This is a genomic window from Diaphorobacter sp. LI3, assembly GCF_022807955.1.
Taxonomy (GTDB): Bacteria; Pseudomonadota; Gammaproteobacteria; order Burkholderiales; family Burkholderiaceae_C; genus Diaphorobacter; species Diaphorobacter nitroreducens.
In genome coordinates this window covers 1854342-1912012 of record NZ_CP094346.1, presented here as the reverse complement: position 1 = coordinate 1912012, position 57671 = coordinate 1854342, and the positions used below count along the sequence as shown (strand labels likewise).

The 57671-nt window shown below is 67.9% G+C and carries 45 protein-coding genes, 1 tRNA gene and 1 pseudogene (2 of these 47 cut by a window edge); 21 read left to right on the top strand and 26 right to left on the bottom strand.

Features of this window, described 5'->3' with window-relative positions; genetic code table 11:
• From MRB47_RS08890 to MRB47_RS08880, 3 genes are all read left to right on the top strand, one after another.
• A protein-coding gene (locus MRB47_RS08890) for an O-acetylhomoserine aminocarboxypropyltransferase (protein ID WP_252102485.1) crosses the window boundary here: on the top strand, positions 1–512 show its end. 802 nt of this gene lie to the left of the window's left edge; the window shows 512 of its 1314 coding nt (coding positions 803–1314); its start codon lies beyond the left edge, outside the window; the stop codon is at positions 510–512.
• Entirely contained in the window at positions 512–1333 is an 822-nt protein-coding gene (locus tag MRB47_RS08885; RefSeq protein ID WP_252102484.1) for an alpha/beta fold hydrolase, read from the top strand. The genes MRB47_RS08890 and MRB47_RS08885 overlap by 1 nt, the downstream gene beginning before the upstream one ends.
• A 345-nt stretch (positions 1334–1678) precedes the next feature.
• Positions 1679–4417 (top strand): cation-transporting P-type ATPase, encoded by a 2739-nt coding sequence (locus MRB47_RS08880; protein WP_252102483.1) that lies wholly within the window; start codon positions 1679–1681, stop codon positions 4415–4417.
• A 12-nt stretch (positions 4418–4429) separates the two neighbouring features.
• Here the strand turns inward: MRB47_RS08880 and MRB47_RS08875 are convergent, their stop codons facing one another.
• Positions 4430–5122: an HAD family hydrolase gene (locus MRB47_RS08875; protein ID WP_252102482.1), complete on the bottom strand. Its 693-nt coding sequence runs from the start codon at positions 5120–5122 to the stop codon at positions 4430–4432.
• A 39-nt stretch (positions 5123–5161) separates the two neighbouring features.
• Between MRB47_RS08875 and hemH the strand changes: the two genes are divergently transcribed.
• From hemH to MRB47_RS08850, 5 genes are all read left to right on the top strand, one after another.
• The gene (hemH, locus tag MRB47_RS08870; RefSeq protein ID WP_252102481.1) at positions 5162–6220 is read left to right on the top strand and encodes a ferrochelatase; all 1059 of its coding nucleotides are present in this window, start codon (positions 5162–5164) and stop codon (positions 6218–6220) included.
• On the top strand, positions 6217–8670 hold the full coding sequence (locus MRB47_RS08865; protein ID WP_252102480.1) for a Lon protease family protein: 2454 nt from the start codon (positions 6217–6219) through the stop codon (positions 8668–8670). Before hemH ends, MRB47_RS08865 begins: the two co-directional genes overlap by 4 nt.
• A 136-nt stretch (positions 8671–8806) precedes the next feature.
• Positions 8807–9760, top strand: a complete 954-nt coding sequence (locus tag MRB47_RS08860; RefSeq protein WP_103737973.1) for a sulfurtransferase — start codon at positions 8807–8809, stop codon at positions 9758–9760.
• A gap of 107 nt (positions 9761–9867) precedes the next feature.
• Positions 9868–10965, top strand: coding sequence for a YeeE/YedE thiosulfate transporter family protein (locus MRB47_RS08855; RefSeq protein WP_252102479.1), 1098 nt, complete (start codon positions 9868–9870; stop codon positions 10963–10965).
• An 18-nt stretch (positions 10966–10983) separates the two neighbouring features.
• Positions 10984–11151 (top strand): hypothetical protein, encoded by a 168-nt coding sequence (locus MRB47_RS08850; RefSeq protein WP_011804920.1) that lies wholly within the window; start codon positions 10984–10986, stop codon positions 11149–11151.
• Positions 11152–11221: 70 nt separating this feature from the next.
• Here the strand turns inward: MRB47_RS08850 and MRB47_RS08845 are convergent, their stop codons facing one another.
• From MRB47_RS08845 to MRB47_RS08795, 11 genes are all read right to left on the bottom strand, one after another.
• A complete protein-coding gene (locus MRB47_RS08845; protein WP_088886513.1) occupies positions 11222–12181 on the bottom strand; it encodes a rhodanese-like domain-containing protein in 960 nt (319 codons plus the stop codon).
• Positions 12182–12343: 162 nt separating this feature from the next.
• Positions 12344–13222, bottom strand: coding sequence for an alpha/beta fold hydrolase (locus tag MRB47_RS08840; RefSeq protein WP_103737976.1), 879 nt, complete (start codon positions 13220–13222; stop codon positions 12344–12346).
• Positions 13223–13267: 45 nt separating this feature from the next.
• Positions 13268–14395 carry an ABC transporter substrate-binding protein gene (locus tag MRB47_RS08835; RefSeq protein WP_252102478.1) on the bottom strand — a complete coding sequence of 376 codons (1128 nt, stop codon included), beginning with the start codon at positions 14393–14395 and terminating at the stop codon, positions 13268–13270.
• A 103-nt stretch (positions 14396–14498) separates the two neighbouring features.
• Positions 14499–16679: a D-(-)-3-hydroxybutyrate oligomer hydrolase gene (locus MRB47_RS08830; protein WP_252102477.1), complete on the bottom strand. Its 2181-nt coding sequence runs from the start codon at positions 16677–16679 to the stop codon at positions 14499–14501.
• A 51-nt stretch (positions 16680–16730) separates the two neighbouring features.
• Positions 16731–17798 (bottom strand): branched-chain amino acid ABC transporter permease, encoded by a 1068-nt coding sequence (locus MRB47_RS08825; RefSeq protein ID WP_252102476.1) that lies wholly within the window; start codon positions 17796–17798, stop codon positions 16731–16733.
• 11 nt (positions 17799–17809) lie between these two features.
• Complete coding sequence (locus MRB47_RS08820; protein WP_252102475.1) at positions 17810–18871, bottom strand: branched-chain amino acid ABC transporter permease; 1062 nt, start codon at positions 18869–18871, stop codon at positions 17810–17812.
• A complete protein-coding gene (locus MRB47_RS08815; protein WP_252102474.1) occupies positions 18868–19593 on the bottom strand; it encodes an ABC transporter ATP-binding protein in 726 nt (241 codons plus the stop codon). Before MRB47_RS08815 ends, MRB47_RS08820 begins: the two co-directional genes overlap by 4 nt.
• Positions 19590–20372, bottom strand: coding sequence for an ABC transporter ATP-binding protein (locus MRB47_RS08810; protein WP_252102473.1), 783 nt, complete (start codon positions 20370–20372; stop codon positions 19590–19592). Before MRB47_RS08810 ends, MRB47_RS08815 begins: the two co-directional genes overlap by 4 nt.
• A gap of 39 nt (positions 20373–20411) precedes the next feature.
• Positions 20412–21932 (bottom strand): fibronectin type III domain-containing protein, encoded by a 1521-nt coding sequence (locus MRB47_RS08805; RefSeq protein ID WP_252102472.1) that lies wholly within the window; start codon positions 21930–21932, stop codon positions 20412–20414.
• A gap of 131 nt (positions 21933–22063) precedes the next feature.
• Positions 22064–23263, bottom strand: a complete 1200-nt coding sequence (locus MRB47_RS08800) for a substrate-binding domain-containing protein (RefSeq protein ID WP_252102471.1) — start codon at positions 23261–23263, stop codon at positions 22064–22066.
• 190 nt (positions 23264–23453) lie between these two features.
• Positions 23454–24968 carry a sigma-54 interaction domain-containing protein gene (locus MRB47_RS08795; protein WP_252102470.1) on the bottom strand — a complete coding sequence of 505 codons (1515 nt, stop codon included), beginning with the start codon at positions 24966–24968 and terminating at the stop codon, positions 23454–23456.
• 307 nt (positions 24969–25275) lie between these two features.
• Between MRB47_RS08795 and MRB47_RS08790 the strand changes: the two genes are divergently transcribed.
• The 3 genes and pseudogenes from MRB47_RS08790 to MRB47_RS08780 all read left to right on the top strand — a co-directional run bounded on the left by MRB47_RS08790 (position 25276) and on the right by MRB47_RS08780 (position 28939).
• Positions 25276–25536, top strand: a complete 261-nt coding sequence (locus tag MRB47_RS08790; RefSeq protein WP_252102469.1) for a hypothetical protein — start codon at positions 25276–25278, stop codon at positions 25534–25536.
• A pseudogene (locus MRB47_RS08785) lies at positions 25533–27722 on the top strand (TonB-dependent receptor). The gene MRB47_RS08790 and the pseudogene MRB47_RS08785 overlap by 4 nt, the downstream one beginning before the upstream one ends.
• 23 nt (positions 27723–27745) lie before the next feature.
• A complete protein-coding gene (locus MRB47_RS08780; protein WP_252102468.1) occupies positions 27746–28939 on the top strand; it encodes a PepSY-associated TM helix domain-containing protein in 1194 nt (397 codons plus the stop codon).
• 46 nt (positions 28940–28985) lie between these two features.
• On the opposite strand, the gene MRB47_RS08775 is transcribed toward MRB47_RS08780, so the two are convergent.
• From MRB47_RS08775 to MRB47_RS08765, 3 genes are all read right to left on the bottom strand, one after another.
• A complete protein-coding gene (locus MRB47_RS08775; protein ID WP_252102467.1) occupies positions 28986–30515 on the bottom strand; it encodes a tripartite tricarboxylate transporter permease in 1530 nt (509 codons plus the stop codon).
• Positions 30516–30605: 90 nt separating this feature from the next.
• A complete protein-coding gene (locus MRB47_RS08770) occupies positions 30606–31157 on the bottom strand; it encodes a tripartite tricarboxylate transporter TctB family protein (RefSeq protein WP_252102466.1) in 552 nt (183 codons plus the stop codon).
• 402 nt (positions 31158–31559) lie between these two features.
• Positions 31560–32519, bottom strand: coding sequence for a Bug family tripartite tricarboxylate transporter substrate binding protein (locus tag MRB47_RS08765; protein ID WP_252102465.1), 960 nt, complete (start codon positions 32517–32519; stop codon positions 31560–31562).
• 147 nt (positions 32520–32666) lie between these two features.
• On the opposite strand from MRB47_RS08765, the gene MRB47_RS08760 reads away from it, so the two are divergent.
• The 3 genes from MRB47_RS08760 to MRB47_RS08750 all read left to right on the top strand — a co-directional run bounded on the left by MRB47_RS08760 (position 32667) and on the right by MRB47_RS08750 (position 35392).
• Positions 32667–33350, top strand: a complete 684-nt coding sequence (locus MRB47_RS08760; RefSeq protein ID WP_123675668.1) for a response regulator — start codon at positions 32667–32669, stop codon at positions 33348–33350.
• 172 nt (positions 33351–33522) lie between these two features.
• Entirely contained in the window at positions 33523–34926 is a 1404-nt protein-coding gene (locus MRB47_RS08755) for a sensor histidine kinase (protein ID WP_252102464.1), read from the top strand.
• 40 nt (positions 34927–34966) lie between these two features.
• Entirely contained in the window at positions 34967–35392 is a 426-nt protein-coding gene (locus MRB47_RS08750; RefSeq protein ID WP_252102463.1) for an RNA-binding S4 domain-containing protein, read from the top strand.
• 166 nt (positions 35393–35558) lie between these two features.
• On the opposite strand, the gene MRB47_RS08745 is transcribed toward MRB47_RS08750, so the two are convergent.
• Positions 35559–35861: a hypothetical protein gene (locus MRB47_RS08745; RefSeq protein ID WP_011804910.1), complete on the bottom strand. Its 303-nt coding sequence runs from the start codon at positions 35859–35861 to the stop codon at positions 35559–35561.
• A 136-nt stretch (positions 35862–35997) separates the two neighbouring features.
• Positions 35998–37470, bottom strand: a complete 1473-nt coding sequence (locus MRB47_RS08740) for a short-chain fatty acyl-CoA regulator family protein (protein ID WP_252102462.1) — start codon at positions 37468–37470, stop codon at positions 35998–36000.
• Positions 37471–37571: 101 nt separating this feature from the next.
• Here MRB47_RS08740 and MRB47_RS08735 point away from each other — a divergent pair, with 101 nt between their 5' ends.
• The 5 genes from MRB47_RS08735 to MRB47_RS08715 all read left to right on the top strand — a co-directional run bounded on the left by MRB47_RS08735 (position 37572) and on the right by MRB47_RS08715 (position 44184).
• Complete coding sequence (locus MRB47_RS08735) at positions 37572–37988, top strand: acyl-CoA thioesterase (RefSeq protein WP_252102461.1); 417 nt, start codon at positions 37572–37574, stop codon at positions 37986–37988.
• Positions 37985–39145 (top strand): 2-methylcitrate synthase, encoded by a 1161-nt coding sequence (gene prpC / locus MRB47_RS08730; RefSeq protein ID WP_252102460.1) that lies wholly within the window; start codon positions 37985–37987, stop codon positions 39143–39145. Before MRB47_RS08735 ends, prpC begins: the two co-directional genes overlap by 4 nt.
• Positions 39146–39251: 106 nt before the next feature.
• Complete coding sequence (gene acnD / locus MRB47_RS08725; protein WP_252102459.1) at positions 39252–41924, top strand: Fe/S-dependent 2-methylisocitrate dehydratase AcnD; 2673 nt, start codon at positions 39252–39254, stop codon at positions 41922–41924.
• A 13-nt stretch (positions 41925–41937) separates the two neighbouring features.
• Entirely contained in the window at positions 41938–43140 is a 1203-nt protein-coding gene (gene prpF / locus MRB47_RS08720) for a 2-methylaconitate cis-trans isomerase PrpF (protein ID WP_252102458.1), read from the top strand.
• A gap of 183 nt (positions 43141–43323) precedes the next feature.
• Positions 43324–44184, top strand: coding sequence for an oxaloacetate decarboxylase (locus MRB47_RS08715; protein ID WP_252102457.1), 861 nt, complete (start codon positions 43324–43326; stop codon positions 44182–44184).
• 46 nt (positions 44185–44230) lie between these two features.
• Here MRB47_RS08715 and MRB47_RS08710 read toward each other — a convergent pair whose 3' ends face one another.
• Complete coding sequence (locus tag MRB47_RS08710) at positions 44231–45160, bottom strand: LysR family transcriptional regulator (RefSeq protein WP_252102456.1); 930 nt, start codon at positions 45158–45160, stop codon at positions 44231–44233.
• A 97-nt stretch (positions 45161–45257) separates the two neighbouring features.
• Here MRB47_RS08710 and metE point away from each other — a divergent pair, with 97 nt between their 5' ends.
• Together metE and MRB47_RS08700 are read left to right on the top strand one after the other, a co-directional pair.
• Positions 45258–47627 (top strand): 5-methyltetrahydropteroyltriglutamate--homocysteine S-methyltransferase, encoded by a 2370-nt coding sequence (gene metE / locus MRB47_RS08705; RefSeq protein ID WP_252102455.1) that lies wholly within the window; start codon positions 45258–45260, stop codon positions 47625–47627.
• 76 nt (positions 47628–47703) lie between these two features.
• Positions 47704–48162, top strand: coding sequence for a CopD family protein (locus MRB47_RS08700; protein ID WP_187148577.1), 459 nt, complete (start codon positions 47704–47706; stop codon positions 48160–48162).
• Between the two features lie 580 nt (positions 48163–48742).
• Here MRB47_RS08700 and MRB47_RS08695 read toward each other — a convergent pair.
• The 8 genes from MRB47_RS08695 to cysS all read right to left on the bottom strand — a co-directional run.
• Positions 48743–50650 carry a hypothetical protein gene (locus tag MRB47_RS08695; RefSeq protein WP_252100595.1) on the bottom strand — a complete coding sequence of 636 codons (1908 nt, stop codon included), beginning with the start codon at positions 50648–50650 and terminating at the stop codon, positions 48743–48745.
• A gap of 101 nt (positions 50651–50751) precedes the next feature.
• Positions 50752–50844: transfer RNA gene (locus tag MRB47_RS08690), tRNA-Ser, on the bottom strand.
• Positions 50845–50889: 45 nt separating this feature from the next.
• Entirely contained in the window at positions 50890–52158 is a 1269-nt protein-coding gene (locus tag MRB47_RS08685; RefSeq protein WP_252102454.1) for an aspartate kinase, read from the bottom strand.
• 37 nt (positions 52159–52195) lie between these two features.
• The gene (gene tilS, locus MRB47_RS08680; RefSeq protein ID WP_252102453.1) at positions 52196–53203 is read right to left on the bottom strand and encodes a tRNA lysidine(34) synthetase TilS; all 1008 of its coding nucleotides are present in this window, start codon (positions 53201–53203) and stop codon (positions 52196–52198) included.
• Between the two features lie 88 nt (positions 53204–53291).
• On the bottom strand, positions 53292–55145 hold the full coding sequence (locus MRB47_RS08675; protein ID WP_252102452.1) for a methyl-accepting chemotaxis protein: 1854 nt from the start codon (positions 55143–55145) through the stop codon (positions 53292–53294).
• A gap of 144 nt (positions 55146–55289) precedes the next feature.
• Entirely contained in the window at positions 55290–56267 is a 978-nt protein-coding gene (locus MRB47_RS08670) for an acetyl-CoA carboxylase carboxyltransferase subunit alpha (protein ID WP_011804898.1), read from the bottom strand.
• A 48-nt stretch (positions 56268–56315) separates the two neighbouring features.
• Positions 56316–56975: a DNA-3-methyladenine glycosylase family protein gene (locus tag MRB47_RS08665; protein WP_123675645.1), complete on the bottom strand. Its 660-nt coding sequence runs from the start codon at positions 56973–56975 to the stop codon at positions 56316–56318.
• A gap of 45 nt (positions 56976–57020) precedes the next feature.
• Positions 57021–57671 carry the 3' end of a cysteine--tRNA ligase gene (gene cysS / locus MRB47_RS08660; RefSeq protein ID WP_252102451.1) on the bottom strand. Its footprint extends 726 nt past the window's final position, so only the last 651 of its 1377 coding nucleotides appear in the window; the start codon falls outside the window, past its right edge; its stop codon occupies positions 57021–57023.

Genomic DNA, 57671 nt, shown 5'->3' with positions numbered 1-57671 from the left:
AGGGCCTGCGCGACTTCGGCGCCTGCATGAGCCCGCACACCGCCTGGCTGATCCTGCAGGGCATCGAGACCCTGCCGCTGCGCATGGAACGCCACATGCGCAATACCGAGAAGGTGGTGCAGTTCCTGGCCAGCCACCCATTCGTCGAGCGCGTGGGCCACCCGCTGCTCGAGTCCCACCCCAGCCACCAGCTCGCGCAGCGCCTGCTGCCGCGCGGCGCGGGCTCGGTGTTCAGCTTCGACCTCAAGGGCAACCGCGAGCAGGGCAAGACGTTCATCGAGACGCTCAAGCTCTTCAGCCACCTGGCCAATGTGGGTGACTGCCGCAGCCTGGTGATCCACCCCGCCTCCACCACGCACTTCCGCATGAGCGACGAAGCGCTCGCCGCGGGCGGCATCAGCCAGGGCACGATCCGCCTGTCGATCGGGCTGGAAGATGCCGACGACCTGATCGACGACCTCAAGCGAGCACTCAAGGCTGCGGAGAAGCAAGCGGGAAAGGCAGGTGCGTGATGTACGTGCAAGTCAACGGCGCACAGACCTACTGCTACTCCGGCGGCAAGCCCTTCGATGCCGCTAAGCCCACCGTGGTGTTCATCCACGGCGTGCTCAACGACCACAGCGTCTGGGCGCTGCAAAGCCGCTACATGGCCAACCATGGCTGGAACGTGCTGGCCGTCGACCTGCCCGGCCACAGCAAAAGCGCGGGCGATGCCCCTGCGAGCGTGGAGCAGGCGGCCGACTTCGTGGGCGCCCTGCTCGACGCACTGTCCATCCAGCGCGCCGCGCTGGTGGGCCATAGCTGGGGCTCGTTGATCGCGCTGGAGGCCGCCGCACGCCTGGGCGGGCGCGTGAGCCATCTGGTGCTGGTCGGTACGGCCTACCCGATGAAGGTGTCGCCCGCGCTCATCGAGGCATCGCAGACCCACCCCGAGCAAGCGCTGCGCATGGTCAACGTGTTCTCGCGCAGCACCCTCGCACCCCCCTCAGGCGCGGGCTTCTGGGTGTACGGCGCGGGCATGGCGCTGGGCCGCAAGGTGCTGCGCAGCAACCCGCAGGTCAATGTGTTCCACCGCGGCTTCGTCGCCTGCGACAGCTACTCCCATGGCGAGCAGGCCATCGCAGCGGTGCAGTGCCCCGTGCTGTTTGCCTTGGGCACGCAAGACCAGATGACCGCGCCCAAGGCCGCGCAGGGGTTGATCCAGGCCGCGCGATCCGCGGGCAAGGACGTGCAGATCGTCCATCTGCCGGTGGGCCACCACCAGATGACCGAAGCACCGGACGCAACGCTGTTCGCCATCCGCGACTTCCTGGCAAGACGCATCTCCGCCTGAGATCGTTGCACGGCAGGGCCGGCGGTGCAGGGCATCCCCTGCACCGCTCCCCTGCCCGATGGAACGGACGGCGCCGCCTCGGCAGAGGGGGATGTGACTTCCCCTGCCACATGCAAAGCACTGGCCCCTGCTTGCCTGCGGCGACCATTTACCGGCCGCGTGATGCATATCAAAAACAGCATCAAACGACCAAGCGGCAAGCGCAGTCAGCTATTGTTTAAATAGCAATCGAAGGCCAATAGCGGCCACTTTCCCCGGCCTGGCACTGGGACATTGGCACGGTCCGCGCCTGCGGACCTAGACTGGGTTCACCCGACCAGTCGCGTCGTCCGGCGCCCGCCCTGCATGCACCTGCCCCCAACCACCGATGCCCGCGGCACCCCGTGGCATGCGCTGTCCGCTGGCGAAGCGCTGCGACGGCTGCAAACCGACGACCGCCACGGCCTGGCGCATGCCGAGGTGGCGCGGCGCCTGGCACGCTTCGGCCCCAACCGCCTGCCCGCGCCGCCGCGCCGACCGGCCTGGCTGCGCCTGCTGCAGCAATTCCACAACGTGCTGATCTACGTGATGCTCGCTGCCGCGACGGTCACCGCGGCACTGGCGCACTGGATCGACACCGGGGTGCTATTGGGGGCCGTGATCGTCAACGCGATCATCGGTTTCTTGCAGGAGGGCAAGGCCGAGTCGGCGCTGGACGCGATACGCCACATGCTCTCGCACCAGGCCACGGTGCTGCGCGGGGGAGAGCGCCAACTGGTGGACGCCGACCAGCTCGTGCCGGGCGACATCGTCATCCTCGCGTCCGGCGACAAGGTGCCCGCGGACCTGCGCATCCTTACGGCCCGCAGCCTGCGCGCCGACGAGGCCGTGCTGACGGGCGAGTCCGTGCCCTGCGACAAGGACGAAACCGCCGTGGCAGCCGACGCCGCTTTGGGCGACCGCCGCAGCATGCTCTACTCCGGCACGCTGGTGGCCGCGGGCACCGCTTTGGGCACCGTGGTGGCCACGGGCACGAACAGTGAACTGGGGCGCATCAGCACGCTATTGGCCCAGGTGCAGGCGAGCACCACGCCGCTGCTGCGGCAGATCGCGCAGTTCAGCCGCTGGCTGGCGCTGGCCATCGGGCTGTTCGTGCTCGCCACGTTCGCCATCGGCGTGCTCTGGCGCGCTCAGGCACCCGCGGACATGTTCATGATGGCCGTGGCGCTGGCGGCCTCGGCGATCCCCGAGGGGCTGCCCGCCATCATGACCATCACCCTGGCCATGGGCGTGCGGCGCATGGCGCAGCACAACGCCATCATCCGCCACCTGCCGGCGGTGGAAACGCTGGGGGCTGTCACGGTGATCTGCTCCGACAAGACCGGCACCCTCACGTGCAACGAGATGACCGTGCAGCGCGTGGTGACCGCCGACCATGTCATAGAGGTGACCGGCAGCGGCTATGCGCCGCAGGGGGGCTTCCTCATCGGTGGCGTGCCCATCACTGCGCAAGAACACCCTGCCCTGCAGTCCGTGGCCCAGGTGGCGCTGCTGTGCAACGACGCCACGCTGCACGACGGTCCCCAGGGCTGGAGCCTGACGGGCGACCCGACGGAGGGCGCGCTCGTCACCCTGGCGCTCAAGGCGGGGCTGGACGCAACGGCGCTGCATGCCCGCCAGCCACGCATCGACGCCATACCGTTCGAGTCCGAGCACCGCTTCATGGCCACGTTGCACCACGACCACGCGGGGCATGCGGTGATCCTGGTGAAAGGAGCCCCCGAGCGTGTGCTGGACATGTGCAACGCACAGCGCCAGTGGCCCGCCGATGGCGCGGGCACCGATGCCCCGCTGCAGCACGACTACTGGCGCCGCGCAGCCAACGACTGCGCGGCGCGGGCGCTGCGCGTGCTGGCGATCGCCATCAAGCGCGTGCCGGCGCAGCAGCACGCGCTGCAGTTCGCCGACATGGAGGGCGGCTTCACGCTGCTCGGGCTGCTGGGCAGCATGGACCCGCCGCGCCCCGAGGCCGTGGCCGCGGTGGCCGAATGCCAGGCCGCGGGCGTACGCGTGAAGATGATCACCGGCGACCACGGCGAAACCGCACGTGCGATTGGCGCGCAGCTGGGCATCGGCCTGGGCCGCCCCGCACTCACGGGCGCCGAGATCGAGCTGCTGGACGACGCCGCCTTGCGCGACGTGGTGGCCAGCGTGGACGTGTTCGCCCGTGCCAGTCCCGAACACAAGCTGCGCCTGGTGCAAGCCCTGCAGTCCCGCGGTGAAGTCGTGGCCATGACAGGCGACGGCGTGAACGACGCGCCCGCACTCAAGCGCGCCGACGTGGGAGTCGCGATGGGCAGGAACGGTACCGAGGCCGCCAAGGACGCGGCCGCCATGGTGCTGACCGACGACAACTTCGCCACGCTGGGCCATGCGGTGCGCGAGGGCCGGGGCATCTACGACAACGTGCGCAAGTTCATCCTGTTCATGCTGCCCACCAATGGGGGCGAGGCGCTGATCGTGTTTGCCGCCATCGCATTCGGCCTGCTGCTGCCGCTCACCGCGGCGCAGGTGCTGTGGATCAATCTGGTCACGTCCAGCACGCTGGGCGTGGCGCTGGCATTCGAGCCTGCGGAGAACGACGTCATGCGCCGCCCTCCCCGGCCTCCGCAGGAAAAGCTGCTGTCCGGCCTGTTCGCGTGGCGTGTGCTCATGGTGGCGGTTTGCATGGCGGCGGCTTCGCTCGGGCTGTTCCTGTGGGAGCTGTCCAACGGCGCTGCGATCGAAACCGCGCGCACCATGGCTGTCAGCGCGGTGGTGGTGATGGAGATGTTCTACCTGCTCAACAGCCGGCACATCGAGCGCAGCGTGCTGTCGCGCGAGGGCCTGCTGGGCAATCCCAAGGTGCCCCTGACCATCGCCCTCTGTGCGCTGCTGCAACTGGGCTTCGTGCACCTACCCTGGATGCAGGCCGTGTTCGGCTCCACGGACCTGTCTGTGCAGGAATGGTCGCGCGTCCTGCTGGCCGGGCTGGCCGTCTTCACGCTGGCCGAACTGGAGAAGGCGGCTCTGCGGCGCTGGCGCGCACGCCGCGCCCATCGCTGACACGGACCACGCCTACCCCAGCAGACGGCACAGCGCGGCCAGGTCGCGCACGGTGGCAGGGGGCGCCACCGCGTGCGGCCACGCCGCATCGCCCCGATTGAGCCAGGCCGCCTGCATGCCGGCGCCCAGCGCGCCATGCGCATCCAGCGTGGCATCGTCGCCTATGTGCAGCACGGCCGCGGGCGGCAGGTCCAGCACCCGCGCCGCCTCGTGGAAGATGCGGGGGTCGGGCTTGGCAATCCCGAACTCACGGGCGCTGATGCTGGCGCGAAAGTACCGTCCGATGCCGATGGCCTGCAGGTCCGCATTGCCATTGGACAGCGCCACCACCGGGTGGCGCGCCGAGAGGAATTCCAGCACCGCTATCGCATCGTCAAACAGCTCCACCCGCTGGCGCTCGGCGAAGAACACGTCGAACCCCTGGTCCGTGAGCGACTCGTCCTCGCCCGCCTGGCGCAGCGCTGCGCGGATGGTCTCGCGGCGCAGCACCGTCAGGTCGTGCGATAGGTGCGCATGGGCGGACGCCACCTGCGCACGGAGCATGCGGGACCTGTCGGGCGACGCCAGCAGCGCCGAGGCGCCGGGCGCCACCGTGAGCAGCCACTCGATCAGCACCTTCTCAGCCCGCGCAATGGTGGGCCAGATAGGCCATAGGGTGTCATCCAGGTCAAGAGTGATGGCGCGGATGCGGGAAATATCGAGCATGGCCCGAGCATACCGCCCGGCATTTGCCACAATCACCGCATGCCCGCCTCGCCTTCTCACCATGCCGCCCAGACGGCCTCAGCCTCTTTGATCCAGACCGCCGCAGCACGCGAAAGCACCGCCATTCTGCTGTGCAACCTGGGCACGCCAGACGCCCCCACCGCACCGGCGCTGCGCCGCTATCTGGCGCAGTTCCTGGGCGACCCGCGGGTGGTGGAAATTCCGCGGGCGCTGTGGCTGCCTCTGCTGTACGGGATCATCCTGCGCACGCGGCCGGCCAAGTCGGCCGCCAAGTACGCCAGCATCTGGACGGAAGAAGGCTCCCCGCTCGCCGTATGGACGGCCAAGCAGGCGGTGATGCTGCGCGGCTGGCTGGGCGAGGCCGGCCAGCCGGTGCGGGTATTGCCCGCCATGCGCTACGGTCAACCGGCCATTGGAGCGCAGCTGCAGGTGCTGCAGGACGCCGGCGTGCGCCGCGTGCTGGTGCTGCCGCTGTACCCGCAGTACTCGGCCACGACCACCGCCAGCGTGTTCGACGACGTGGCCGCGTGGGTGCGCCGCTCGCGTTGCTTTCCCGAACTGCGCTTCGTGAACGACTACCACGACCACCCGGACTACATTGCCGCGCTGGCCCAGTCGGTGCGCGCGCACTGGCAGCGCGAGGGCGGCCCGGCGGACAAGCTGGTGATGAGTTTTCACGGCATTCCCGAACGCAATGTGCGATTGGGCGACCCCTACGCGGAGCAATGCCGCAACACGGCCCGGCTGCTCGCGCAGGCGCTGGGGCTGGGCGAAGACCGGTACCTGCTGACCTTCCAGTCGCGCTTTGGCAAGGCCCGCTGGCTGGAGCCCTACACCGAACCCTCGCTGGTAGCGCTGGCACAGGGCGGCACGCGCCGCGTGGACGTGATGTGCCCAGGCTTCACCAGCGACTGCCTGGAAACGCTGGAGGAGATCAACCAGGAGGCACGCGAGGCCTTCCTGCACGCAGGCGGCCAGGACTTCCGCTACATCCCCTGCCTGAACGACAACCCCGCCTGGATCACCGCCTTGAGCCGCATTGCACAACAGCACCTGGCGGGCTGGAGCCAGCCATGAGCGCGCCCTGCACGGCACTCGCACCCGGCCAGCTGCGCCTGAGCATCCGCCCCGAGAGCCTGGGCTTTGACGATACGCGCGCGCTGGTGGCCGAGCCCCTGCCGTGGATCGGCCAGCAGCGCGCGTTCGATGCGGCCCGGTTCGGGCTGACCATGCAACAGCCCGACTACCACCTGTTCGTGCTGGGCGAGGTCGGCAGCGGCCGTGCCTCCCTGATGCGCCAGGCCATGGACGAAGCGGCCGCCAGCCGGCCCGTGCCGCCGGACCTGTGCTTTCTGCACGATTTCGACGCACCCGAACGTCCACGCGCCCTGCGCCTGCCCGCGGGCCAGGGGCGCCAGCTGCGCGACCAGATGGCGAGCTGGAGCCGCCAGCTGGAGGCGGAGATCCCCAAGCGCCTGGCTGCGCCGGACGTGAAGAACGAGCGCGAGCGCATCCACAAGCGCTACCAGAGCGACGAGGCGCGCGCCTTCAGCCAGTTGGCCGACTTCGCGCGTGCACGGCGGTTTCGCCTGTCGCGTGAACAGGGGCAGATGGTGTTCACCCTGCTGGGCCCGGGCGGCGAGCCGCTGACGGAGGCCGATGGCGCAGCGCTCGGCGCACCCGAGCGCGCCGCCATCGAGCTGGCCGAGCAGGAGCTGCGCACGGAGATCGTGCGCTTCCTGGAACAGACCCGCCCGCTGGAGCGCGCGCGCGACGATGCGCTGGCGCAGCTTCTGCGCCAGAGCGCCGGCCCGCTGGTGACGCACGGTCTGGACGATATCCGCCAGGGCCTGCGCAAGCAGATCAAGGACGCGGTCAAGCTGGGACGCTGGCTCGACCAGGTGCAGCGCGAGGTGCTCGACGACCTTGAGCTCTTCGTGCCTCACGAAGGCGAGCAGCCCGACGATCCGCAGGAAGAGGAACGCCGCGACCAACTGGCCAACCTGCTGGCGCTGTGCCAGGTGAACTTGGCGGTGGACAACGCTTCCCTGAAGGGCGCGCCAGTGGTGGTCGAAGACAACCCGCAGCTGCGCAACCTGTTCGGCCACATCCAGTACGAATCCGGGGAAGACGCGCCGTATGCCGATTTCTCCAGCATCCACGCCGGCGGCCTGCTGCGTGCGCACGGCGGCTACCTGATGCTGTTCCTGCGCGACCTGCTGGGCGATACGCCGCTGTGGGAGCGGCTGCGCCGCTTCCTGCGCTGCAGCCGCCTGGCGGTCGAGGACACCGCCGCCAGCCATGGCGGTGGTGGGCCGACAGTGGCGCTGCAGCCCGAGGGCGTGGATGTGGACGTCAAGCTCGTGCTGATCGGCACCGCCGTCGAGTATTACGTGCTGCAGGAGGGCGACGAAGACCTGGCGCAGCGCTTTCGCGTGAAGGTGGATTTTGCCGAGCGCTTCACCGCCAGCGCCCAGACGCATTACGCCAGCGCCGTGTTCATCGCACGCGCGTGCGCCCGCCGCGGCCTGCCGCACTGCAGCGCCGCGGCCGTGGCCCGCCTGCTGGAATTCACCCACCGCGAGGCCGACGACCAATCGCGCCAGAGCGCGCGCTTTTCCCTGCTGGAAGCCCTGCTGCTCGAAAGCGCGGCCCAGGCGCGGGCACGCGGCGCGGCGCTGACCGATGCGGCCGATGTGGAAGCCGCGCTGATCGCCAAGCGCCAGCGCCACAACGCCCCCGAGGAGGCATTGCACGAATCGATTGCCGAGGGCGAGTTGCTCATCACGCTGGACGGCACGCGCGTCGGCCAGTTGAATGCGCTCACGCAGATCGACCTGGGCGACTACCGCTTCGGCTTTCCGGTGCGCATCACCGCGCGCACGCATGCGGGCCAGGAAGGCCTGGTCAACATCGAGCGCGAGGTCGAGCTGTCCGGCCCGATCCACGACAAGGGCGTGCTCATCCTGCACAGTTATTTCAGCGCGCTGTTCGGACACCTGGCGCCGCTGGCGCTCAACGCGTCCATCGTGCTGGAGCAGGAGTACAGCGGCATTGAGGGCGACTCGGCCTCCTGCGCCGAGCTGTATGCCCTGCTGTCGTCGCTGTCGGGCCTGCCGCTGCGCCAGGACATCGCGGTCACCGGCGCGCTCAACCAGCACGGTGAGGTGCTGCCCGTGGGCGGGCTGAACGAGAAGATCGAGGGCTGGTTCCGCGTGTGCGCGCACGCGGGCCTGACCGGCACGCAGGGCGTGCTGATTCCGGCACGCAACCAGCGCCACCTGATGCTCTCGCCCGCCGTGGTGGATGCGGTCGCGGCGGGGCGCTTTCACGTCTATACGGCGCAGCACGTCAGCGAGGGCATTGCGCTGCTCACTGGTACGCACGCGGGCCTCACCCCCGGCGAGCCGTGGGAAGGCAGCGTGCGGGCGCGCGCCGAAAGCACGCTGCTGGCCTACCGCCGCGCGTGGCAGGCCATGGCGCTGGGGCGGCGGCGCGTGCCGCGCAGGCTCGGCGGCAGCCTCTGAAAACCGCCCGGCGTTGCGGTGGGCCGGGCCTGGCTTATCCATATTGGCTATAAGAACAATCCGATTCTGTCGTTGATGAGGCTCAAGGGCGCGGGACAATTACGCCCTTCCCTGAACGACTGTTTTCGAGATCGCCATGAAAAAACTGCTCGCCCTCGCGGTATTCGCCACGGCCGCCCATGTGGCCCCTGCGGCGTGGGCAGCCCAGCCACTGCTGACGCCCGCCGAACTGAAGGCCCAGACAACGCAGGCCACGCCGCCGCGCGTGATCGACATCCGCGACCCCGCTAGCTACGGCGCCCAGCACATTCCGGGTGCGGTGAATGCCCCCTACGGCAAGTGGCGCGGCCCCGCCAGCAACCCGGGTGAACTACCCGACCTGCCCCGGCTCACCGCGCTGGTGCAGTCGCTGGGGCTCACGCCCACCACGCATGCCGTGGTGGTCTCCACGGGCGCAGACCCGACGGATTTTGGCGCGGCGGCGCGCGTGTACTGGACGCTGAAGCTGCTGGGCCTCCAGGAACTCTCCATCCTCAATGGCGGCATGAAGGCCTGGGGCCAAGCCCAGCTTCCGTTGACGGCCGAGGTGCCACAGGTCGCGGCCAGCCAGTACACGCCCACGCTGGACACCCGCCTGCTGGCCACGCGCGAGGACGTGGGCCAGCACATTCGCCTGAGCAACGCCGCACTGGTGGATTCGCGCCCCGATGCCTTCTACCAGGGCAAGGTGCGTGCGCCCGCGGCCAAGGTGTCTGGCACCCTGCCGGGCGCACAGCAGCTGGACTTCAACCAGTGGTTCGTTCCCGGCACCTCCACCTTCGTGGATGCGGCGACGGCCCGGCAGATCGCCGCCAAGGTCAAGCGCGAACAGGGCCAGGACATGGTCGCGTTCTGCAATACCGGCCACTGGGCGGCCACCGACTGGTTCGGCCTGTCCGAAGTGGCGGGCCTGCCCGGCGTGAAGCTGTATGCCGGCTCCATGGTGGACTGGACCCAGTCCCAGGAGCCGCCGCTGATGGCGAACCAGCCCACCCGCGCCGAGGCACTGGCCTACGACGCCAAGCAGTGGTGGGAACGCAAGCTCAAGTAAGGCAGCCCACTGCGCTGGGCACCTGACAGCCTCATAGTCAAATCGGCCTCTAGCGCTTGCCAGGAAAGCGCTAGCAGCTCACTTTTTTGAATCTCTAGCCCTCTTCCATGAAACGACTCCCTCTTGCGGCCCTGCTGGCCATTTTCTTGGGCTGGCTGCTGTGGACCGTGTCCGTGCGGCAAGCGGCCCTGTTCGCCGTGGGTCTGGGCCTGGGCGCGGTGCTGGCCGGCCAGCGCTTTGGCTTCACCACGGGCTGGCGCATGCTCATCGAGGACAAGGACGCCAGCGGCGTCATGGGCCAGCTGCTGCTGCTGGCGCTGGCCGCCGCACTGGCCATGCCGCTGCTGGGCCACTTTCCTGAACTGACGGCCGCCATAGGCCCACCCAGCGTGAGCCTGCTGGTCGGCGCCTTCGTGTTCGGGCTGTGCATGCAGATTGCCGACGGCTGCGGCAGCGGCACGCTGTACAAGGCGGGCCTGGGCATTCCAATGAACGCGGCGATCCTGCCGCTGTTCGCGCTCGGCAGTTTCCTGGGCTCGATGCACCTGGGCTTCTGGCTGGACCTCGGCCGCGCGCAGCCCGTCGGTTTGGTCAATCGCTTCGGTTGGCAACAGGCACTGTTGATCACGCTGGCGGTGCTGGCCGTAGTCGCGGTGGGGGTGCGCTGGTATGCGCGCCGCGCCCAGGGACCGCAAGGCACGCAGCCCCAGCCGCTGCTGGTGCGCAGGTGGATCGTGGGCGCCGTGCTGCTGGCGCTGCTGGCCACGCTGAACCTGGTGATCGCCGGCCAGCCCTGGGGTGTGGTGTACGGCTTTGGCCTGTGGGCGGCAAAACTCGCCCAGGCCAGCGGTGCCGCGGACCTGGCGGGCAACTGGTTCTGGAGCCAGCCCGGCAATGCCGCCCGTCTGCAGGAGACCGTGCTGCTGGACGTGACCAGCATCACCAACATCGGCATCCTCGGGGGCGCTCTGTGGGTGTCGGCCGGCAAGCCGGTCACGGCCAAGGCGCTGACGGGCACGCAATGGGCCGTGGCCCTGGTCGCGGGCCTGCTGCTGGGGTACAGCTCGCGCCTGGCCTTCGGCTGCAACGTCGGCGCCATGCTGTCGGGCATCTCCACGGGCAGCATCCACGGCTGGATCTGGGTGCCGCTGGCGTTCGCAGGAACGGTCTTCGGCCTGCGCATCCGTCGCCATTTCGGCTTCTGAACCCAGGAGAGCTACGCCATGACACGACACACCACACTGCGCCTGGCCTTCTGGGCCGTGCTCGCCGCCTTCCTGGCCTGGGACTACAGCAACTCCGCCCCGGTGGACCTGCGCTTCGAGGCGCCGCTGATCGCGGCCGGCTCGGGCAAGGCCGCCTCGGGCGGGCATTGCTCCATGCCGGACTGACGTCCTTCTCCGCGCACAACGCAACAAGGCCTCCACGCGGAGGCCTTGTTGCTTGGCGCGGCGAGCGGTCTCAGGGCGTATCGGCAGACGGCTTGGCCACCTCGAACCCAGCGTCCTGCCAGGCCTGCAGCCCGCCCAGCAGCGGGCGCACGTTGGAAAAGCCTGCGCGCTGTAGCTGGCGCGCCAGCCGGGCGGCCGATATCTCTGCCGGGCAGTCGCAATAGATGACCACGCCGTGCGGATGCGCGTCGTGCGGCAATAGATGGGCGTGGGGTGCTGCCGCGTCCCGGGGGCGCAGCTCCCACGCCTGGGCGCCGGGAATATGGCCCGCGCTGTAGGCCTGACCCGTGCGCACATCGATCACCGTGGGCATGACCCCCTGGGCCTGCATGCCGCGCAACTCCTGCACCGACACGCGAGGCATCTTCAGCGAGCGCACCGTGCGCTGGCGCTGCCACCACTTGCGCAGAATGAACACGCCCAGCCCCACCGCCAGCAATACCAATCCCCCCTGGCCCAGCGCTGTGAGCACGGCCAGCAGGTCCTCGACCGTGGTGCTGAACAGCGATCCCAGCAACACTGCCGAGCCCACCCAGATCAACGCGCCCAGCGTGTCGTACAGCACGAAGACCGACCGCGGCGTGCCCACCACACCCGCAAGCGCGCTGGCGATCGACGCAAAGCCTGGAACGAACTTGGCAATCAGCAGCGACTTGGGGCCCCAGCGGCCGTAGAGCGATTCCGTCTGGCGGATGCAGGCATCGGGCGACAGCGAAATGCGGCAGATGCGCCCCAGCACACGATGGCCGTAGGATTTGCCGGCCTGGTACCACAGCAGGTCGGCAATGAGCGCGGCCGCCACGGCCAACAGCACGATGCGTGCGCCGTGCTGCCAGTCGTCGCCCGCCACCGCGCCGGTGACCACCAGCACTGGATAGGCGGGAATGGGCGCGCCCAGCTGCTCGATCAGCACGTTCAGGAACACGACGCCCAGGCCGTATTCGCGAATCAGATCCACCAGAAAACCCATGTCGCGGTTCCCTTCATGCCGTGCCGGCGTCGCCGCTGACGCCCATGCAATGCAAGTCTCACATGCTAGCCGCAACGGCTGCGCCGAGTGAGACCTGAAATAAGGAAACTGCGTTGCGTGGATGGCAACAATGCAGGCACACCGCGCAAGCCGTGCGCCGCTTCATCCCTGCGCGGGCTGGCCCTGCAAAAAGCGCTGCACCCAGGCCAGTTGCTGCGGCACGTTGAGCGCGGGCGCGTGGCCGCAGCCCGGCACCTCGACCACCTCCAGCAGGCCGCGTGCGCCCGGGCCCCGGCGCTGCATCTCCTGCACCACCGCGGGCAGCACCAGATCGGACTCGGCCCCGCGCAGGCACAGCACGGGAATGTCGAGCCGGTCGTAGTGCGGCCAAACGAGATAGTCGTTCTCATGCCGCGTGAACTGCTGCACCATGGCCGGGTCGTAGTGCGGGGTCACGCGCCCATCGGGCAGGCGGCGCAGCGAGGTCTCGGTAAGGCGCAGCCACTGCGCATCGCTGAGCCAGCCGAACGGCGCGTAGGTGCGGCGAAAGAAGGCCTCCAGCTCCATCACGGTATCGAACTGGGGCGGCTGGCCCGCATAGGCTTTGATGCGCTCCAGCGCGGGGCCGGCCAGCTGCGGGGCATTGTCGTTGAGCACCAGGTGCGTGATGCGCCCGTGCAGGCGCGGCGCCAGCAGGCCGGCGGCGCACACGGTGCCGATGGCGCCGCCCATCGACGTACCCACCCACTGCACCCGCTGCACACCCAGCTGGTCCAGCAGCTCCTCCACAACGCGTGCATAGAAAGCCAGCGTGTATTCGCGCTGCGGATCACGGCTCCACTGGCTCAGGCCGCGACCCAGGGTGTCGGGGCACAACACGCGCCAGCCATGGGCCGCCAGGTGTGCGGCCAGCTCGTCCATGTCGCGTCCGGTGCGTGCCAGGCCGTGCCAGGCCACCACCACCGGCGCGCCGGGCGCGCCCCAGTCGGTCAGGTGGATTTCATAGCCGGCGCAGCGCACGTAGCGCGAGACGAAGGACATGGTGCAGCCTTTGTGCAGGGAGAGTGTGATCGCCGCGGGCGCGCCTCACTTCATGAGCCGGCCGTTGCCCCCGATCACCGTGACCTCGACGAAGCGCGAGCCGACACGGTTGTTCGGCCCGTAGTTCAGCGTGACGCCACCCAGATCGAACCCCTGCAGCGACTCCAGTGCACGCAGCACGCGTGCCCTGGTAGGCTGCGGGCCGGCACGGCGCAGGGCCTCGACAAGGACTTTCGCGCCCAGGAAGGTCTCGAAGCTGGTGTAGTTGATCTCGGCCTCTGGCGCGTATTTCTTGAGCAAATGCTGATACTCGCGCACCACGGGCAATTGAGGCCGGTAAGGGTACGGCACCACTTGGCTGATGGCCAGGCCGTGCGCGTTCTTCAGCCCCGCCAGCTTCACGATTTCGGCGGGATCCACCACGGAGATGTTGAACAGCCGCGCGCCGCCGCCCTGCTCGCGGTAGCGCTTGGTGAATGCGGCGGCCGGCTTGTTGACGGCGATCATGATCACGGCTTGCGCATCCATGGCGCGGATGGTCTGCACGGCGGAGTCCACGTTGTCGGTGTTGCGCTCATAGCCGGCCGCGGCTACCAGCTTGAGCTGGCGCCGCTCCAGCGCCGCCTCCACTCCGGCCAGCCCCGCCTTGCCGAAACCGTCGTCCTGGTACATGACGGCAATGCGCATGATGCCCAGCGTGGCGAGCTGCTGCACCATGTGCTCGGCTTCATCGGCATAGCCCGCACGCACATGGAAGATCCATGGGTTGAAGGGCGTGCGCAGCACCTCGCCGCCCGTGTACGGCGCCACCAGGGCCGCACCGCCCTGCTCCAGCACCTTGTCGGCCAGCAACTGCGCAATGTTGGCCGTGCCGGCAAAGCCGAACAGGGCAACGACTTCAGGGCGGTCGAGCATGGCACGCGTCAGACGCACGGTGTCGTCCACCTTGTAGCCATCGTCCTCCACCTGCAGGCGGATCTTGGCGCCATGCACACCCCCCTGCGCGTTGACGGCGTCAAAGTACACCTTGCCGCCCAGCACCATCTGCTCGCCCGTGGACGCGAGCACGCCCGACAGCGGCGCCACCTGCCCGATCACCACCTCTGCGGCCGATGACGCGAGAGCCGCCAAAGACAGCAGCAACCCGCCAACCCAACACCTCAGCTTGCGCATGCCCGTCCCTTCCTTTCGAAGCACCAAACGCAGTCCCCACGCAGGGGCCCCGGCCCTGCCCCGGATGCCGGGGCACAGGCGGGGCCTCTTCAGCCGCGCAGCCTCAACGCGGCACGCTGATGGATGTGCCCACAAAGCCAATCTGGTCGGCGGCGGCGGGGCTCATGGCGAACGGCGGGACATTGGCTGCGGTAATGGCCGGCGCCGCTCCCGCGGTACCGCCGCGCGGCGTGGTGCGCACGACCTGGTTTGCGGGCAGCGGGCCGCCGTTCTTCAGGTGCGCCCACATCACGTCCATGGCCTGGTTGAAGTACGGGTGCAGCGGCACGAAGCGCGTGTCGAAACCTGAGAAGGGCAGGAACGCATCGAAGTGCTGACCGTTCATGACTTCCACGTAGCGCAGCTTGCTCGACGCGCCCTCCACAGCACGATTGAGCGCCGCGTAGGCACGCGCGTTGTTGTTGACCGGCACCAGCGCATCGCTGCGGCCGGCGACGATGATCGCCGGCTTGCCGCGCAGGTTGGCGTTGTGCAGCACCTCGGCCACGCCGCTGCGCACGGCGTCGCTCTGCGCCTTGGTCGGCGTGCTGGCCGCCGTAAGGGCCGCACCGGTCACGGGGTCCTTGCCGCTGACCAGCGCATACTGGCACAGCGCGTTGTCCAGCCCGAAGTCCGCCACGCCGGTAGAGGGCGACACGGCGAAGGGCCAGGACTTGGCGCCTCCCACCGAGTCGTTGTAGATCACCGTGGCGGGCGTCCCATTGGCTGTGCCGTTCGCGGTGGCGGCGCTTTGGGCCAGCGCCGTGGGCGCGGCGGCAATCACGTCGCCCGTGGCACTGGCGGCGGCAAAGCTGGACCCGCATAAGTTGGCATCCGCGCCAAAGCGGCCATAGGCCATGGTGTACATGGCCGACAGGATGGGTCCGTTGCCCAGCGCATAGTGGGCGTTGTGCATGGTGTTGTTCTCGGCGTTCCAGCCATAGGCATGCAGCTTGGCCAGGGCGTCGGCCGCACGCTCCTGCGTGGTGGCGCCACTCACCAGGCCTTTGGCCGCCAGGCCGTCGCAGCGTGCCGTGGCGCGCGCAGTCATGGCAGTGAGGGTGATGAAGTCGTAGATCGATGCCTCGTTGATGGCCGCGTCGGCCGCCAGCGCGGCGCAGGGCTGGTAGATGTTGCCCCAGGTGGTGTACTCGGCCAGGGTCTTGCCGTAGCCAGCGACCGCGGCGCCGTCGAACTGGATGCCATAGCCGGCGGCGGTGGGTATTTCGGTCACGGGCTCGGAAGCCACCACGCCGTCGATCAGGCCCTCGCCGTCCTGCTCGGCTGCGCGCAGCGAGGCGGCGCCGCCATTGGAGGCGGAGCCCGCGATCACCAGCGTGTTGCCCTTGGTGAACGGTACCGGGTTGTCTGCCGTGCCATAGCGCGCATTCAGCACATACAGCGCATAGCGGCCTGCCGCCAACGTGTCCGCACCCCAATCCTTCTCGGGGTTTTGCTGCGAGTGCGCGTGTTTGATGGCAATGCGATTGGGGAAGGCCGCGTTGTACGCCGAGCGCACCGCATCCGTCAGATTGGCAGCAAAGAAGCTCAGCGCCCCCGCCGCCGTGCGCGTGGCGCGCGTGCCGTCGACCTTGTTGACCGTGTCGTCGGCCAGGTTGTGCAGGCCCACGCCCTTGCCGGCATCCGTCAGCGCGACGGCGCAGCCCTTCTTCAAGCCCCACTCCCCCGCCGTGCCGATGGCACCGTACACGCCGCGCGAACCGGACGAAGGGCCGAGCACGATGCAGGGGTTGCTGGTGTTGAAACTGTCGGGCACCTGCACGGCGATCACGGTTTGCTTGCGGCCGGAGCCATCGTCCAGCACAGCGAGGTGTTCACGGCCTGGGATCAGACCTTCACTGGCGGTCACCTGGCCTTCGGCCGTGATGTTGGGGCCGTACAGCGTGCCATAGCCGCCCTTGGCCGTGTAGTCCAGGATGCCGCGGTAGTTGGAAAACAGCGCATTGCGGCGCAGTTCCGCCGCCGTGGGGTTGGCCGGGTCGGCATAGGCGGGCGCGGCCGCGGCGCCCAGGCCCGTTTTGCCAATACCGCCCGTCAGCAGGTCCTGGGTAGCAGCAGTGGCGCCCGTGCCTACGGTCGTGGCCGGGTACACCGTGGCGCTGATTTCTTTGATGCCTTGGGGCAGATCGTTGGACGGATCCGATCCGCCGCCACAGGCCACCAGCGTGGCCCCCGCCAGCGCCGTCAGCGCCGTCAGCGCCGTTACTCGTTCATTCACTCGCATGTTGTCTCCTAAGGTTGTGGTAATGGCAGTACGAGAAAAAAAGCGCACCCATCAAGGCGGGGCACGCAGGGAACGCAGGCGCCCCACCACACCGGTGGGGAAGTAATAGACCGAGAGCACGAACAGCAGGCCCAGCCACAGCAGCCAGCGGTCGGGCGACAGGAGTGCGGCCAGCCAGGGAAGACCAGAGGCAGCCTCATGGGCAACGCCCAACAGGTCCTGCAGGTAGCTTTGCGCCACCACGAAGAGCACGGAGCCGACCACGGCACCATAGATCGTGCCCATGCCGCCGATCACGACGATGAGCAGGCAGTCCATCATGATCTCGAAGCTGAGCGACGTGTCCGGCCCGTTGTAGCGCAGCCAGAGGGCCAGCATGGCGCCCGCCGCACAGGCGAACAGCGCGGACAGCACGCTGGAGAGCGTGCGGTACACCACCACGCGATAGCCGATGGCCTCGGCACGGAACTCGTTCTCGCGGATGGCCTGCAGCACACGGCCAAAGGGCGAGTTCACGATGCGCAGCAGCGCCAGCACCAGCACCACAGCCGTGACGAACAGCAGGTAGTAGGTGATGAGGCGCCCGTCGATCAGCACCCCCAGCACCTCGTCCTCGAAGGGCTCGAAGCTGGGCGACAGCCACTCGGGCAGCTTGAAGGTCAGGCCGTCCTCGCCGCCCGTCCAGTCCGAGAGCTGCGAAGCCAGCGTCTGGAACGCCGCCGCCACGGCCAGCGTGATCATGGCGAAAAAGATGGCGCGCACGCGCAGCGAGAACAATCCGATCGCCAGCGCCAGCAGCAATGACAGCAGCAGCGCGCACCCCAGCCCCACGGCCAGCGCGCCCCATGTAGCACCCAGGCGGCTGGTGGCGATGGCGATGCCGTAGGCGCCGATGCCGAAGAACATGGTGTGCGCAAAGCTCACGATGCCCGTGTAGCCCAGCAGCAGGTCGAAGCTGGCGACCAGCACCACGAACACCAGCACCTTGGCCGCCACGTTGAGCGCCTTCACGCCCGCAAAGGCGAACGGCGCCACGGCGAGCCCCAGCAGGCAGGCCATGAGCAGCACAGCCAGCACCTTGCTGCGGGGATAGTCGCCAGAGAGGAGCCGGCTCAGCATCGACGCGCTCCTCAACGGTTGGCCACCGGGTACACGCCCTGCGGCCGCCACAGGAGGATGGCGACCATGAGCGCGATGTTGGAGAACAGCGCCACCTTCGGCAGCAGGAAGCCCGTGTAGTTCGCCATCAGGCCCACGAGCAGCGCACCGATCAGCGCACCACCCGTGCTGCCCAGTCCGCCAATGATGATCACGATGAAGATCAGCACGTTCACCTGGGCCCCCATCTGCGGCACCACGTTCTGCTGGTACAGCCCCCACATCACGCCGCCCAGCCCCACCAGCGCGCTGCCGGCCACGAACACGCCCACGAACAGCCGCCGCACGCCGTAGCCCAGGCTCTCGACCATCTCGCGGTCCTGCACGCCGGCGCGGATCAACAGGCCCAGCTTGGTGCGCGCAAGCGTCCACGCCAGCAGCGCGAACACCGCCAGCCCCACGCCAACGGCCAGCACGCGGTACTTTTCCACGGCCGCCTCCCCGACGAGCCACGCGCCCCGCATGGCCTCGGGCAACGGCAACGGAATCTGCTGTGGTCCCCAGATGACCTTGATCAGCTCCTCGCCGATGATCATCCCGCCCATGGTGATGAGGATCTGCTTGAGATGCTGGCCGTACACGGGGCGCACGATCAGGCGCTCGAACGCCAGGCCCACCGCGCCGGCCACCAGCATGGCGACGGCCATGGCGGGCAGCACGGCCACCAGGTTGCGCCACAGCGCGGCCGACCCAGTCCAGTCGCTCATCGCGCCCAGCATGCTGGTGGCGACAAACGCGCCCAGCGCGATGAACACGCCATGGCCGAAATTCAGCACGTCCATGAGCCCGAACACCAGCGTGAGGCCGGAGGCGATGATGAAGATGATCATGCCCATGGCCAGCCCCGCAACCGTGAGGGTGAGCCAGGTGCTGGCCGATCCGATGAATGGCAGCACCGCGATCGCCAGCAGCGGTACCAGCGCCAGGGGTGTCCAGTCGATGGCTATTGCGCCCCGCCCAGTCGCTTCACTTTTAATAGCTACTCGCGATTGCTGCACGGGCGCTACAGGCCAATTTTGTTCAGACCTGTTCATAGCGACAGCCCCAGCAGCGACTGCTGCAACGCCTCGTCCTCGGCTAGTGCGGCCATGGGGCCGGCATGCACCACCACCCCGTTGTCCATCACCGCCACCTGGTCGCCCAGGCGCTGGGCGAAGTGCAGGTTCTGCTCCACCAGCAAGATGGTGGTGCCGCTGGCCTTGAGCTGGGCGAAGGCGTCGATCATGTTGTTGACGATGGCGGGCGCCAGTCCCTTGCTGGGTTCATCCACGATGAGCAACTCGCGCGGCTCCACGATGGCGCGTGCCACGGCCACCATCTGCTTTTGCCCGCCGCTGAGCTTGCCCGCGGGGTGATTCCAGAACTTTTCCACGGCGGGAAAGAGCCGGAAGATCCACTCCAGCCGCGCGCCGTCCATCTGCGCCGCGGTGCGCGCGCCACGCGCGGCCAGCAACAGGTTTTCCTTCACCGTCAGGTCGGCAAAGATGCCCATGTTCTCGGGTACGTAGGCAATGCCCTGCTGGGCAATGCGCGGCGTCTCCCAGGCCGCGATGCCCTGGCCGCCGAAGGTGATGGTCCCGGCACTGGCGCGCCACAGACCCATGATGGTGCGCAGGGTCGTCGTCTTGCCCGCGCCGTTGCGCCCCAGCAGCAGCGTGAGCTGCCCGCGGGGCACGGCCAAATCAACGCCATGCAGGATGTGATATGCCCCGATGTGCGTGTGCACGCCGGACAGCTTCAGCAGCGGTGCGCTCATGCCTCAGCCTCCGCAGCCGACGCCGCCGTGCCCAGGTAGGCCTGCTGCACGATCGGCGACGCGATCACTGCGGCGGGCTCGCCGTCCGCGACGAGCACGCCGTTGTGCAGCACGATGATGCGGTCGGCCAGCTCGCGCACCACGTCCATCTTGTGCTCGACCAGCAGGATGGTCTTGGTCTTGTCTTTCTTGAGCGCGCGTATCAGGTCCAGGATCACGGGGGCCTCGTCATGGCCCATGCCAGCCGTGGGCTCGTCGAACATGTAGACCTGCGGGTCCAGCGCTATGAGCAGCGCCACCTCCAGCTTGCGCTGGTCCCCATGCGGCAGGCTGGCGACTGGCATGCCTTGCCGATCTGCCAAGGCCACGGCATGCAGGATGCCCTGCGCACGGGCGGTGAGTGCGGCGTGGTCGCTCCAGATGCTCCACAGGTTGAGGCCGCGCCGGTGCCGCCCCGGCTGCGCGGCCTGCACGGCCAGGCGCACGTTCTCCAGCACCGACAGGTGCGGAAACAGATTGGTGAGCTGGAACGCCCTGCCCAGGCCGGCGCGCGTGCGCGCAGAAGGCGGCAGACCCGTGAGGTCCTGGCCATGGAGCGACACGCGACCTGCCGTCGCCTTGAGCTGGCCCGAGATCAGGTTGAAGTACGTGGTCTTGCCCGCGCCATTGGGCCCCACGATGGCCGTGAGCGTGCCCTGCGCGAAGGCACAGGTCACGGCGTTCACCGCCACATGCCCGCCGAAGCGGATGGTCAGGTCCTGGGTGGCCAAGGCGCTCATGGGTGCGTACTTGTGTGCCGATGCCGCGGTCGGTGCGCGTCAGGGGCAGGTGCCGATCACGTAGTAATTGGTGGCCGTCTGCTTGAGCGTGGTGGTCACGAACACGTTCCACAGCCCCATGCTCTGGCCGGAGCCATTAGCGTAGGTGTAGCCGCCCTGCTGGTAGGCGCGCCCCGCTTGTGTGTGCGCATAGTTGCTGGCTGTGGTGCAGGTGCCAGGGGACTGCGTGGGCGCGAGCGTGGTGCCGCTCACGGCGTTCGACGCATCACCCTCTGCGCCGTTGGCGTCCACCGCACGCACCGCCCAGCTGTAGGTGGTGGAAGCGGTCAGCGCCGAGTCGGTATAGCTGGTGGCGTAGACGGTAAGGGCGTTGGCTTTGTTGCCGTTGCGGTAGACGTTGTAGCCGCTGGCGCCAGCCACGGCATTCCAGGCCAGGTTCATGCTTGTGGCGGTGGCGCCCGACAGGCTGAGGCCGGTGGGCGCCGGCAGGACCGGATCGGTAGGTGGCGTGGTGCCGCCGCCGTCGCCCGAACCTGCACCGGAAGCGATGCGATCCACCATGGCCTTGATCGCGGCCATCTGCGCGCCGCTCTTCTGCGCGAAATTGCCGCCGTACCAGCCGATCCAGTCCCAGCAGGCGTTCGGGTTGGCCAGCGATCCGCTCTTGGCGGTGCTGCGGCTGGTGTTGTCGATCCGGGTCTGCGGGAACAGCAGGATGATCTGGTTGGTGTCGGCCCAGCGGCTATAGCCGGTGTTCTTGACGAACTTGTCGCCGATCTTGTCGGTGCTCTGCTGGCAACCGTGCAGCACGACGTGCAGCTTGCACTGCGCGCCGCTGGCGCAGCTTGCGGGCAAGTACAGCCAGGCGTTGGCGGCCATGCCCGGGTTGCCTGCGGTATAGGCGCTTTGATCGAACTCGATGTAGTTGGCTGCCGCAGGGGCGTTGTTGCGCGCATTCAGCGCGCCATAGAAATGTGAGAGCACCGCTCCCGCGCCGTCATAACCGCAGTTGCTGATGAAGGGCGAGGTGCTGCTGCTGCATGCGTTGTTGCCCGTGCTGTCAAAGTCGGTGGGCAGCACATGCGCGGTCCCGCTGCGCTTGACGTACGTGATGTTGCCCGCGGGCACCCCATTGTTGAGGTACTGGGTCTGCAGCGCATCGGTCAGGTTGGGCCCCACGGTGTAGTCGCTGGTGCCCGTGAAGATGTAGATCTTCTGAGCGGCAATGCCGGACTTGCCATCGATGGTGCCGTTGGCGCTGTAGCTGTCGATGCTGCCCTGCATCGCGCCCTGCTGGCTGGCGCTGATGCTGGCGTTGTACATGCAGGCCGTGTAGTTGTTGTGGCCCGCGCACATGTATGGCCCCGCGGCAAAGACGCCCACGCCCATGAAGGTGGACGAGTACGCATTGCCAAGCTGGTTGGCCATGAAGCCGCCTGAGGACAGCCCTGAAACGCTGATCTTGCCCGTGTCGATGTTGTACTGGCCCAGCGGCGCCGCCGCCTGCGCCATGCCGGCGGATGCCAACGCAGCAGCGAGCAGAAAACGATGGAATGGCATGCTTTTGTCTCCTGTCAAAGGGGCGCGGTGTGCGCAAGTCCGCCCCGTGTGGCCCGGGGTTCATCGAGGAATACAAACGACGTGTGGGCGGCCGGGCGAGGCTTCGCCGGCGCGCCTTGCACGGTGGGCGATCAGCGCTTGTTGCGGATCGGTACCTGCATCTCTTGCGGCTTGATCTCGCGCACCAGTTCGGGTACGCCCCACGCAAACGCCGGGTCGTTCTTGATGCGGAAGTGGTACATGCTCTGCATGGCTTGGTGGTCTTCCTTGCGGAAGGTCATGGTGCCCTTCGGCGTATCGAAGCTCATGCCCTCCATCGCCTTGATGAGCGTATTGGTCTTCGTGTCGCCACCGGTCTTCTTCAGCGCCGTCACGATCGCCATGGCGGCCGAGAAACCACCGGCCGTGAAGAAGTCTGGCGGCGTCTTGAACTGCTTGTAGTGCATGGCCACCAGGGCCTCGTTCACCGGGTTCTTCGGGATGCCGAAGTAGTAATACGTGGCGCCTTCCATGCCCGGCATGCCCTTGAACGCCGCCATCGCGGGCAGGATGTTGCCGCCCGTGGCAATCTCGATGCCGTAGCGCTTGAGATCCATGTCGTTGATCTTGAACGGGTTGCCCGCCCCGGCCCACAGCACCCAGATCACCTTCTTGCCCGGCTGGTCCTTGAGCCGGTCAATCAGGCGCTGCGCGCCCGCGGTGAAGTCGGTGGTGGCCGCGGGCAGGTATTCCTCATGCACCAGCTTGGCTGTCTTGATGGCGTCCTTGAACGCCTTGACACCGTCGCGGCCAAAGGCGTTGTCCTGCGCCAGGGTGGCGATGAGGGTGCCGGGCTTGTCGATGGCGACGGCGTTGCCGATCGCGTCCTGGCTGGAATTGCGGCCCGTGCGGAAGATGTACTTGTTCCACTTGTCACCGGTGATCGAGTCCGCCACCGCGGGCTCGACCAGCAGGATCTTCTTGTATTCCTCCGCCACCGGCAGCATGGCCAACGCCACACCCGAGGCGCTGGGGCCCACCGCCAGGTCCGCCTTATCGTCGGAATACGCCGTGGCCAGCTGGCTCTTGCCCAGGTCTGGCTTGCCCTGGTCATCCTTCTCGATCACCACGAGCTTCTTGCCCGCCACCGCCATGGTCCCACCAGTGGCGTAATCCAGTCCCATCATCAACCCTGCCTGCGTCTGCTTGCCATAGGCTTCGAGCGGCCCGGTCTTGCTATAGACATGGGCGATGCGAATCTCGGACTGGGCCAGCGCCAACGGCGCGGTCAGAGCGGCCGCCAGGGCTGCGGCCAGGCCGCCGGCCCGCGCCGCAAGGCTGCGATGGTGCATGCGTGTCTCCTCTTTTGGGTATGACAAACACATTGCACGCACCATGCCAGGGCGCAAGTGGCTCGACATGGTCGTCGGACAGATCACCGGACGTCACTTCGGCGACATTTTCTGCGAATTTCCAGCCATCACGGCTTTTTTGACTAATTTACAGACAAATTAAATGCCTTAATTTCAGACATTTGTCTATTTATTTATCAGGGTTGGCCAGGGGCTGCCCCATCCGTTCGTAGAGCGTGGCACGGGAGATGCCCAGGTGCCGCGCCGTGGCGAGCTTGTTGCCCCCATGCAATGACAGCGCTGCAGCTATGGCGCGGCGCTCCAGCTCTGCCACCTGCACGGCCAATGGGCGCAGCAGCGCCGCGCCATCGTCGCCGGTAGAAACCCCGCCCGCATCGGGTGTGGGCGCTGCGGGTTCGACGCCGCTTTCGCGCAGCACCTGACGCAATTGCTCCGCATCGACGGTCAGCGTTTCGCTGCGCATGGCAGCCTGCTCCAGTACGTTGCGCAGTTCGCGGATGTTTCCGCGCCATGCCTGCGCGCCCAGCAGGGCCAGTGCATCGGGCAGCAGCTCGGGCGGGGCGATGCCATTGCGCAGAGCCAAGTCGTCGGCCAGTGCCTCCACCAGGGCCGGAATGTCGGCACGCCGCTCCCGCAGCGGTGGCACGCGGATGGGCAGCACATGCAGGCGATAGAAGAGGTCTTCGCGGAACAGGCCGTCGCGCACCAGCGCGGCCAAGTCGCGCGAAGTGGCGGCTACCACGCGCACGTCGAACGGCACGAGCTGGTTGGAACCCAGGGGCTCGATTTCACCTTCCTGCAGGGCGCGCAGCAGCTTGGCCTGCAGATTGGAGGGCATGTCACCGATCTCGTCGAGGAACAACGTGCCCCCGTCGGCCAGCTTGAATTTGCCCTCCCGACCCCGCACGCTGGCACCGGTGTAGGCACCGGGGGCTACACCGAAGAACTCTGCCTCCAGCAATGTGTCGGGCACGGCGGCGATATTGACGCTCACGAAGGGACCTTGTGACCGCGTGGAAGCCGCGTGGATGGCATGGGCCAGCAGCTCCTTGCCCGTGCCGGTTTCGCCCAACAGCAACACCGGACTCTGGGACTGGGCCGCGCGGCGCGCCTGGCGCTTCACCTCGGTGGCTGCGGGGCTGGCACCCACGAAGCTGGCGAACGTGTGCTTGGCACGACGCACCCCCGGGCCAGCCACGGGCAGCCGGCTGCGCTGCGCGGCCAGTTCGCGCCGCGCATCGTCCAACTCGCGCTGGAGTTGAGCAAACTTGGCAATCAGCGGCTGCAGCGTGGTTTCCGGATGGTCGAACAACACGATGCCAATGGCGCCAATCACGCGCCCATCATCCCCATGCAGGGGAATGCGGCTGACCACGAACGTGCCGGCCTTGTTCGTCAGCAGGTCCACCAGGACGGGCTGGCCCGTCTCCAGCACCTGGCGCATCTGGGTGTTGGGAATCACCTCCTCCACCATGCGGCCCACGAAGTCATGGACCGAATGCACGCCCAGGTCGGGCAGGAAGCGGCGGTAGCCCTCGTTGACCCACACGATGCGCCCGCTCAGGTCCACGAGGAACATGCCCTGGCTCATGGTGGAAAAGAGCTGGAACATGGAGCGCGCAGCCAGTTCCAGGATGCCCTGCGCATCCAGCGGCAAGGGCGAGGCGTCGGTATGCAGGGGCATGGTCGGATGGTAACGCCGGCGTTCGACGCGCATTGCAAATTAATAAGAACCATTCTCAACATAGAGCTATACTCCGCGCCTGTGCAAGCGTGCTCTCTGGTGGGGAGGTCCCGGGGGCGGCCGTCCCCCGGGCGCTGGCCGCGCTGCGCTCGCGCGGCGGTACCCGGCGCACTCTGTTTAGGGCGATGAACGAGGCAGCGGTGTGCATCAATCAATAAACGCCAATCACTCTCGTTCTTATGCCCTTTAACGTCAGCGCACAGCTTCTGCACGCCCTTAACGCCCACCGCTGTTGACCGGCCCAACTATGAACGACACCCGCCTTTCCCCGTCCACCCCGCGGCCTCCCGCGCCATCGCGGCCCTCCCTCTGGCTCTGGCCGTGCGTGCTGGGCGTGCTCACCGCCAGCGGCTTGCTGAGCGCACTGGTGTCCGACCACTGGGGCGACCGCTGGTCATGGTTCGCGCTTGGCCTGCCCGTTGCCGTGATGACCTGGTGCGCGCTGGTCCCGCGCGCCAAGCCCTCCGCCGCCCTTGACTCTGTTTCCTCCCGCCCATCACAACCATGAACCGCCCCACCCCTTTAGCCCTGGCCATCTTTGTCGCGCTGCAGTCCATGGCGCATGCGCAGGGCACGCCATCCGCGCCTGAACTCCCCACCGTTGAGGTCAACGCCAGCGCCGACGCGTCGGCCCAGGGCCTGTCGCCGGCCTATGCGGGCGGCCAGGTGGCGCGCGGCGGGCGCGTCGGCATCCTGGGGACGCGCGACCCGCAGGAGACGCCCTTCAGCATCACCGCGTACACCAACGAACTCATCCAGGACAAGCAGGCCCGCAGCGTGGGCGAAGTGCTGCAAAACGACTCTGGCGTGCGCATGGCGCGGGGCTTCGGCAACTTCCAGGAGGCGTATTTCATCCGCGGCTTTGTGGTCGGCTCCGACGACGTGGCCTACAACGGCCTGTACAGCCTGCTGCCGCGCCAGTACATCGCCACCGAACTGTTCGAGCGCGTCGAGGTCCTGCGGGGCGCCGCCACCTTCCTCACGGGGGCGGCGCCCTTCGGGGGCGGCGCGGGGGGCACCATCAACCTGCTGCCCAAGCGCGCGCCGAACGAGCCCCTGTCCCGCGTGACGCTGGGCACCGGGTCGGGAGGTTACGGGCACGCTGCGCTCGACCTGGCGCTCCGCTTCGGCCCCGAGGGCAGCACCGGCATCCGCGTGAATGCCGCGCTGCGCGATGGCGATACCGCCATTGATCACGAGGAAAGCCGCCTGGGCCTGCTTTCGGTGGGGCTGGACTGGCGCAGCCGCAACGTACGCCTGTCGGGGGACATCGGCTGGCAGGACAACAAGCTCAAGGGTACGCGCAGCAACGTGACACTAGGCCCCCTGGCCACCAGCATCCCCGCCGCGCCCGATGCCAAGGCCAACTTCTCCCAGCCCTGGTCGTATTCCAACGAGCGCGACCTCTTCGGTACGCTGCGCGGCGAAGTCGACCTCACTCCCGACATCACCGCCTGGGGTGCCTGGGGCATGCGCCGCAGCAAGGAGGCCAATTCGCTGGCGAACCTGAGGGTAACCAACTCCGACACCGGCGCGGGCAGCGTCTACCGCTTCGACAACACACGCAAGGACCGCGTGAACACGGGCGAGCTGGGCGTGCGCGGCAAGCTGCGCACCGGCAGCGTGGGACACGAATGGGTGGCTTCCGCCTCGTATTTCGACTTCGAGAAGGACAACGCCTATGTGATGGATTACGGCAACACGCTGCCCGCCAACCTGTATGGCTACACCCCCTATGCCGCTCCCGCATTCAGCGCCGGCGCGCTGCATGGCGGCGACCTGGCAAACCCCAACCTCACGGGGCGCACGCGCCTGGTCAGCTTTGCCCTGGGCGATACGCTGGCCTTCATGGACGACACGCTGCTGCTCACCGTGGGCGCGCGCCACCAGAGCATCAAGGTCCAGGACTACGCCTACGGAACCTCGGCACCGCTGGGCAGCTACGACAAGAGTCGCATCAGCCCCGCGGCCGGGGTGGTGTTCAAGGCCAGCTCCCGCCTGTCGCTGTACGCCAACTACATCGAGAGCCTGAGCCAAGGCGAAACGGCCCCGGCCACGGCCAACGGCGTTCCGGTCGTCAACCACGGGCAGCAGCTCGCGCCCTACGTTTCCAAACAGAAGGAAATCGGCGTCAAGTACGACGCGGGCCGCATCGGCGGCTCGGTGGCACTCTTCAGCACCACGCGCCCGCGCGCGCTGGTGAATGCCGACAACGTCTTCACCGCCGCCGGCGAAGACCGCCACCAGGGTATGGAGTTCAACGTCTATGGCGAAGCCGCACGCGGCCTGCGCCTGCTGGGTGGCGCCACCTGGCTGCAGGCCAAGCAGCGCGCCACGGGCACCGCCGCGCTGGATGGCAACCGCGTGATCGGCGTGCCGCGCCTGCAGGCCAATGCCGGAGTGGAATAGGATGGGCCGGGCGTGCGGGGCCTCGCCCTGGATACGCGCGTGGTCCACACCGGCGCGAGCTACGCCGACGATGCCAACACCCTGCGCCTGCCCGCCTGGACGCGCCTGGACCTGGGCGTGCGCTATCTGACCGAGGTCGGCGGCCGGCTGCTGACACTGCGCGCCCGCGTGGACAACGCCACCAACCGCAACTACTGGGCCTCGGCGGGCGGCTACCCCGGATCAGGCTACCTGGTGGTAGGCGCACCGCGCACCTTCACGCTGAGCGCCAGCGTGGATTTCTGACCCCCTACGAACGCACCAACGCCATGCTGACACCCAACACCCTCAAGACCTGGACCTGGCTGCACAAGTGGAGCAGCCTCGTCTGCACGGTCTTCATGCTGCTGCTGTGCCTGACCGGCCTGCCGCTGATCTTTCACCACGAGATCGGGCACCTGCTCGGCACCGAGGTGGAGGCCCCCGCCATGCCGGCGGACACACCCCGCGCCAGCCTGGACCGCATCCTGGCGGTGGCCCAGGCGCAGCACCCGGACCGCGTGGTGCAGTACGCCTCGCAGCCCGATGACAGCACCGACCTGTGGTTTGTGACGCTCACGCCCACGCCGGCTCCCACGGACGACTTCCGCTCCGTGGCCGTGGACGCGCGCACGGCCGAAGTGCTGGCCCAGCCGCGCTTCGACGAGGGCTTCATGTGGGTCATGCTCAAGCTCCACGTAGACCTGTTCGCGGGCCTGCCGGGCAAGCTGTTCCTCGGGTTCATGGGCCTGCTGCTGGTGGTCGCCATCATCAGCGGCGTGGTGCTCTACGCGCCCTTCATGCGCAAGCTGCAGTTCGGCGAGGTGCGCCGCGACCGCTCCACGCGCGTGAAATGGCTGGACCTGCACAACCTGCTGGGCATCGTGACGCTGGTGTGGGCCTGCGTGGTCGGCGCCACGGGTGTGGTCAACACCTGGGCCGACCTGATCGTCAAGTACTGGCAGCACGACGAGCTGACCGCGCTGCTGGCGCCCTACCAGGGCCAGCCGCTGACGCCCGTCGCCGAGCGCGGCTCCCTGCAGCAGTCACTGGACGCAGCGCTGGCCCAGGCGCCGGGCACGCGGCTGTCGTTCATTGCGTTCCCGGGCACGGCCTTCTCCAGCCCGCACCACAACACCTTCTTCCTGCGCGGTGATGCGCCGCTCACCTCGCGCCTGCTCGAGCCCGTGCTGGTCGACGCGCGCACCGCCAAGGTCACCGCCGCGCCGGAGCTACCGTGGTACCTGACGGCCCTGCTGGTGTCGCAGCCGCTGCACTTTGGCGACTACGCGGGCATGCCCATGCAGATCCTCTGGGCCGTGCTCGACATCGCCACCATCATCGTGCTGGGCAGCGGCCTGTACCTGTGGGTGGCGCGACGCCGCACGCAGCCGCAGGGCGCGGCCGCTGCGGCCCGGCAGGAAGGCCCCGGCAGCGGGCCTGCACCCCAGCCAGGCCCGGTGGCGGCCCGGGTGCTGCGCTAAGGCCGCGCGCGCGCCGGCGCGGGTAGCGCCGACGCGCAGCGCTCCATCAACTCACATCGTCCACGCTCTGGCGCGCATGGGCCAGGTTGCGCTCGGCCCAGCGGCGCAGCACGCGCGGCACGATGAGCACGGCCAGCACGATCACCAGCAGCGTCACGGCCATGGGGCGCTGCAGGAAGATCATCCAGCTGCCCTCGCCGATGGAAATCGCGTTGCGCAGCTGCGCCTCGGCCAGCGGCCCGAGGATCATGCCCACCACCACGGGCGCCGTAGGGAAGTCGAAGCGCCGCATCAGCACGCCCAGCAAGCCGATGCCGTACAGCAGGAACAGGTCGAACGTGCTCTGGCGCATGCCGTAGGCGCCCACCGTGGCAAAGATCAGGATGCCGGCGTAGAGCTGCGGGCGCGGAATCTTCAGCAGCTTCACCCACAGCCCCACCATGGGCAGGTTCAGCACCAGCAGCATGATGTTGCCGATGTACAGCGACGCGATCAGCGCCCACACCAGCGTGGCCGATGTGGTGAACAGCTGCGGGCCGGGGTTCAGCCCATAGTTCTGGAAGGCCCCCAGCAGCACGGCCGTGGTGTTGCTGGTCGGGATGCCCAGTGTCAGCAGCGGGATGAGCGCCGCGGTCACCGTGGCGTTGTTGGCCGCCTCGGGGCCCGCAACCCCCTCGATCGCGCCGCGGGTGCCGAACTCGGCCTTGTCCTCGCCCTTGGCCAGACGCTTTTCGGTCGCGTAGCTCAAGAAGGTGGGAATCTCCGTCCCCCCCGCCGGGATGCAGCCGAAGGGCGTGCCGATCACGGTACCGCGCAGCCATGCGGGAATGGACCGGCGCCAGTCGCGCCGCGTCATGTGCACACGACCCATCTGGTTCTGCGACTCTTGCACCCGGCCCTCGTACAGCGCCGCATACAGCACCTCGGCCACGGCGAACAGACCCACGGCCACCAGCACGATGTCGATGCCGTCCAGCAGCTCCATCTTGCCCACGGTGTAGCGGGCGGCCCCCGAGATCTGGTCCATACCCACGCAGCCCAGCGCCAGGCCCAGGAACAGCGCCGTCATGCCGCGCAGACTGCTCTGGCCCAGCACCGCGCTCACCGTGGTGAAGGCCAGCACCATCAGCATGAAGTACTCGGGCGGGCCGAGCTTGACCGCGAACTCGGCCACGCCCGGCGCGAACAGCGTCACCACCACCGTGGCGATGGTGCCGGCGACGAACGAGCCGATGGCCGACGTGGCCAGCGCCGCGCCCGCGCGCCCGCTCTTGGCCATCTTGTTGCCTTCCATTGCCGTGACCATGCTGGCGGTCTCGCCCGGCGTGTTCAGCAGGATGGACGCCGTGGAGCCGCCATACATGGCGCCGTAATAGATGCCCGCGAAGAAGATCATCGAGGCGGTCATGTCCACCTTGGCCGTGATGGGCAGCAGCATGGCTACCGCCACCGCCGGCCCGATGCCCGGCAGCACACCCACGGCCGTTCCCAGCGCGCAGCCCACCAGAGCCCACAGCAGGTTCGCCGGCGTGATCGCCGTGGCAAAGCCTGCGAGCAATGCGTCAAAGATTTCCATAGCACTCAATCCCCGGTTTGAACGCGGCCTGCGCCGGCGCCATCGAAGCAGCCAAAGTCAGCATGCATGTGCACTCTCCCGCGCCCTGGCCTACAGCCACCCGGTGGCGGTCAGGCCCGGCAGGTTGATCGCCAGGAACTGCGTGAACAGCCAGAACACCGGCGCGGCGATGGCCAGCCCGGTCGCTACATCCACGGCCAGCACGCGCGGCGACAGCAGGCCCGTCTGCCCGCCCGCGCGGCGCAGCCCCTGCACGGCCAGCGCATAGCACAGCGTGCAGCCCACGATGAAGCCCAGCTCCACGATCAGCGCCGCATTCAGCAGAAGCCCCGCCGACACCCAGGCAAAGGGCCCCCACGCCGCGTGCGGCGCGCCGCCCGGGTCGGCCGCTTGGCGGTAGCCGCCCGTGGCAGCCTCCCAGATCAGCCAGCCGCCGCACACAGCCAACACCAGGGCGCAGGCCCACGGTAGAAAGTTGGGGCCCACGCCGCCATAGCCGGCGTTGCCCGGGATCTCCAGCGCGCCCCAGGCCATGGCCGCGGCCACCAGGATGACGCCGGCGCCCACGGCGGCCTGCCAGCCGGGTGAAGGCACGGCGCTTGTGGGTGGAATGGAGGGAGGGGAAGAGGAAAGCTCAGACATGGCTGCGACCTCCGGGGAGACGCCGCACCGCGGCGGCGCAGGTTTCAAACAAAAAAACGGCCCTAGCGCTTATCCATCAAGCGCTGACAGCTCTCAAAAGAGGAGCGCCACAGCACACTGCGGCGCCGCCGGGCTTAGGGCCTGTTCACACTATTTTTGCCAGTGCGAATGGCGTGAAAACCGCGCCAATCTAGGCGCGTGACGACGCCAAGGCCGGGGCCTTGGCTAGGAGGGCAACGACGAATGGCGCGGTTTTCACTCCGTTCCCTCCGGGTTGCGATCAAAAAGGGCCATTCGCGGCGTTGCCAAGCCTCGCTGGGGTAGCACCCCAGCTTCGTTTGGCGCCTTGCGCCTGGCCCTTTTTGATCGCAACGCATCTGGCAAAAATAGTGTGAACAGGCCCTAGACCATGCCCGACTTCACCATGGTGGCCCGCAGGCTGGCGAACTCGCTGTCCACGAAGTTGGCAAAGTCGTCGCCGGCCAGCCACGCGGGCGTCCAGCCGTTCTTCTCCAGCGCCTCGGCCCACGCCTTGCTCTTGACGGCCTTCTCCACCATTGCCACCAGCGCCTTGCGCTGCTCGGCCGTGATGCCGGGCGCGCCGTACACACCGCGCCAGTTGCCGATCTCGACGTTGATGCCCTGCTCCCTGAGCGTGGGCACGTTCACGCCCTTCAGGCGCTGGCCCGAGGTCACGCCGATGGGCTTCATCTTGCCCGCGGCGATGTACTCGGAGAACTCGCTGTAGCCGCTGCCGCCCACGGTGACGTTGCCGCCCAGGATGGCCGCTGTCGCCTCCCCGCCCCCACGGAAAGCCACGTAGTTGATGCGCGCCGGGTCCACCCCCACTTCACGGGCGATCATGGCCGCCGCGATGTGCTCGGTGGAGCCGCGCGAGCCGCCGCCCCACTTCACGCTGCCGGGGTCCTTCTTGAGCTGCGCCACCACCTCAGCCATGCTCTTGAAGGGCGAGTTGGCGGGCAGCACGAAGACGTTGTATTCGCTGGTCAGCCGCGCGATCGGCGTGGCCTGGCTCAGGTTGACCGGCGGCTTGCCGGTGATGATGCCGCCCAGCATCACGGCGCCCATCACCATCAGCGCGTTCGGGTCGCCCTTGGAGCCGTTCACGAACTGCGCCAGGCCGATGGCGCCGGCCGCGCCGCCCTTGTTGTCATAGGTCACGCTGGAAGCCAGGCCCGCATCCTGCAGGGCCTTGCCCAGGGCGCGGCCCGTGGTGTCCCAACCGCCGCCGGGGTTGGCGGGCAGCATCATCTTGACGGCCACGGCGGCCTGGGCCGACAGCGGCAGGCTGCCCGCGGCGGCCAGTGCCGCCAGCGACTTCAGAAAGGTATCGCGACGCATGTTGTCTCCTTGCTTGTTAGAAAAAGGGAACGCTGACCGGCGCGATGATGCGCGCGCAAGCTGTCAAACGGCTGTCCACGGCACCAGGGTTAACACCGAGATCTGCGCGCCAACCGCCACCCGCCGCAAACGCGTTCTAATCCGCGGATGCAACTGCTTCTCGTCGAAGACGACGCCACCATGCAGGCCACGCTGCAGCGCTCGTTGGCGCGCCGCGGCATGGCCGTTACCGCCCTTGCGGACGGGCGCGCCGCGCTGGCCGAATGGCGCGCGCACCCGCCCGACGCCGTGGTGCTGGACCTCACCCTGCCCGGCCTGGACGGCCTGCAGGTACTGCAACAGGCACGCGCCGGCGGCCTGCGCACCCCCGTGCTGCTGCTGACCGCGCGCGGCACCGTGGGCGACCGTGTGCTGGGCCTGAACGCGGGGGCCGACGACTACCTGCCCAAACCTTTTGACCTGGACGAGCTGGAGGCCCGGCTGCGCGCCCTGCTGCGCCGCAGCGGCGATGCGGCAGATGACAAACAGGCCTCCAACGCTCTGGTGATGGGCGCCTTGCGCTATGAAAAAGAAAGCGGTGCCATCTATCTGCACGATGCGCCCATGGACCTCACCCCGCGGGAGTTGGCGCTGCTGCGCACCCTGCTGGCCCAGCCGGGGCGCGCAGTCGCCAAGGAGCGGCTGTATGAACTGGTCTTCCCCGGCCAGAGCGAGGTGCAATACGAGGCCATCGAAGTGGTGGTGTACCGCGTGCGCAAAAAACTCGCAGGCACCGGCGTGGCCCTGATGACGCTGCGCGGCCTGGGCTATCTACTCAAGCCAGAGACATGAAACAGCCCGTGAGTCGCTGCGCGCCTTCCCCCTCCAGGCGGGCGATGCCGCAGGCCCGGCCGGGCCCGCTGCGCGGCGCGCGCTGGCATGGTTTGCGCCACCGCCACCGGACAAGAGCGGGCGCGCCTGTGCGCCAGGCTCCCCACCACGCGCAACGCAGCCGGGTGGTGGCATGACGCGCCCGCAGTCGCTGCGCCGCCAATTGCTCGTGGGCATCCTGCTGCCCACGCTGCTCTTCGTGGGCGTGAACACCTACAGCCTGCACCGCCAGGCGCTGGCCGCCCTGCACACGGCCTATGACCGCACGCTGCTGGCTTCGGCCAAGACCATCAGCGAGCAGCTGGACGTGCGCGGCTGGGACGACATGGCCGAACTGCGCGCCATCGTGCCCTACGCGGCGCTGGAGGCCTTCGAGGCCGACAACCAGAGCCGCATGTTCTACCGCGTGTCCAACCTGCGCGGCGACTTGATTTCCGGCTTTGCCGAACTACCCGCCTGGCACGGCACCATCCCGCAGCGCCCGCCCTATGCGGCGCTCGTGGACTTCTATGACGACCGTTTTCGCGATCAGCCCGTGCGCGTGGCCGTGCTGCTGCAGCCCGTGGCCAGCAGCGAGGGCCGCGGCATGGCCGTGATCCAGGTGGCGGAAACACTGGAGCTGCGCGAAGCGGCGGCCCTGCAGATCCTGCACACCACGCTGGCACGCCAGGCGCTGCTGCTGGCGCTCATCGCCGGCATCGTGGTGCTGGTGGTGCAGCGCGCCACGCAACCGGTGCGCCAGCTGAGCAGCGACCTGCAGGCCCGTACCGAAGGCGACCTGGCCCCCCTTGCCGCCCCCGCCGCGCCGCGCGAGTTGCAGCCGCTGATCGACGCCACCAACGCGGTCATGCAGCGCCTGTCGCGCCTGCTCGCCCACCAGCAGCGCTTCGTGCGCGACGCGTCACACCAGCTGCGCACGCCGCTGGCCGTGCTCAAGACGCAGGTGCAGTCCGCCCTGCGCGGCGACCTGCCGCCCACGCAGGCGCTGCGGGAGATTGGAGACACCGTGGACCGCGCCACGCAGCTGGCCAACCAGATGCTGGCGCTGGCCAAAGTGGAGCAGCTGCGCCAGCAGGGCGAGGTGCCCGTGACGCGGCTGGACACAGTGCTGCGCGAGATGGCGCTGGAACTGTCGCCGCTGATCGCACAGGGCGACCTGGACTTCGGCATCACCACCGACGCCGCGCCCATCCACGCGCACGAGTGGATGCTGCGCGAGCTGTGCCGCAACTTGCTGCACAACGCCATACGCCATGCGCCGCCCGGCACGGAACTTGCCGTCACGCTGCACCGCGAGGACGGTGAGGCGGTCCTCACCCTGGCCGACGCCGGCCCCGGCATCGACGACGAACTGGCGGCGCGGCTGTTCCAACCGTTTTCGGCCGGCGACGTGCGCACGGGTTCGGGCCTGGGCTTGGCGATTTGCCAGGAGATCGTGCACGCGCTGGGCGGCAGCATCACCCTCGCCAATCGCCAGGCGGACGGCCGCGTGCTGGGCCTGGACGCCGTGGTGCGGCTGCCACTGGCCGACGCCTGAACCGTTTTTCACGGACGCCGCCCCAGGCAAAATCACGCCGATGACGACACCACCCGATGCAATGCGCCTGGACAAATGGCTGTGGTGCGCGCGCTTCTACAAGACCCGCAGCCTCGCCGTGGAAGAGATCGGCAAAGGCCGCGTAACCGTCAACGGCCAGGCGGCCAAAGCCGCGCGTGAACTGCGCGCGGGCGACACCGTCGCGCTGCGCCAGGGCGCGGTAGCCCGCACGGTCGTGGTGCGCGCCTTGAGCAACTTCCGCGGCCCGGCGCCCGTGGCGCAGCAGCTCTATGAGGAAACGCCCGAGAGCCTCGCCGCGCGCGCACAGGCCGCCGAAGCGCGCCGCCTGGCGCCCGAGCCGGCCGCCGCGCTGCGCGAGGGCCGCCCCACCAAGCGCGACCGCCGCTCCATGGACCACCTGCGCCATGACTGGGACCACCGCTGGAGCGCCTCCATCGACGATTGAGATGGGCATGGCTTGGGCACAGCGCCGCAGCCTGTGGCAGCCAACCGCCAAAGCCCCACGACGCGAAAGCACAGCGCGCCCACACGGGCCGTGCGCGCTATGCCCGAAGCGCTATGCCCGAAGCGCTATGCCCGAAGCGCCATGCCCAAAGCGCTATGCCCAAAGATCAGGCCGCCAGGCGTTCATCCTGCGCCGCGTCATGCCATGCGTCACCCTCTCCCGCCAGCAGTACCAGGTCCTGCGCGGGCCGGTCACACGGCGATGCGCGAAAGCGCACGGCAATGTCCGCGGCCGCGGGCGAGAAGAACAGCACCACGCGGTCCTCGGCCGCATCGAAGTGCGAGAACAGCGCCCGCCCCGTGCCGGGCTGCGCCATGAGGAACCTTGCCATGAAAACCTGCTGAATCTGCCGCAGGGGCTCGAAGGCCTGTTGCTCGTTGCCCAGTTGCAGCGTGTACCAATGGCTCACATCCCACCTCGTTTGCCGAAAAAAGATGCACGCATGGTAGACACGCCCGCTGCGGCGGGGCGGTTCGCCAGGGGCGCATCACGGTGTAGGACACAGCCGGCCTGACGGCGTTGCGCCGGCGCCTGGTCCCGCGCTGTCAGGCGCCCTTGGCCGCCCCGCTGACCCGGTATGGCGTAAAGCCCGCCATGTCCTCGTTCACCTCCAGCGGCCGGCCCACCGGCGGAAATGCGCGCTGCGGGCATGCGGTGCGCTCGCACACCTTGCAGCCCATGCCGATGGGCACCGGCGCCTCGGGGTCGGCCAGGTCCAGCCCGCGCGCATAGACCAGTTGGCCCGCGTGCTGCACGTCGCAGCCCAGCGCCACCGAGAAGGTCTTGCCCGGCGCGCCCCAACCGCCGGTGCTGCGCGTGACGGTGCGCGCGATCCACAGGTACACGCGCCCGTCGGGCATGCGCGCCAGCTGCCGCACGATGCGCCCGGGCTGGGCAAAGGCCTCGTACACGTTCCACAGCGGGCAGGTGCCGCCGATCTTGCTGAAGTGAAAGTGCGTGGCCGACTGGCGCTTGCTGATGTTGCCCGCCCGGTCCACGCGGATGAAGAAGAACGGCACGCCGCGCGCGCCGGGGCGCTGCAGGGTGGACAGGCGGTGGCACACCGTCTCGAAGCCCACGCCCCAGTGCTGGCCCAGGCGCTCGATGTCGTAGTGCAGCGCCTCGGCCGTCCGCAAGAAGGCGCCGTAGGGCAGCAGCAGCGCGCCCGCGAAGTAGTTGGCCAGGCCGATGCGCGCCAGCGTGCGCGCCGCCTCGCCCGACAGCGCCGCGCCCTCCACGCTGTGCTGCAGCAGGTGCGGCACTTCCAGAAAGGCCAGTTGCGTCGCCATCTGGAAAGCGCGCTGCGCGCCCTGCAGCGTGGGCGACAGGTACAGCACGCGTGCGGTGGCATCGAAGCGCCGCTGCACGGCGGCGCCCTCGCCTGCCTCGTCGCCGTCGCCGCCCTGCAGCAGCGCCACACGCACACCGTGGGCCTGCTCCAGTCGCGCCTGCAGCGCGGCGCCGGCCGCGCCAGGCACCAGCCGCCACTGGGCGGCCAGGTGCTCGGCCGCGTCATCCAGCTCGGCGATGTGGTTGTGGCGCGCGAAGAAGAAGTCGCGCACCTCCTCATACGCCATGGGCGGGGTCTGCGCCGTGCTGGCCGCGCCGCCGCGCTCGTCGCCATAGTGCGCGGCCAGCGCCTCCAGGCGCTCGCGCGCCTCGGCGCGGCCGCGGTGCAGCGCCAGCAGCACGCGCGCCACGGCGGGCATGTTGGCGGCCAGCTCGCGCACCTCGGCCAGCGAGACGGCATCGGCCGGCGCGCCGGGCGGCAGGTCGGCCAGCACGTCGCGCAACCCGGCGATCAGGCGCGCCTCGTCGCCCTCTGAAAAGTGCTGCACGTCCACGCCGAACACCGCGTTGATCTTGAGCAGCACCGGCACCGTCAGCGGGCGCTGGTTCTGCTCGATCTGGTTCAGGTAGCTGGCGGAAATCTCCAGCGCCCGCGCCAGCGCCACCTGGGTCAGGCCCCTCTCCTCGCGCAGGCGGCGCAAGCGCACACCCATGAAGGTTTTTTTCATTCCAATCTTTCGCAAACTTTGCAAAACACCCCGCAAACCTTCGCAATCTTTCGCCAATTCAGGGCTTACAGGGGGCATCCATTGTGCGTAGATTGCGAAGCATGACAAGCCCCACAGGCACCCTCGAAACCCGCGACATGGTCTTCCCCGCCCATGCCAACCACCACGGCACGCTGTTCGCCGGCCAGGGGCTGGAGCGCATGGCGCGCGCCGCCTTCCTGGCCGCGCGCGATGCCGCCGGCTGCGACGTGGTGATGGCCGCCGTCACCGGCGTGCAGTTCTGCGCCCCCGTGCCCGTGGGGCGGGCGCTGGCGCTGCGCGCCTGGGTCAGCCGCGTGGGGCGCAGCTCGCTCACCGTGTGCGTGCACGGCCTGGCCCAGGCACCGGGCTGCCCCGACGAGCTGGCCCTGCAGGGCGTCTTCGAGATGGTGGCCGTGAACGCCCACGGGCGGCCCACGGCCATCGCGCATACCTACCTGAACACCCCGCCACACCCCTTCCGACAGGAGACTCGATGAGCACCACCGACACCGCAGCCGCCCTCCCGCGGGCCAAGAAATCCGTCGCCCTCTCGGGCGTGGCCGCCGGCACCACCGCGCTGTGCACCGTGGGCAGGAGCGGCAACGATCTGCACTACCGCGGCTACGACATCCTGGACATCGCCGAGGTCTGCGAGTTCGAGGAGATCGCCCACCTGCTGGTGCACGGCAAGCTGCCCACGCGCGCCGAACTGCGCGCCTACAAGGCCCGGCTGCGTGCGCTGCGCGGTCTGCCCGGCAGCGTGAAGGCCGCTCTGGAGCAACTGCCCGCGGCCAGCCACCCCATGGACGTGATGCGCACCGGCGTATCCGCCCTGGGCTGCGCCCTGCCCGAGAAAGACGACCACAACCTGGCCGGCAGCCGCGACATCGCGGACCGGCTGCTGGCATCGCTGGGCAGCATGCTGCTGTACTGGTACCACTTCAGCAACTCGGGCCGGCGCATCGCGGTGGAGACACAGGACGACTCCATCGGCGGGCATTTCCTGCACCTGCTGCACGGCGACAAGCCCTCGGACGGCTGGGTGCGCGCCATGCACACGTCGCTGAACCTGTACGCCGAGCACGAGTTCAACGCCAGCACCTTCGCCGCGCGCGTGATCGCCGGCACGGGCAGCGACCTGTATTCCTGCATCGCCGGCGCCATCGGTGCGTTGCGCGGGCCCAAGCACGGCGGCGCGAACGAAGTGGCCTTCGAGATCCAGAAGCGCTACGACACGCCCGACGCGGCCGAGGCCGACATCCGCCGCCGCGTGCAAGCCAAGGAGGTGGTGATCGGCTTCGGCCACCCGGTCTACACCGTGAGCGACCCGCGCAACGGGGTCATCAAGGCCGTGGCCAAGCGCCTGTCGGATGCCGCCGGCTCGACCAAGATGTACGACATCGCCGAGCGGCTGGAGCGCGTGATGTGGCAGGAAAAGCAGATGTTCCCCAACCTGGACTGGTTCAGCGCCGTGAGCTACCACATGATGCAGGTGCCCACCGCCATGTTCACGCCGCTGTTCGTCATCGCCCGCACCAGCGGCTGGGCGGCGCACGTGATCGAGCAGCGCGCGGACAACAAGATCATCCGCCCCAGCGCCCATTACACCGGCCCCGACGACCAGAAGTTCGTGCCCATCGAGGAACGCGTTTGACAAAAACCATAGCTGGCAGCGCTTGTCTTTACTGTATCTCCAGCACTTTTCGCATGAAATCTGTTGACAGGAAAGCGCCAGCAGCTATCACAACAAGAGCACCACGATGACCACGAACACCGCCCACCGCAAACCCCTGCCCGGCACGGCGCTGCAGTTCTACGACGCGCGCGAGGCCGTCGAGCGGCTCAGCCCCGGCGCCTGGGCCACGCTGCCTTACACCGCCCGCGTGCACGCCGAGAACCTGGTGCGCCGCGCCGACCCGGCGCAGTTGCCGGACTACCTGCGCCAGCTGATCGAACGCCGGCGCGACCTGGACTTTCCCTGGTACCCCGTGCGCGTGGTGTGCCACGACATCCTGGGCCAGACCGCGCTGGTCGATCTGGCGGGCCTGCGCGACGCCATCGCCCAGCAGGGCGGCGACCCCGCCGCCGTGAACCCGGTGGTGCCGGTGCAGCTCATCGTGGACCACTCGCTGGCCGTGGAGTGCGGCGGCCATGACCCCGAGGCGTTCACCAAGAACCGCGCCATCGAGGACCGCCGCAACGAGGACCGCTTTCACTTCATCGAGTGGACGAAGAAGGCCTTCGCCAATGTGCAGGTCATCCCGGCGGGCAACGGGATCATGCACCAGATCAATCTGGAAAAAATGTCGCCCGTCGTGCACGTGCAGGACGATGGACAGGGCAAGGTCGCCTTTCCCGACACCTGCGTGGGCACCGACAGCCACACCCCCCATGTGGACGCGCTGGGCGTGATCGCCGTGGGCGTGGGCGGGCTGGAGGCCGAGGCCGTGATGCTAGGCCGCGCCAGCTGGATGCGCCTGCCCGACATCGTAGGCGTGCAACTGCGCGGCAAACGCCAGCCGGGGATTACCGCGACCGACATCGCGCTGGCGCTGACCGAGTTCCTGCGCCACCAAAAGGTGGTGGGCGCCTATGTGGAATTCTTCGGCGAGGGCGCGGACAGCCTCTCGATCGGCGACCGCGCCACCATCAGCAACATGTGCCCCGAATACGGCGCCACCGCCGCGCTGTTCTACATCGACGCGCAGACCACCGATTACCTGCGCCTGACGGACCGCGCGGAAGACCAGGTGCGGCTGGTGGAGACCTACGCCAAAGCCGCCGGTCTGTGGGCCGATTCCCTGCGCGAGGTGCGGTACGAGCGCACGCTGCACTTCGACCTGTCCAGCGTGGTGCGCAACATGGCCGGCCCCAGCAACCCGCACCGGCGCTTGCCCGCCACCGCGCTGGTGGAGCGCGGCATTGCCGATGCCAGCATGCTGGAGAGGGCCCGCGTCGAGGAAGCCAGGGGCCTGCTGCCCGACGGTGCGGTCGTCATCGCCGCCATCACCAGTTGCACCAACACCAGCAACCCGCGCAACGTGATCGCCGCCGGCCTGCTGGCGCGCAACGCCCGCCGCCTGGGCCTGCGGCGCAAGCCCTGGGTCAAGACCTCGCTCGCGCCCGGCTCCAAGGCGGTGGAGCTGTACCTGCAGGAGGCCGACCTGCTCTCTGATCTGCAGGCGCTGGGCTTTGGCATCGTGGGCTTTGCCTGCACCACCTGCAACGGCATGAGCGGCGCGCTGGACCCGCGCATCCAGCAGGAGATCCTTGACCGCAAGCTCTACGCCACCGCCGTGCTCTCGGGCAACCGCAACTTCGACGGGCGCATCCACCCCTATGCGAGCCAAGCCTTCCTGGCATCGCCGCCGCTGGTGGTGGCCTACGCGATCGCGGGCACGGTGCGCTTCGACATCGAGCGCGACGTGCTGGCAGTGGTGGAGGGCCGCGAAATCCGCTTGCACGACCTGTGGCCCAGCGACGAGGAGATCGACGCCATCGTCGCCCGCGCCGTCAAGCCCGAGCAGTTCCGCGCCGTGTACGAGCCCATGTTCGCCATCCGCAAGGACGACGGTGAAAAGGCCGCGCCGCAGTACGACTGGCGCCCGCAGTCCACCTACATCCGCCGCCCGCCCTACTGGGACGCCGAAGGCGTGGGCGCGCTGGCTGCCTACCCGCGCACCCTCCAGGGCATGCGCCCGCTGGCGCTGCTGGGCGACAACATCACCACCGATCACCTCTCGCCGTCCAACGCCATCCTGCCCGCCAGCGCGGCGGGCGAATACCTGGCCCGCATGGGCGTGCCCGAGGAGGACTTCAACTCCTACGCCACGCACCGGGGCGACCACCTCACGGCGATGCGCGCCACGTTCGCCAACCCGCAACTCGTCAACGAGATGGCGGTGGTGAACGGCCAGGTGCAAAAGGGCTCGCTCGCCCGCATCGAGCCCGAGGGCCGCGTGACGCGCATGTGGGAGGCCATCGAGACCTACCTGCACCGCCGCCAGCCGCTGGTCATCATTGCCGGGGCCGACTACGGCCAGGGGTCGAGCCGCGACTGGGCCGCCAAGGGCGTGCGGCTGGCGGGGGTGGAGGCGGTGGTGGCCGAGGGCTTCGAGCGCATCCACCGCACCAACCTCATCGGCATGGGGGTGCTGCCGCTGGAGTTCCTGCCCGGCACCAACCGCCACACGCTGCAGTTGGACGGCACCGAAACCTACGACGTGGCCGGCGCCCTCACGCCGCGCGCCACCGTCATCCTTGCCATCCGCCGCGCGCAGGGCGAGACGCAGCAGGTGCCCGTCACCTGCCGGCTCGACACTGCCGAGGAAGTCTCGGTCTACGAAGCGGGGGGCGTGCTGCAGCGCTTCGCCCAGGACTTTCTGGCCCAATCAGCTTCCAGCGCCCGTCTGATAAGCGCAACCAGCTATTAAAACAAGAGCAAACATGGCACCACAGATCAGGATCCCCGCCACCTACCTGCGCGGCGGCACCAGCAAGGGCGTGTTCTTTCGCCTGCAAGATTTGCCCGCGGCGGCGCAGCAGCCCGGCGCAGCGCGCGACGCGCTGCTACTGCGCGTGATCGGCAGCCCCGACCCCTACGGCAAACAGATCGACGGCATGGGCGGCGCCACCTCGTCCACGTCCAAGGCGGTGATCGTCTCGCCCTCCACCCGGCCCGGGCATGACGTGGACTATCTGTTCGGCCAGGTCGCCATCGACAGCCCCTTCGTGGACTGGAGCGGCAACTGCGGCAACCTGTCGGCCGCCGTGGGGCCGTTCGCCATCGCCAGCGGCCTGGTCGCGCCCGGGCGCATTCCGCACGACGGCGTGTGCACCGTGCGCATCTGGCAGGCCAACATCGGCAAGACCATCGTCGCCCACGTACCCGTCGCAGGTGGCCAGGTGCAGGAGGCGGGCGACTTTGCGCTGGACGGCGTGGCCTTCCCCGCCGCCGAGGTGTTGCTCGAATTCCTCGACCCGGCCGATGGCGGTGAAGGAGGCGAAGGCGGCGGCAGTGCCCTGTTCCCCACCGGACAGCTGGTCGATACGCTGGACGTGCCAGGCGTGGGCCGCTTGCAGGCCACGCTCATCAACGCGGGCATCCCGACCATCTTCCTGAACGCCAGGGACGTCGGCTGCACCGGCACCGAGCTGCAGGACGCGATCAATGGCGATGCCGCGGCCCTGGCCCGCTTCGAGGCCATCCGCGCCTGGGGCGCAGTCAAGATGGGCCTGATCCACGACGTGGCAGAGGCCGCCACGCGCCAGCACACGCCCAAACTCGCCTTCGTCGCGCCGCCGGCGGACTACGTCGCCTCCAGCGGCAAGGCGGTGCGCGCGGCCGACATCGACCTGCTGGTGCGCGCACTGTCCATGGGCAAGCTGCACCACGCCATGATGGGCACGGCGGCCGTGGCCATCGGCGCCGCTGCCGCCGTCCCCGGCACGCTGGTCCACCAGGCGGCCGGCGGGGGCCCGCGCACCGCCGTGCCGGGATCGGTGCGGTTCGGCCACCCCTCGGGCACGCTGCGCGTGGGGGCCGAGGCCGCGCTGGTGAACGGCCAGTGGCGCGTCACCAAGGCCCTCATGAGCCGCAGCGCCCGCACCCTGATGGAAGGCTGGGTGAGAGTGCCGCCAACCCCGTGAGCAACTTCGTCATGTCCCCCTTCTCCCCCGCTTCGCGCGGCAAGGGGGCCGCCGCCAGCGCGGCAGCGCGGCGCGGCCGGCACAGGCCCCCGCACCGCGGCCGCTAGCCCCGGCCGGGGGCGCACCCGATTTCAGCAATGCGTTCCATGCGCGCGCAGAGCACCCTCCCTGAAGGAAACAGCCATGCAGTCCACCAAGCAACAACTCAAGGCCCTGGCCGAAGCCCGGCGCGGCGTCATCGTGCCGGGCGCGTTCAACGCACTGTCGGCCAAAGTCATCGAAGATCTGGGCTACGAGGCCCTCTACATCACCGGCGCGGGCGTCACCAACATGGGGTTCGGCCTGCCCGACCAGGGCTTCATGGGACTGACCGACATCGCCAACCACACGGCCCGCATCCGCGACGCGGTGGAGCTACCGCTGATCGTGGACGCGGACACGGGCTTCGGCAACGCCCTCAACACCTACCACGCCGTGCGCACGCTGGAGCGCGCCGGCGCCGACTGCATCCAGCTCGAAGACCAGGTGAGCCCCAAGCGCTGCGGCCACTTCAGCGGCAAGGCCGTGATCGAGACCAGCGAGATGGTGAGCAAGATCCGCGCCGCTGTGGATGCGCGGCGCGACGGCCTGCTGGTCATGGCGCGCACCGACGCCGCCGCCGTGCATGGCTTCGACGCCGCCGTGGAGCGCGCGCAGGCGTACGCCGAAGCGGGCGCCGACATCCTCTTCGTCGAGGCCGTCACCACGGCCGAGCATGTGCGCGCCCTGCCCCAGCGCCTGCAAGTGCCCCAGCTCATGAACATGGTGATCGGCGGCAAGACACCCATCGTGGGCGCGGACGAACTGGGTCGCCTGGGCTACGGCTTCGTGCTGTACGCCAACGCCGCGCTGCAAGGCGCCGTGGCCGGCATGCAAAAAGTGCTGGCCCAGTTGCGCGACGCGCGCGAGGTGCGCGAAGACCCCACGCTGGTCGCCCCGTTCGCCGAGCGCCAGCGGCTGGTGGGCAAACCGTTCTGGGATGCGCTTGAAAAGAAATACGCATGAAATCAGGCGCTAGCGCTTACCTGACAAGCGCAAGCAGCTATCAAAACTACAGCAACTCCACCCCCTTGAGCGTGACGAAACTCGTCTCGCGCGTCACGCGCACGAAGTCCTGCAGGAAGGGCCTGGGCGAGAGCTGCGGCAGGCAGGCCGCGTGCAGTTCGCCGCGCAGGCCCCGCGCGCCGATGGGGCGCGCGGCCACGTAGCCCCGGTCCAGGTAGCCTTGCACCGCCCACAGTGGCAGGGCGGCCACGCCCCGGCCGCTGGCCACGAGCTGCAGCATGGCCACCGTCAGCTCGGAGGTGCGCCGGGGCGGGCGCACGCCGGCGGGCTCCAGCACCTGGCGCACGAGGTCCAGCATCTCGTCGGGTACCGGATAGGTGATGAGGGTCTGGTCCGCGAAGTCCTGGGCCTGCAGAAAGGGCTTGTCCAGCAACGGGTGGCCGTGGGCCAGCAACGCGCGGACCTCGAAGCCGAACAGGGGGTGGTAGTCCACGGCGCCCGCCTCCCCGGCGTCCAGCTCGGAGACGATGGCCAGGTCCGCCCGGCCCTGGTGCAGCAGGCCCACGGGGTCGGCGTGGAAGCCGCTCACGATGTCCAGTTCCACCTCGGGCCAGCGTGCGCGGAAGGCGTCCATGGCGGGCATCAGCCAGTCAAAACAGGTATGGCATTCCACGGCGATGCGCATTTGCCCGCCCTGCCCTTGGGACAGGCGCGCTACGTCACGCTCAGCCGTTTCCACCTGCGGCAGCACGGCATCGGCCAGTTGCAGCAGCCGCGCGCCGGTGGCGCTGAACTGCGGCGGCACGGACTTGCGCTCAAACAGCGGCGTGCCGTAGCGGTCCTCCAGCAGCTTGATTTGGTGCGACAGCGCCGATTGCGTGAGGTTGAGCAGCTGCGCCGCCCGCACCAGGCTGCCGCTATCACGCAGGGCCTGCAGCGTGCGCAGATGGCGGATCTCCAGGATGGATTGCATCATTAAAACTATTCAAGCTGAAAAGACAAAACTTTCGTTTGAATCATAAACACGCTTAGCCGACCATCGCGGTTTTCTCTTGCACAAGGACTTCCGCACCATGGCCGCTTCCCCCATCCTCACCCATACGCTGGGCTTTCCCCGCATGGGCGCGCAGCGCGAACTGAAACTGGCGCTGGAGCGCCATTGGCGCGGCGAGATCGACGCCGCCGCGCTCGAAGCCGTGGGCGCCCAACTGCGCGCACGCCACTGGCAGGCCCAGCGCGACGCGGGCCTGGCCTTCGCGACCGTGGGCGACTTCGCCTACTACGACCACATGGCCCACCACATCCAACTGCTGGGTTGCGAAAGCTCGCGGTTTGGCTTCACCCCCGGCACGCCGGAGCTGGCACGCTACTTCGCCATGGCGCGGGGCGTGCAGACGCTGTCGGGCCATGGCGACCACGCCCCCGGTAGCACCTGCGGCGCAGGCTGTGCGCACGCGCCGCATCCCGGCGAAGGCCAGCCCGCGCTGGAGATGACGAAGTGGTTCGACACCAACTACCACTACCTCGTGCCCGAACTGCACGCCGACACTGCGTTCCGCCTGGGCAGCGAGCGCCTGTTCGCCGAAGTGGCCGAAGCCCAGGCGCTGGGCCACCGCGTCAAGGCGCAGCTTGTGGGGCCGCTCACTTTCCTCTGGCTGTCCAAGGAGAAAGGCGAAGCCCCATTCGACCGGTTGGACCTGCTGGACCGCCTGCTGCCCGTGTACGCGCAGATACTCGCGCGCCTGAAGGCCGAGGGCGTGGAGTGGGTGCAGATCGACGAGCCCATCCTGGGCCTGGACCTGCCTGCCAGCTGGACGCAGGCCTTCGAGCCCGCGTACTGGCAGCTCGGCAAGGCTGGCCCACAGGTGCTGCTGGCCACCTACTTCTCGCCCCTGGAGACCCATCTGCGCCTGGCCTGCCAGTTGCCCGTGGCCGGCCTGCACGTGGACGCCGTGCGCGCCCCGCAGGAGCTGACGGGCGTGGCCGACTGGTTGCCGGCCTACAAGGTGCTGTCGGTGGGCGTGGTGGACGGTCGCAACATCTGGCGTACCGACCCCGACGCGGCCCTGGCCCTGCTGCGCCCCGTGGCCGCCAAACACACCGGACCGCTGTGGGTGGCGCCCTCGTGTTCGCTGCTGCATGTGCCCGTCAGCCTGGCGGGCGAGGATGCGCTGGACCCCGAGCTGCGCGGCTGGCTCGCCTTCGCCACCGAGAAGCTGGACGAGGTGGCCCTGATCGCCGGCCTGCTGGACGGCCGCGTGGCCGGCAACGACCCGCGCCTGGCCGCCGCGCGCGCCGCCATCGCCAGTCGCCGTGCCAGCCCGCGCGTGCACCGCCCCGCCGTGGCCGCCCGCCTGGAGGCGGCACCCGAGGGCTGCGACCGGCGCCGCTCGCCCTTCCCCACACGCCAGCAGGCGCAGCGCGCGCGCCTGCGTCTGCCGCCGCTGCCCACCACCACCATCGGATCCTTCCCGCAGACCCCGGCCATCCGCGCCGCACGTGCAGCCCACCGCCGTGGCGTACTGGGTGAGGCCGAATACCAGGCACAGATGCGCGCCGAGATCGAACACGCCGTGCGCAAGCAGGAGGAACTGGGCCTGGACGTGCTGGTGCACGGCGAGGCCGAGCGTAACGACATGGTGGAGTACTTCGGCGAGCAGCTGGACGGCTTCGCCTTCACGGCCAATGGCTGGGTGCAGAGCTACGGCTCGCGCTGCGTCAAGCCCCCCGTGCTTTACGGCGACGTGGCCCGCCCGCATGCCATGACGGTCGACTGGACCGTCTACGCCCAAAGCCTCACGGACAAACCCCTGAAAGGCATGCTCACGGGGCCGGTGACCATCCTGCAGTGGTCCTTCGTGCGCGACGACCAGCCGCGCAGCCGCACCTGCGAGCAGATTGCCTGGGCCATTCGGGACGAGGTGGTGGATCTGGAGGCCGCCGGGATCGCCATCGTGCAGATTGACGAGCCCGCCATCCGCGAAGGCCTGCCGTTGCGCCGCACAGGCTGGAAACCGTACCTGGACTGGGCCACGCGGGCCTTCCGCATCAGTGCCTGCGGCGTGCAGGACACGACGCAGATCCACACCCACATGTGCTACAGCGAGTTCAACGACATCCTGCCCGAGATCGCCGCCATGGACGCCGACGTCATCACCATCGAGACCAGCCGCTCCGACATGGAACTGCTGCGGGGCTTCGGCAGTTTCAAATACCCCAACGAGATCGGCCCCGGCGTCTACGACATCCATTCGCCACGCATACCCGGCTCGCAGGAGATGGCGCGCCTGCTGCGCAAGGCGGCCGAGGTCGTGCCCGCACGCAACCTCTGGGTCAACCCTGACTGCGGCCTCAAGACCCGCAATTGGCCCGAGACCGAGGCCGCGCTGCGCCACATGGTGCAGGCCGCGCGGGCACTGCGCTCCGCCATGGCCTCCGCTTGACGGCGGGCAACCATCAACCCTGCGCCGCGTCAGTGCATGGCCCGCATCGACCGGCATGGCGGCACAATGCGCCGCCATGCTCTATAACGCCCTCAAGCTCACCCACGTGCTGTCGATCATCGTCTGGATCGGCGGCATGGTCTTCGCCCATTTCTTCCTGCGCCCCGCCGTACAGATGCTGGAGCCGCCGCAGCGCGTGGCGCTGATGCACGGCGTGCTGCAGCGCTTCCTGGGCGCGGTCGCCATCGCCATCGTGGCCGTGCTGACGAGCGGGCTGGGCATGATCGGCGCGGTGAGCATCGGCGCGGGCGGCGCCTTCTCGATGCCGCTGGACTGGACCATCATGGCGACCCTCGGCATCGTGATGATGGGCATCTTCGCCTACATCTACTTCGCGCTGCTCAGCCGCCTGGAGCAGGCCGTCGCCGCCTCCGACTGGCCTGCAGGCGGCCTGGCGCTGGCAAGCATCCGCACCTGGGTTGGCGTGAACCTGCTCATCGGCGTAGTGATTGTGGTGCTGACGCTGCTGATGTGAGACGCGCGGCGGCACCACATCGCCGCCGGCATAAAAAAACGCGCCATGAAGGCCTAGCCGTTCCGTTAAGGTGTTGCTAAGCCCTTGATTCAAGCCCCTCTGCTTCGGCACGAGGGGCTTCGTTTCTTTGGTCGCTATAAGGGACATGCTGAATTTCAAGCCCCTTTCCCTAGGCGTCGCGCTCGTGTGTGCCGCCAGCTTCCTCACTGCCTGCAACGACGAGCCCGCTCCGGACTTCAGGGGCAGCACTCCCGTGGCATACGGCAATCGGACTGTCTCTCTGAGCGTTGAGGCTTGGCGAGACAATGGCAGCCAGCCTTGTCGTGTCCTTATCAGAGGCGCTGAAGTAACAAATTGGGTCAAACCAACCGGTATTCTGCCGCGGATGACCCTAGCCCCGGCAGTAGTGCTGGCCTGCACAGGGCGGAGCCCGTACCTTTCCTCGGTGAGCGGCGAGGGTGAAGGGGGTGTAGCCGAATGGGAAGAGTCCTCGGGGCCTGAATCGGGAGCCCCCCTCTCTGTCTACCAAGTGCGAGTGAGCTCCCTGACTGCGGACCAAGCTCACCTCGAACTACGGGTCCTACGCGGCAAGTGACTCGCTTGCGTGAGCCACGGGGCCGGAGGGCTTGAGCGACCGAGCGGCAGGCGCGCGGCGTCTTTCGGGCGGTTCGGGAGTGAAATAGATGATGTCTTCGGGCGCTATGGGTCCGCGCGCCAGCCCCAGCCGCATTGCCGGCGTTTTCCCGTCCCGGCCAACCTCGCAGTAGTTGAAGTACGTCCGGAAGATGCCGAGCACCTTCACCAGGACTTCGGGGTTGTAGGCGCTCTTCCCGAACCAGAGACGTCGGTCGGTGTTGGCGCTGGCCACCGCGCGTTCTGCCAGCGTGAGGCCTCGCCGGACCTGCATAAAGAAGCGGTCGACAGCGGTAAGGGTGGCTTTCAGGTGCAGTAGCGCCTGGTGGCTAAGCTGGAGCCGACGCTTGTCCGGTTCGGTTTCGACCGGGTCGATATCGGTCAGCCAGCAAACGGATTTCTCAGGCTCACGCATCTCCGATATGGGATGGCGGAACCAGCGGTCCCCCCACTTGCCGATGGCAACCATGCGCGCCAGTTCTTCCTCGGCAGCCAGAAGTTCTGCAGCCTCAGGGGTTACCCCGTATTTCTCCGCTAAGCGCGCCAGACGCCGCTTGGTTGCACCAACCAGCGCGCGCTTCATGTCCACTGACATATCTTTGAGCACCTTGACATAGAAAGCGTCAGCCGTCCGGTCCAGAACCCTTTTCGGCACGGCCGTCAGAATGGCCGCACGTATGCCCGACTCCTGGTCTGTGAAGAAGCGAATCTTCTTGGCACGGCAGAGCAGTCGAGTGACAAGCTGGATGTGGGCGTACATCACCACTTGCTCATGCAGCAGCATGCCCTTTACGGGGGCACGGGATGAGTTCGCGGGGCCTTCACCATCTTCTATATCGGGGCGACCTAAGGCTGCGTCGTACGTCTCTTCGATGACCGATTCCATAGGCTTTCGGGAGGTACCTCCGCGAGGCGCCGCCCTCTCAGCCGCAGCATTCCAATCAGCCGGTAGCCAGACTCTCGCGTAGCGGCGAAACGCTCTGGCAAGTGCATGGTCGCCAAAGCGAACCATGTCCTTCTCTACGTCAGCAGAGTCCAGCGCAGGGTCAAAGTTGACGTTGACCCCGAACACATAGCCCGTAGCCTGGTCGGCCGTTGCAATGGACAGCAAAAGTGTGTTCTTTCGCACCTTCTTAGAGTGCCAGTTCACCACCAGCTTTTGCCGGTCAACCGACAGATATCTTGAGCCTAGGTCGTCGCGTCCCATGAGGGTTCGCTCACGCTCGCCGGCGAACATCTGGGCCTGCTCATAGAGGAAGTCGATGCGGTCGTATAGCTGGCTGGGGGAGATATCGAGGACCTTGATGATGCGCCGCAGCGGCATGGCGTTCATCAGATGCACCAAGATATCGCGATTGGAGTGACTGCGACGTTGGCGCTTGGTTGACCGGCCGCCGAAGGAGAACGCCTTCTTGCAGCCGACACACTTGAACCGGGGAGTTCCGTGGGCGTTGGTGCCGAAGCGAGTCACATTCTCAAGGGATGGCGCCCCCTCCGATAGAGAGCAGGCCTCGTTCGGACACTGCGGGAGTACTGGTTCAAGGTACTCCGACATGCGCATAAGCTCCTCGGCAATCGCCAAGTTGCTCTGCATAGGGGTGATTTCCTCGCACAGGCGGCACTTCAGTGCCGGCTGGTCCTTACCGGTAGCGACCACGGTGTAGTCGCCTGGGCCAACGGAAGAAGCTGGAGTACCGGCCCCGCCTCGGGCAACCGCAAGCTTGGGCGGTACGCCGAAGTTACCGCACTTGGGGTTCTTGCAGTGATTGACTTGAATACCCGCCGCGGCCGGCGGAAATCTAGGCGGCCACTTAGTCGGCTTTACTGAAGTTGGATGAGATTTTTCCTTGGACAAAGAAACGCCCTAGTCGTTGACTAGGGCGGAATTTTGAGCCATTACAGCTTTCTTAGCAACACTTTAACAGAACGGCTAGCCATGAAGGCGCGTTTTTTGTTTGGCGGAAACGGAGGGATTCGAACCCTCGATGAGGCTCTACACCCCATACTCCCTTAGCAGGGGAGCACCTTCGGCCACTCGGTCACGTTTCCAATCCCGCTATTGTAGCCTCATTTCAAGGCCATTCCGGCGAAACTTCAGGCGGCAGCCTGGTCCAGCTCGAACGCCTTGTGCAGCGTACGCACGGCCAGTTCCACGTACTTCTCGTCGATCACCACGGAGGTCTTGATTTCCGACGTGGAGATCATCTTGATGTTGATGCCCTCTTCGCTCAGCGCGCGGAACATATTGCTGGCCACGCCCACATGGCTGCGCATGCCGATGCCAACGATGCTGACCTTCGCGATCTTGGCATCGCCCACGATTTCCTCGGCGCCCAGTTGGGGCAGCACCTTGTCTTTCAACAGATCGATGGTGCGTTGGTAGTCATTCCGATTCACCGTGAAGCTGAAGTCGGTCTTCCCTTCCTTGCCCATGTTCTGGATGATGACATCCACATCGATGTTGGCGTCGGCCACCGCGCCCAGGATCTGGTAGGCGATACCGGGGGTGTCGGGCACGCCGATCACGGAGATCTTGGCTTCGTCGCGGGTGAAAGCGATGCCGGATACGACGGCTTTTTCCATTTGTTCGTCTTCCTCAAAGGTGATCAGGGTGCCGGACTTGGCTTCCTCGTTGATGTCGATGTCCCAGGACGTGAAGCTGGAGAGCACGCGCAGCGGCACCTTGTACTTGCCGGCAAATTCCACCGACCGGATCTGCAGCACCTTGCTGCCCAGGCTGGCCATCTCCAGCATTTCCTCGAAGCTCAGCGTCGTCAGGCGCCGCGCCTCGGGCACCACGCGCGGGTCGGTGGTGTACACGCCATCCACGTCGGTGTAGATCAGGCATTCGTGCGCCTTCATCGCGGCGGCGATGGCGACGGCCGAGGTGTCGGAGCCGCCGCGGCCCAGCGTGGTGATGTTGCCGCCCTCGTCGATGCCCTGGAAGCCCGTGACGATGACGACCTTGCCCGCGTCCAGGTCGGCGCGCACGCGCTTGTCGTCGATGGACTCGATGCGCGCCTTGGTGTAGCTGCTGTCGGTGCGCACGGGCACCTGCCAGCCGGCGTAGCTCACCGACTCCATGCCTTCGGCCTGCAGCGCGATGGCCAGCAGGGCCGACGAGGCCTGCTCACCCGTGGCGGCCAGCATGTCGAGTTCGCGGTGGTAGGCGGAGGTAATGCGCGAGGGCGTGAGCTCCTTGGCCAGGCCCAGCAGGCGGTTGGTCTCGCCACTCATGGCGCTGGGTACCACCACCATCTGGTGGCCGGCCCGCGCCCACTTGGCCACGCGCTTGGCGACATTGCGGATGCGCTCGGTGGAGCCCATCGAGGTGCCGCCGTATTTATGAACGATCAGTGCCATGGAATTTCTGGAATGGCAGGGACGCAGATGCGCGGCGCTATTGCAAAAGCTGTTCTGGCGCGCCGCCGTCCCGTGCGGAAATGGGGACCAAAACCTGTTGATTGTACCAACCGATCACCTCCGCCTCGCGGACCACATAGCCCCCGCCCACCTTCAGGTGAATGCGGTGCCCGCGCGTGGCACATGCGGCCAACTGGTCCAGCAATTCGTTCAGCTGTGCGGCCGTAGGCGTGGTGGCGTGGTGCACACGCAGCCAGTGGCGCAGCACGTTCGCCTGGCGCGCCCTTCCCAATGCACGCAGCGCCGCAATGCGGGGCGGCTGGCCGATGGCCGCTGCATCGGCGGCGGCCAGTTCCTGCAGCAGTTCGCTGGCCTGCGCCGCGTGTTCGCAACTGCGTGCAAAGGTGTCACGAAACTGCGGGAACGCCTGCTGCAGCGCCGGCAGCAACTGGTGGCGGATGCGGTTGCGCGTGAAGCGCTCGTCGGCGTTGGTCGGGTCTTCCACCCAGCGTTCGCCACGCGCGACCAGCCAGGCGCGCACGTCGGCGCCTGCCACGCGCAGCAGCGGCCTGCACCAGTCCATGCCCGCGCGCTGCCACTGCGCCGGCATGGCGGCAAGCCCGGCTACGCCCGCGCCCCGCGATAGGGCGAGCAGCAATGTCTCGACCTGGTCATCCGCATGCTGCGCCAACGCTATTGTTTTTATAGCTACTAGCGATTGACAGTCAAGCGACAACGCCTCAAAAGCCTTGTAACGCGCCTGGCGCGCCGCGTCTTCAGGGCTTTGTCCGGCGGCGTGGCGCGCATCCACGCGGCGCACCCACAGCGGTATGCCCAGCCGCTCACACAAGGCCACGCAATGCTGCTCAAACCCGTCGGCCGCCGCCTGCAGCCCATGGTGCACGTGGAAAGCCACCACCTGCCCCGGCCAGCGCGCTGCGCAGGCCAACAGCAGTGCCGTCGAATCTGCGCCGCCGCTGAGGGCCACGGCCAGGGGCAGACGGGGCCGGAAGGCCGCGACTGCGGCGTCGAACGACTGGGTCAAGCGTCCCTCCTGCGGCGGCAGTGCGGGCGCGGTGGCGTATGGGCAGGCATGGCGGCCGATTATCGGCGCGCGCCAGCGCCCCGCCACGCTAGCGCTGCAGTGCCAGCGGCGCCGCCCGACCGGCGCTTGCGGCCTCGTCGTGCAGCCGGAAGGTGCCCACCACGTCGGACAGGCGCACGGACTGGTCTTTGAGGCTGGCCGCCGCTGCGGCGCTTTCTTCCACCAGTGCCGCGTTCTGCTGGGTCATCTGATCCAACTGCGCCACGGCTTGGCCTACCTCGCCAATGCTGGTGCTTTGCTCGTTCGTGGAGGCGGTGATCTCGGCCATGATGTCCGTGACGCGCTGCACCGACTGCACGATGTCTGCCATGGTGGTGCCCGCATCGTTGACCAGCCGCGAGCCCTCTTCCACCTGCGCCACCGACGAGCCGATCAGCGCTTTGATCTCGCGCGCGGCCTCGGCGCTGCGCTGCGCCAGGTTGCGCACCTCGCCCGCCACCACGGCGAAGCCCCGGCCCTGCTCGCCCGCGCGCGCTGCCTCGACGGCCGCATTCAGCGCGAGGATGTTGGTCTGGAAGGCGATGCCATCGATCACGCCAATGATGTCGTTGATCTTGCGCGACGCCGCATTGATCTGCTCCATGGTACTGACCACGTTGCCCACCACGGTGCCGCCGTGCTGTGCCACCCCCGCCGCCTGCGCGACCATCTGATTGGCCTGGCGGGCAGCGTCGGCGTTGTGGCGCACCGTCTCGGTGAGCTGCTGCATCGAGGCGGCTGTCTGCTGCAGGCTGGAGGCCGTCAGCTCGGTGCGGCTGGACAGGTCCTGGTTGCCCGTGGCGATCTCTTCCGACGCCAGACGCACCGACTGGCTCGCATCCCGGATCTGCGCCAGCACACCCGAGAGCTTGGTGGCAAAGTTGTTGAAACTGCCCGCGATCTGCGCGAGTTCGTTCTCGCCCTGCGCGTCGATGCGGCGCGACAGGTCGCCGTCGCCCTCGCCAATCTGGTGCATGGCGTCGCGCACCTGGGTGAGTTGGCGCAGGCGCCGCGCCAGTACTCCTGCCAGCAGCAGGGTGGCGATAACCAGTACCGCAATGCCGGCCACCAGCGAAACGCGCAGCATGCTGGAGATGGCGGCCAGCGCCTCGTCACGGTCCTGGGCAATCACCAGCATCCAAGGGGTGTCCGGAACCTTGGAGACATGCAGCAACATGGGCCGGCCCTGCAGTTCCATGGCCTGCAGCGCACCGCTTTGCGCAATGCCGGCCAGGCCCTGCGCCGACAGCGCGGGGGCGATGTCGGTCGCCGGCTTCAGCGCCAGCTTGGCGTCGGGGTGGGCGATGATGGCGCCGTCACCTCCGACGAGAAAGGCGTAGCTGGACGGCGTGGGCTTGATGGAGGTGACGTTGGCAATCACCGCAGCCAGCGAAACATCGCCGGCCATCACGGCCTTGACGCTGCCCCCTTCGCGGGCGGCGCGCGCGAAAGTCACCACCAGGCCGTTGCCGCCCGCGTCCGCATACGGGGCGGTGAGAACGCTCCCGCTGGCCTGAGCGGCTTGCTGGTACCAGGGCCGCGTGGTGGGGTCGTAATCGGGCGGCAGGTTCTGGGGCGACGAAAACGCCGTCCGCTTGTCGGCGTAGCCAAAGTAGCTGACCAGGAAGTCCCCCGCCTTGGACAGCATCAGCAGCGCCTTGGGAGGCTGCTCGTCATCCAGCGCCGCGCCTGCAGCCTCCACGATGGCCGCCTTGGCGTTGGCCCAGGTGCGCAGCGTTTCCACATGGCTGTGCGCGAGCAGCTGCGTTTCGGACGCCAGCGACGCATGGGCGTGCGAGCGGGCGGTCCACAGATTCGCCGCCGAGAGCGCGACCAGCGCCACCACGAGGCAGGCCAGCGATACCAGCAGAATCTGGCCCTTGAGAGACTTCCACAGAGACATACGTAACCCTTCTTCCTGCGGCGATGCGCGTCCGCACGAGGAAAGATAATACGTTTTGATACAAGTAAGTGACAAAAAAAGGCGGGGATTCCCCCACCTTTTTCAAGGATCGGCGCGTCGCTGACTGCGCGTGCGCCTCCCGCCTTAGCGGCTGTCCGCCTTGGTGTCCGTGAAACGGCCGTAGCTCTGCAGACGCTCGTAGCGGCGGTCCTGCAGTTCCTTGGGCTTGAGGTCCGACAGCTGGCGGTAGGCGTCGCCCAGGGCACGCTTGAGGAAGGCGGCCATCTGCTTGTGGTCGCGGTGTGCGCCCCCCACGGGCTCGTTCACGATCTTGTCCACCAGACCCAGGGCCTTCAGGCGGTGCGCCGTGATGCCCATGGCCTCGGCGGCATCCTGCGCGCGGTCGCTGGTCTTCCAGAGGATGGACGCGCAGCCCTCGGGGCTGATGACCGAGTAAATCGAGTATTGCAGCATGATGACCTGGTCGGCCACGCTGATGGCCAGCGCACCGCCGGATCCGCCTTCGCCGATCACCGTGGTGATGATCGGCACTTCCAGCTGGGCCATCTCGTAGATGTTGCGGCCGATGGCTTCGGACTGGCCGCGCTCCTCGGCGTCGATGCCGGGGTATGCACCGGGCGTATCGACGAAAGTGAACACGGGCAGCTTGAACTTCTCGGCCGTCTTCATCAGGCGCAGGGCCTTGCGGTAGCCCTCGGGCCGGCTCATGCCGAAGTTGCGCGCGGTGCGCTCCTTGGTGTCGCGGCCCTTCTGGTGGCCCAGCACCATGCAGGCGTGGCCGTTGAAGCGCGCGAGCCCCCCCACGATGGACTGGTCGTCCGCGAAGTGCCGGTCGCCGTGCATTTCCACGAAATCCGTGAAGATCTCGCGCACGTAGTCCATGGTGTACGGGCGCTCCGGATGGCGCGCGATCTTCGTGATCTGCCAGGGGGTCAGGTCACTGTAGATGTCCTTGGTGAGCTGCAGGCTCTTCTTGCTGAGCTGGTCAATCTCCTCGGAGATGTCCACCGCGCTCTCGTTCTGCACATAGCGCAGTTCTTCGATTTTGGATTCCAGCTCGCCAATGGGCTGCTCGAAGTCCAGAAAGGTCTTTTTCGCCAACTTGTTTTCTCCTCGGGGCGGTGCCCGGTACCGGCCGCCCTGCGTTGTTCAGTAGTCCACCGGCAGGGGGGCGAGCGACCGCCAAATATACCAACTCGCCACGCTGCACCAGGGTTTCCACGCATCAGCCACTTCGCGCGCATCGCTGCGGCTGACCGGATCGCCCGAAAAATAATGCTGGCTGATGCCCTGGATCAGCGTGGCATCGTCCAGCGGCAGCACGTTCGGCCGCGCCAGATGGAAGATGAGGAACATATCCGCCGTCCAGCGGCTGATGCCGCGGATCGCCACCAGCTCGGCAACGATGGCCTGGTCGTCCATCTCGTCCCACTGCTTCACGTGCAGCCGGCCGCTGTCGAAGTGCAGCGCCAGGTCCACCAGGTACTCCACCTTGCGTGCCGACAGGCCGGCCGCACGCATGTCGTCCACCTTGAGCTTGAGCACGCTGCGCGGCGTCATGCTGCGCGACAGCGCGGCGAACTGGTCCCACACGCGCTGCGCCGACGCCACCGACACCTGCTGGCCCACGATGGAGCGCGCCAGCGTGGTGAAGGCGTCGCCGCGCTGGGTCAGGGCCACGTTGCCTACCTGGGGAATCAGGCGACGCATCACGCGGTCCTTCTTGGTCAGATGCCGGCAGGCCTCTTCCCAATAGCTGGGGGGCGTGAGGGACGGAGGTGCATCCGCTATTTTTTTAGTAGCTGCCACCGCTTACCCCACAAGCCCTACATGCCAATTTGAATCGAAACCCATTTACTGAGCCGCCTCCCAGGTCGTGCCCGTGGCGGAGTCCTTGAGCACGATACCCTGCGCCAGCAGATCATTGCGGATGCGGTCGGCCTCGGCGAAGTTCTTGGCCGCCTTGGCGGCGGCGCGCGCGGCGATCTGCGCCTGGATGGCCGCCTCGTCCAGCCCGGCGCCTGCTTTCAGAAAGTCCTGCGGATCCGCCTGCAGCAGCCCCAAGTGGCAGCCCAGCGCCTTCAGCAAGCCCGCCGCGGCGGGCGACTTGCTGCGGTTCACCTCACCGGCCAGGTCGAACAGCACGGCCACCGCTTCGGGGGTGCCGAAGTCCTCGTCCATGGCCGCCTTGAAGCGGGCGGCGTAGCCTTCGGCCCAGTCCACCTCGACCGGGGCCGGTGCCACCAGGCTCAGCGCGGTGTACAGGCGCTTGAGCGCGGCACGCGCATCGTCCAGGTGCACGTTGCTGTAGTTCAGCGGGCTGCGGTAGTGGCTGCGGACCACGAAGAAGCGCACAGTCTCCGCGTCGTATTCCTTGAGCACGTCGCGGATGGTGAAGAAGTTGCCCAGACTCTTGGACATCTTCTCGTTGTCCACGTTGATGAAGCCGTTGTGCATCCACAGCCGCGCGAACGGTTTGCCCGTGGCGCCCTCGCTCTGGGCGAT

Bases quoted from the DNA above. Each gene is read 5' to 3' on its own strand.
- MRB47_RS08885 (WP_252102484.1), top strand. From the start codon at position 512: ATGTACGTGCAAGTCAACGGCGCACAGACCTACTGCTACTCCGGCGGC.
- MRB47_RS08880 (WP_252102483.1), top strand. From the start codon at position 1,679: ATGCACCTGCCCCCAACCACCGATGCCCGCGGCACCCCGTGGCATGCG.
- MRB47_RS08875 (WP_252102482.1), bottom strand. From the start codon at position 5,122: ATGCTCGATATTTCCCGCATCCGCGCCATCACTCTTGACCTGGATGAC.
- hemH (WP_252102481.1), top strand. From the start codon at position 5,162: ATGCCCGCCTCGCCTTCTCACCATGCCGCCCAGACGGCCTCAGCCTCT.
- MRB47_RS08865 (WP_252102480.1), top strand. From the start codon at position 6,217: ATGAGCGCGCCCTGCACGGCACTCGCACCCGGCCAGCTGCGCCTGAGC.
- MRB47_RS08860 (WP_103737973.1), top strand. From the start codon at position 8,807: ATGAAAAAACTGCTCGCCCTCGCGGTATTCGCCACGGCCGCCCATGTG.
- MRB47_RS08855 (WP_252102479.1), top strand. From the start codon at position 9,868: ATGAAACGACTCCCTCTTGCGGCCCTGCTGGCCATTTTCTTGGGCTGG.
- MRB47_RS08850 (WP_011804920.1), top strand. From the start codon at position 10,984: ATGACACGACACACCACACTGCGCCTGGCCTTCTGGGCCGTGCTCGCC.
- MRB47_RS08845 (WP_088886513.1), bottom strand. From the start codon at position 12,181: ATGGGTTTTCTGGTGGATCTGATTCGCGAATACGGCCTGGGCGTCGTG.
- MRB47_RS08840 (WP_103737976.1), bottom strand. From the start codon at position 13,222: ATGTCCTTCGTCTCGCGCTACGTGCGCTGCGCCGGCTATGAAATCCAC.
- MRB47_RS08835 (WP_252102478.1), bottom strand. From the start codon at position 14,395: ATGCGCAAGCTGAGGTGTTGGGTTGGCGGGTTGCTGCTGTCTTTGGCG.
- MRB47_RS08830 (WP_252102477.1), bottom strand. From the start codon at position 16,679: ATGCGAGTGAATGAACGAGTAACGGCGCTGACGGCGCTGACGGCGCTG.
- MRB47_RS08825 (WP_252102476.1), bottom strand. From the start codon at position 17,798: ATGCTGAGCCGGCTCCTCTCTGGCGACTATCCCCGCAGCAAGGTGCTG.
- MRB47_RS08820 (WP_252102475.1), bottom strand. From the start codon at position 18,871: ATGAACAGGTCTGAACAAAATTGGCCTGTAGCGCCCGTGCAGCAATCG.
- MRB47_RS08815 (WP_252102474.1), bottom strand. From the start codon at position 19,593: ATGAGCGCACCGCTGCTGAAGCTGTCCGGCGTGCACACGCACATCGGG.
- MRB47_RS08810 (WP_252102473.1), bottom strand. From the start codon at position 20,372: ATGAGCGCCTTGGCCACCCAGGACCTGACCATCCGCTTCGGCGGGCAT.
- MRB47_RS08805 (WP_252102472.1), bottom strand. From the start codon at position 21,932: ATGCCATTCCATCGTTTTCTGCTCGCTGCTGCGTTGGCATCCGCCGGC.
- MRB47_RS08800 (WP_252102471.1), bottom strand. From the start codon at position 23,263: ATGCACCATCGCAGCCTTGCGGCGCGGGCCGGCGGCCTGGCCGCAGCC.
- MRB47_RS08795 (WP_252102470.1), bottom strand. From the start codon at position 24,968: ATGCCCCTGCATACCGACGCCTCGCCCTTGCCGCTGGATGCGCAGGGC.
- MRB47_RS08790 (WP_252102469.1), top strand. From the start codon at position 25,276: ATGAACGACACCCGCCTTTCCCCGTCCACCCCGCGGCCTCCCGCGCCA.
- MRB47_RS08780 (WP_252102468.1), top strand. From the start codon at position 27,746: ATGCTGACACCCAACACCCTCAAGACCTGGACCTGGCTGCACAAGTGG.
- MRB47_RS08775 (WP_252102467.1), bottom strand. From the start codon at position 30,515: ATGGAAATCTTTGACGCATTGCTCGCAGGCTTTGCCACGGCGATCACG.
- MRB47_RS08770 (WP_252102466.1), bottom strand. From the start codon at position 31,157: ATGTCTGAGCTTTCCTCTTCCCCTCCCTCCATTCCACCCACAAGCGCC.
- MRB47_RS08765 (WP_252102465.1), bottom strand. From the start codon at position 32,519: ATGCGTCGCGATACCTTTCTGAAGTCGCTGGCGGCACTGGCCGCCGCG.
- MRB47_RS08760 (WP_123675668.1), top strand. From the start codon at position 32,667: ATGCAACTGCTTCTCGTCGAAGACGACGCCACCATGCAGGCCACGCTG.
- MRB47_RS08755 (WP_252102464.1), top strand. From the start codon at position 33,523: ATGACGCGCCCGCAGTCGCTGCGCCGCCAATTGCTCGTGGGCATCCTG.
- MRB47_RS08750 (WP_252102463.1), top strand. From the start codon at position 34,967: ATGACGACACCACCCGATGCAATGCGCCTGGACAAATGGCTGTGGTGC.
- MRB47_RS08740 (WP_252102462.1), bottom strand. From the start codon at position 37,470: ATGAAAAAAACCTTCATGGGTGTGCGCTTGCGCCGCCTGCGCGAGGAG.
- MRB47_RS08735 (WP_252102461.1), top strand. From the start codon at position 37,572: ATGACAAGCCCCACAGGCACCCTCGAAACCCGCGACATGGTCTTCCCC.
- prpC (WP_252102460.1), top strand. From the start codon at position 37,985: ATGAGCACCACCGACACCGCAGCCGCCCTCCCGCGGGCCAAGAAATCC.
- acnD (WP_252102459.1), top strand. From the start codon at position 39,252: ATGACCACGAACACCGCCCACCGCAAACCCCTGCCCGGCACGGCGCTG.
- prpF (WP_252102458.1), top strand. From the start codon at position 41,938: ATGGCACCACAGATCAGGATCCCCGCCACCTACCTGCGCGGCGGCACC.
- MRB47_RS08715 (WP_252102457.1), top strand. From the start codon at position 43,324: ATGCAGTCCACCAAGCAACAACTCAAGGCCCTGGCCGAAGCCCGGCGC.
- MRB47_RS08710 (WP_252102456.1), bottom strand. From the start codon at position 45,160: ATGATGCAATCCATCCTGGAGATCCGCCATCTGCGCACGCTGCAGGCC.
- metE (WP_252102455.1), top strand. From the start codon at position 45,258: ATGGCCGCTTCCCCCATCCTCACCCATACGCTGGGCTTTCCCCGCATG.
- MRB47_RS08700 (WP_187148577.1), top strand. From the start codon at position 47,704: ATGCTCTATAACGCCCTCAAGCTCACCCACGTGCTGTCGATCATCGTC.
- MRB47_RS08685 (WP_252102454.1), bottom strand. From the start codon at position 52,158: ATGGCACTGATCGTTCATAAATACGGCGGCACCTCGATGGGCTCCACC.
- MRB47_RS08675 (WP_252102452.1), bottom strand. From the start codon at position 55,145: ATGTCTCTGTGGAAGTCTCTCAAGGGCCAGATTCTGCTGGTATCGCTG.